Source organism: Lysinibacillus sphaericus (assembly GCF_015844675.1).
GTDB lineage: Bacteria > Bacillota > Bacilli > Bacillales_A > Planococcaceae > Lysinibacillus > Lysinibacillus sphaericus_E.
Window position 1 is genome coordinate 57672 of sequence record NZ_LDGC01000005.1, and the last position, 56013, is coordinate 113684.

At 35.3% G+C, this 56013-nt stretch carries 75 protein-coding genes and 1 pseudogene; 5 read left to right on the forward strand and 71 right to left on the reverse strand.

All coding sequences use genetic code 11. From position 1 onward, the window contains the following. Positions 1-139: 139 nt before the first annotated feature. From ABE34_RS01905 to ABE34_RS01925, 5 genes are all read right to left on the reverse strand, one after another. Positions 140-1036, reverse strand: coding sequence for a diguanylate cyclase domain-containing protein (locus ABE34_RS01905; protein WP_197140035.1), 897 nt, complete (start codon positions 1034-1036; stop codon positions 140-142). Continuing rightward, positions 1029-1658 carry a hypothetical protein gene (locus ABE34_RS01910; RefSeq protein ID WP_197140036.1) on the reverse strand — a complete coding sequence of 210 codons (630 nt, stop codon included), beginning with the start codon at positions 1656-1658 and terminating at the stop codon, positions 1029-1031. The genes ABE34_RS01905 and ABE34_RS01910 overlap by 8 nt, the downstream gene beginning before the upstream one ends. Before the next feature lie 8 nt (positions 1659-1666). Next, entirely contained in the window at positions 1667-2026 is a 360-nt protein-coding gene (locus ABE34_RS01915; protein ID WP_094075061.1) for a response regulator, read from the reverse strand. A 663-nt stretch (positions 2027-2689) separates the two neighbouring features. Next, positions 2690-4288: a DUF4179 domain-containing protein gene (locus tag ABE34_RS01920; RefSeq protein WP_206700633.1), complete on the reverse strand. Its 1599-nt coding sequence runs from the start codon at positions 4286-4288 to the stop codon at positions 2690-2692. Position 4289: 1 nt separating this feature from the next. Further along, complete coding sequence (locus tag ABE34_RS01925; protein WP_197140038.1) at positions 4290-4826, reverse strand: sigma-70 family RNA polymerase sigma factor; 537 nt, start codon at positions 4824-4826, stop codon at positions 4290-4292. Between the two features lie 833 nt (positions 4827-5659). On the opposite strand from ABE34_RS01925, the gene ABE34_RS01930 reads away from it, so the two are divergent. After that, positions 5660-5854, forward strand: coding sequence for a hypothetical protein (locus ABE34_RS01930; RefSeq protein ID WP_197140039.1), 195 nt, complete (start codon positions 5660-5662; stop codon positions 5852-5854). A gap of 269 nt (positions 5855-6123) precedes the next feature. On the opposite strand, the gene ABE34_RS01935 is transcribed toward ABE34_RS01930, so the two are convergent. The 8 genes from ABE34_RS01935 to ABE34_RS01965 all read right to left on the reverse strand — a co-directional run bounded on the left by ABE34_RS01935 (position 6124) and on the right by ABE34_RS01965 (position 13884). Beyond that, positions 6124-6543: a hypothetical protein gene (locus tag ABE34_RS01935; RefSeq protein WP_241747061.1), complete on the reverse strand. Its 420-nt coding sequence runs from the start codon at positions 6541-6543 to the stop codon at positions 6124-6126. An 8-nt stretch (positions 6544-6551) separates the two neighbouring features. Continuing rightward, a complete protein-coding gene (locus ABE34_RS24905; RefSeq protein WP_241747062.1) occupies positions 6552-6737 on the reverse strand; it encodes a hypothetical protein in 186 nt (61 codons plus the stop codon). A 416-nt stretch (positions 6738-7153) separates the two neighbouring features. Further along, positions 7154-7906, reverse strand: coding sequence for an iron ABC transporter ATP-binding protein (locus ABE34_RS01940; protein WP_197140040.1), 753 nt, complete (start codon positions 7904-7906; stop codon positions 7154-7156). Beyond that, a complete protein-coding gene (locus ABE34_RS01945; protein WP_197140041.1) occupies positions 7903-8967 on the reverse strand; it encodes an iron chelate uptake ABC transporter family permease subunit in 1065 nt (354 codons plus the stop codon). Before ABE34_RS01945 ends, ABE34_RS01940 begins: the two co-directional genes overlap by 4 nt. After that, the gene (locus tag ABE34_RS01950) at positions 8964-9980 is read right to left on the reverse strand and encodes an iron chelate uptake ABC transporter family permease subunit (protein WP_197140042.1); all 1017 of its coding nucleotides are present in this window, start codon (positions 9978-9980) and stop codon (positions 8964-8966) included. Before ABE34_RS01950 ends, ABE34_RS01945 begins: the two co-directional genes overlap by 4 nt. 18 nt (positions 9981-9998) lie before the next feature. Next, entirely contained in the window at positions 9999-11030 is a 1032-nt protein-coding gene (locus ABE34_RS01955; RefSeq protein WP_197140043.1) for a siderophore ABC transporter substrate-binding protein, read from the reverse strand. A 367-nt stretch (positions 11031-11397) separates the two neighbouring features. Beyond that, on the reverse strand, positions 11398-12075 hold the full coding sequence (locus ABE34_RS01960; RefSeq protein WP_197140044.1) for a winged helix-turn-helix domain-containing protein: 678 nt from the start codon (positions 12073-12075) through the stop codon (positions 11398-11400). 729 nt (positions 12076-12804) lie between these two features. Further along, a complete protein-coding gene (locus ABE34_RS01965; protein WP_197140046.1) occupies positions 12805-13884 on the reverse strand; it encodes an EAL domain-containing protein in 1080 nt (359 codons plus the stop codon). Between the two features lie 879 nt (positions 13885-14763). Between ABE34_RS01965 and ABE34_RS24910 the strand changes: the two are divergent. After that, positions 14764-15004, forward strand: a pseudogene (locus tag ABE34_RS24910) (hypothetical protein); the annotation flags it as partial. Positions 15005-15332: 328 nt separating this feature from the next. Here the strand turns inward: ABE34_RS24910 and ABE34_RS01970 are convergent. Then, on the reverse strand, positions 15333-15743 hold the full coding sequence (locus tag ABE34_RS01970) for a YugN family protein (protein WP_197140048.1): 411 nt from the start codon (positions 15741-15743) through the stop codon (positions 15333-15335). A gap of 284 nt (positions 15744-16027) precedes the next feature. Here ABE34_RS01970 and ABE34_RS01975 point away from each other — a divergent pair, with 284 nt between their 5' ends. Beyond that, positions 16028-17308, forward strand: coding sequence for a hypothetical protein (locus tag ABE34_RS01975; protein ID WP_197140050.1), 1281 nt, complete (start codon positions 16028-16030; stop codon positions 17306-17308). A gap of 44 nt (positions 17309-17352) precedes the next feature. On the opposite strand, the gene ABE34_RS01980 is transcribed toward ABE34_RS01975, so the two are convergent. From ABE34_RS01980 to ABE34_RS02005, 6 genes are all read right to left on the reverse strand, one after another. After that, on the reverse strand, positions 17353-17886 hold the full coding sequence (locus ABE34_RS01980) for a hypothetical protein (protein WP_197140173.1): 534 nt from the start codon (positions 17884-17886) through the stop codon (positions 17353-17355). A 13-nt stretch (positions 17887-17899) separates the two neighbouring features. Continuing rightward, positions 17900-18427, reverse strand: a complete 528-nt coding sequence (locus ABE34_RS01985; protein WP_241747063.1) for a replication-relaxation family protein — start codon at positions 18425-18427, stop codon at positions 17900-17902. Positions 18428-18431: 4 nt separating this feature from the next. After that, entirely contained in the window at positions 18432-19703 is a 1272-nt protein-coding gene (locus ABE34_RS01990; protein WP_346655505.1) for an FtsK/SpoIIIE domain-containing protein, read from the reverse strand. A gap of 201 nt (positions 19704-19904) precedes the next feature. Continuing rightward, positions 19905-20660 (reverse strand): AP2 domain-containing protein, encoded by a 756-nt coding sequence (locus ABE34_RS01995; RefSeq protein WP_197140054.1) that lies wholly within the window; start codon positions 20658-20660, stop codon positions 19905-19907. A 37-nt stretch (positions 20661-20697) separates the two neighbouring features. Next, the gene (locus ABE34_RS02000) at positions 20698-21591 is read right to left on the reverse strand and encodes a helix-turn-helix domain-containing protein (protein WP_197140056.1); all 894 of its coding nucleotides are present in this window, start codon (positions 21589-21591) and stop codon (positions 20698-20700) included. A 26-nt stretch (positions 21592-21617) separates the two neighbouring features. Beyond that, entirely contained in the window at positions 21618-21833 is a 216-nt protein-coding gene (locus ABE34_RS02005; RefSeq protein ID WP_197140058.1) for a hypothetical protein, read from the reverse strand. 170 nt (positions 21834-22003) lie between these two features. Here ABE34_RS02005 and ABE34_RS02010 point away from each other — a divergent pair, with 170 nt between their 5' ends. Then, on the forward strand, positions 22004-22201 hold the full coding sequence (locus ABE34_RS02010; RefSeq protein WP_197140060.1) for a helix-turn-helix domain-containing protein: 198 nt from the start codon (positions 22004-22006) through the stop codon (positions 22199-22201). Positions 22202-22290: 89 nt separating this feature from the next. Next, complete coding sequence (locus tag ABE34_RS02015) at positions 22291-22797, forward strand: hypothetical protein (RefSeq protein WP_197140062.1); 507 nt, start codon at positions 22291-22293, stop codon at positions 22795-22797. A gap of 64 nt (positions 22798-22861) precedes the next feature. Here ABE34_RS02015 and ABE34_RS02020 read toward each other — a convergent pair whose 3' ends face one another. From ABE34_RS02020 to ABE34_RS02280, 51 genes are all read right to left on the reverse strand, one after another. Next, positions 22862-23203, reverse strand: coding sequence for an aconitate hydratase (locus tag ABE34_RS02020; RefSeq protein WP_197140064.1), 342 nt, complete (start codon positions 23201-23203; stop codon positions 22862-22864). Positions 23204-23320: 117 nt separating this feature from the next. Continuing rightward, positions 23321-23983, reverse strand: a complete 663-nt coding sequence (locus ABE34_RS02025) for a M15 family metallopeptidase (protein WP_197140066.1) — start codon at positions 23981-23983, stop codon at positions 23321-23323. Beyond that, on the reverse strand, positions 23980-24396 hold the full coding sequence (locus ABE34_RS02030; protein ID WP_197140068.1) for a phage holin family protein: 417 nt from the start codon (positions 24394-24396) through the stop codon (positions 23980-23982). The genes ABE34_RS02025 and ABE34_RS02030 overlap by 4 nt, the downstream gene beginning before the upstream one ends. A gap of 61 nt (positions 24397-24457) precedes the next feature. Beyond that, positions 24458-24655 (reverse strand): hypothetical protein, encoded by a 198-nt coding sequence (locus ABE34_RS02035; RefSeq protein WP_197140070.1) that lies wholly within the window; start codon positions 24653-24655, stop codon positions 24458-24460. Between the two features lie 47 nt (positions 24656-24702). Next, complete coding sequence (locus ABE34_RS02040) at positions 24703-24861, reverse strand: hypothetical protein (RefSeq protein ID WP_197140071.1); 159 nt, start codon at positions 24859-24861, stop codon at positions 24703-24705. Then, on the reverse strand, positions 24861-25154 hold the full coding sequence (locus ABE34_RS02045; protein ID WP_197140073.1) for a hypothetical protein: 294 nt from the start codon (positions 25152-25154) through the stop codon (positions 24861-24863). The genes ABE34_RS02040 and ABE34_RS02045 overlap by 1 nt, the downstream gene beginning before the upstream one ends. Before the next feature lie 41 nt (positions 25155-25195). Then, positions 25196-26569: a hypothetical protein gene (locus tag ABE34_RS02050; RefSeq protein WP_197140075.1), complete on the reverse strand. Its 1374-nt coding sequence runs from the start codon at positions 26567-26569 to the stop codon at positions 25196-25198. Continuing rightward, positions 26569-27705, reverse strand: coding sequence for a siphovirus ReqiPepy6 Gp37-like family protein (locus ABE34_RS02055; protein ID WP_197140076.1), 1137 nt, complete (start codon positions 27703-27705; stop codon positions 26569-26571). Before ABE34_RS02055 ends, ABE34_RS02050 begins: the two co-directional genes overlap by 1 nt. A 4-nt stretch (positions 27706-27709) precedes the next feature. Next, positions 27710-28597: a phage tail family protein gene (locus ABE34_RS02060; protein WP_197140077.1), complete on the reverse strand. Its 888-nt coding sequence runs from the start codon at positions 28595-28597 to the stop codon at positions 27710-27712. A gap of 11 nt (positions 28598-28608) precedes the next feature. Further along, entirely contained in the window at positions 28609-33003 is a 4395-nt protein-coding gene (locus ABE34_RS02065) for a hypothetical protein (protein WP_197140078.1), read from the reverse strand. A gap of 268 nt (positions 33004-33271) precedes the next feature. Then, positions 33272-33622 (reverse strand): hypothetical protein, encoded by a 351-nt coding sequence (locus ABE34_RS02075; RefSeq protein WP_197140079.1) that lies wholly within the window; start codon positions 33620-33622, stop codon positions 33272-33274. Positions 33623-33646: 24 nt separating this feature from the next. After that, positions 33647-34222: a major tail protein gene (locus tag ABE34_RS02080; protein WP_197140080.1), complete on the reverse strand. Its 576-nt coding sequence runs from the start codon at positions 34220-34222 to the stop codon at positions 33647-33649. A gap of 12 nt (positions 34223-34234) precedes the next feature. Next, positions 34235-34552 carry a hypothetical protein gene (locus ABE34_RS02085; protein ID WP_197140081.1) on the reverse strand — a complete coding sequence of 106 codons (318 nt, stop codon included), beginning with the start codon at positions 34550-34552 and terminating at the stop codon, positions 34235-34237. After that, entirely contained in the window at positions 34549-34905 is a 357-nt protein-coding gene (locus ABE34_RS02090; RefSeq protein ID WP_197140083.1) for an HK97 gp10 family phage protein, read from the reverse strand. The genes ABE34_RS02085 and ABE34_RS02090 overlap by 4 nt, the downstream gene beginning before the upstream one ends. Next, positions 34906-35244 carry a phage head closure protein gene (locus ABE34_RS02095; RefSeq protein WP_197140085.1) on the reverse strand — a complete coding sequence of 113 codons (339 nt, stop codon included), beginning with the start codon at positions 35242-35244 and terminating at the stop codon, positions 34906-34908. Next, on the reverse strand, positions 35225-35548 hold the full coding sequence (locus tag ABE34_RS02100; RefSeq protein ID WP_197140087.1) for a head-tail connector protein: 324 nt from the start codon (positions 35546-35548) through the stop codon (positions 35225-35227). Before ABE34_RS02100 ends, ABE34_RS02095 begins: the two co-directional genes overlap by 20 nt. Then, the gene (locus ABE34_RS02105) at positions 35548-35778 is read right to left on the reverse strand and encodes a hypothetical protein (protein WP_197140089.1); all 231 of its coding nucleotides are present in this window, start codon (positions 35776-35778) and stop codon (positions 35548-35550) included. Before ABE34_RS02105 ends, ABE34_RS02100 begins: the two co-directional genes overlap by 1 nt. A gap of 43 nt (positions 35779-35821) precedes the next feature. Further along, positions 35822-36967 carry a phage major capsid protein gene (locus ABE34_RS02110; protein WP_197140090.1) on the reverse strand — a complete coding sequence of 382 codons (1146 nt, stop codon included), beginning with the start codon at positions 36965-36967 and terminating at the stop codon, positions 35822-35824. A gap of 14 nt (positions 36968-36981) precedes the next feature. Next, on the reverse strand, positions 36982-37719 hold the full coding sequence (locus tag ABE34_RS02115) for a head maturation protease, ClpP-related (protein WP_197140091.1): 738 nt from the start codon (positions 37717-37719) through the stop codon (positions 36982-36984). Continuing rightward, a complete protein-coding gene (locus ABE34_RS02120; RefSeq protein WP_197140092.1) occupies positions 37712-38938 on the reverse strand; it encodes a phage portal protein in 1227 nt (408 codons plus the stop codon). Before ABE34_RS02120 ends, ABE34_RS02115 begins: the two co-directional genes overlap by 8 nt. 18 nt (positions 38939-38956) lie before the next feature. Further along, positions 38957-40678, reverse strand: a complete 1722-nt coding sequence (locus ABE34_RS02125) for a terminase large subunit (protein WP_241747067.1) — start codon at positions 40676-40678, stop codon at positions 38957-38959. Then, positions 40659-40982 (reverse strand): P27 family phage terminase small subunit, encoded by a 324-nt coding sequence (locus ABE34_RS02130; RefSeq protein ID WP_197140094.1) that lies wholly within the window; start codon positions 40980-40982, stop codon positions 40659-40661. Before ABE34_RS02130 ends, ABE34_RS02125 begins: the two co-directional genes overlap by 20 nt. 100 nt (positions 40983-41082) lie before the next feature. Continuing rightward, entirely contained in the window at positions 41083-41424 is a 342-nt protein-coding gene (locus ABE34_RS02135; RefSeq protein WP_197140095.1) for an HNH endonuclease, read from the reverse strand. A 7-nt stretch (positions 41425-41431) separates the two neighbouring features. Continuing rightward, positions 41432-41581: a hypothetical protein gene (locus ABE34_RS02140; protein WP_197140096.1), complete on the reverse strand. Its 150-nt coding sequence runs from the start codon at positions 41579-41581 to the stop codon at positions 41432-41434. Between the two features lie 63 nt (positions 41582-41644). Then, positions 41645-41881, reverse strand: a complete 237-nt coding sequence (locus ABE34_RS02145; protein ID WP_197140098.1) for a hypothetical protein — start codon at positions 41879-41881, stop codon at positions 41645-41647. 256 nt (positions 41882-42137) lie between these two features. Further along, the gene (locus tag ABE34_RS02150; RefSeq protein ID WP_197140100.1) at positions 42138-42311 is read right to left on the reverse strand and encodes a hypothetical protein; all 174 of its coding nucleotides are present in this window, start codon (positions 42309-42311) and stop codon (positions 42138-42140) included. A 113-nt stretch (positions 42312-42424) separates the two neighbouring features. Further along, positions 42425-42688, reverse strand: coding sequence for a hypothetical protein (locus ABE34_RS02155; RefSeq protein WP_197140102.1), 264 nt, complete (start codon positions 42686-42688; stop codon positions 42425-42427). Positions 42689-42924: 236 nt separating this feature from the next. Further along, on the reverse strand, positions 42925-43185 hold the full coding sequence (locus ABE34_RS02160) for a hypothetical protein (protein ID WP_197140104.1): 261 nt from the start codon (positions 43183-43185) through the stop codon (positions 42925-42927). Further along, positions 43182-43598 (reverse strand): DUF722 domain-containing protein, encoded by a 417-nt coding sequence (locus ABE34_RS02165; RefSeq protein ID WP_197140106.1) that lies wholly within the window; start codon positions 43596-43598, stop codon positions 43182-43184. The genes ABE34_RS02160 and ABE34_RS02165 overlap by 4 nt, the downstream gene beginning before the upstream one ends. Before the next feature lie 103 nt (positions 43599-43701). Then, a complete protein-coding gene (locus ABE34_RS02170; protein WP_197140108.1) occupies positions 43702-44505 on the reverse strand; it encodes a DNA adenine methylase in 804 nt (267 codons plus the stop codon). Between the two features lie 22 nt (positions 44506-44527). After that, positions 44528-45061 (reverse strand): hypothetical protein, encoded by a 534-nt coding sequence (locus ABE34_RS02175; RefSeq protein WP_197140110.1) that lies wholly within the window; start codon positions 45059-45061, stop codon positions 44528-44530. Continuing rightward, positions 45048-45473, reverse strand: a complete 426-nt coding sequence (locus tag ABE34_RS02180) for a YopX family protein (protein ID WP_197140112.1) — start codon at positions 45471-45473, stop codon at positions 45048-45050. Before ABE34_RS02180 ends, ABE34_RS02175 begins: the two co-directional genes overlap by 14 nt. Continuing rightward, positions 45460-45687 carry a hypothetical protein gene (locus tag ABE34_RS02185; RefSeq protein ID WP_197140114.1) on the reverse strand — a complete coding sequence of 76 codons (228 nt, stop codon included), beginning with the start codon at positions 45685-45687 and terminating at the stop codon, positions 45460-45462. The genes ABE34_RS02180 and ABE34_RS02185 overlap by 14 nt, the downstream gene beginning before the upstream one ends. Beyond that, positions 45684-46058, reverse strand: a complete 375-nt coding sequence (locus ABE34_RS02190; RefSeq protein WP_197140116.1) for a helix-turn-helix transcriptional regulator — start codon at positions 46056-46058, stop codon at positions 45684-45686. The genes ABE34_RS02185 and ABE34_RS02190 overlap by 4 nt, the downstream gene beginning before the upstream one ends. Then, positions 46039-46275, reverse strand: a complete 237-nt coding sequence (locus ABE34_RS02195; RefSeq protein ID WP_197229827.1) for a hypothetical protein — start codon at positions 46273-46275, stop codon at positions 46039-46041. Before ABE34_RS02195 ends, ABE34_RS02190 begins: the two co-directional genes overlap by 20 nt. Before the next feature lie 5 nt (positions 46276-46280). Beyond that, positions 46281-46820: an ERCC4 domain-containing protein gene (locus ABE34_RS02200; protein ID WP_197140120.1), complete on the reverse strand. Its 540-nt coding sequence runs from the start codon at positions 46818-46820 to the stop codon at positions 46281-46283. After that, complete coding sequence (locus ABE34_RS02205) at positions 46817-47065, reverse strand: hypothetical protein (RefSeq protein ID WP_197140122.1); 249 nt, start codon at positions 47063-47065, stop codon at positions 46817-46819. Before ABE34_RS02205 ends, ABE34_RS02200 begins: the two co-directional genes overlap by 4 nt. Before the next feature lie 110 nt (positions 47066-47175). Next, a complete protein-coding gene (locus ABE34_RS02210) occupies positions 47176-47604 on the reverse strand; it encodes a hypothetical protein (RefSeq protein WP_197140124.1) in 429 nt (142 codons plus the stop codon). A 317-nt stretch (positions 47605-47921) separates the two neighbouring features. Further along, complete coding sequence (locus ABE34_RS02215; RefSeq protein WP_197140126.1) at positions 47922-50294, reverse strand: phage/plasmid primase, P4 family; 2373 nt, start codon at positions 50292-50294, stop codon at positions 47922-47924. Beyond that, complete coding sequence (locus ABE34_RS02220) at positions 50278-50529, reverse strand: hypothetical protein (RefSeq protein WP_197140128.1); 252 nt, start codon at positions 50527-50529, stop codon at positions 50278-50280. Before ABE34_RS02220 ends, ABE34_RS02215 begins: the two co-directional genes overlap by 17 nt. After that, positions 50514-50693 (reverse strand): hypothetical protein, encoded by a 180-nt coding sequence (locus ABE34_RS02225; RefSeq protein WP_197140129.1) that lies wholly within the window; start codon positions 50691-50693, stop codon positions 50514-50516. The genes ABE34_RS02220 and ABE34_RS02225 overlap by 16 nt, the downstream gene beginning before the upstream one ends. A 77-nt stretch (positions 50694-50770) precedes the next feature. Beyond that, a complete protein-coding gene (locus tag ABE34_RS02230) occupies positions 50771-51250 on the reverse strand; it encodes a DUF669 domain-containing protein (RefSeq protein ID WP_197140131.1) in 480 nt (159 codons plus the stop codon). Next, positions 51250-51969, reverse strand: coding sequence for an AAA family ATPase (locus ABE34_RS02235; RefSeq protein ID WP_197140133.1), 720 nt, complete (start codon positions 51967-51969; stop codon positions 51250-51252). Before ABE34_RS02235 ends, ABE34_RS02230 begins: the two co-directional genes overlap by 1 nt. Positions 51970-51990: 21 nt before the next feature. Next, the gene (locus tag ABE34_RS02240; RefSeq protein WP_241747064.1) at positions 51991-52383 is read right to left on the reverse strand and encodes an organic solvent tolerance protein OstA; all 393 of its coding nucleotides are present in this window, start codon (positions 52381-52383) and stop codon (positions 51991-51993) included. 12 nt (positions 52384-52395) lie between these two features. Next, positions 52396-52962 (reverse strand): host-nuclease inhibitor Gam family protein, encoded by a 567-nt coding sequence (locus ABE34_RS02245; protein ID WP_197140135.1) that lies wholly within the window; start codon positions 52960-52962, stop codon positions 52396-52398. Positions 52963-52964: 2 nt separating this feature from the next. Then, entirely contained in the window at positions 52965-53858 is an 894-nt protein-coding gene (locus tag ABE34_RS02250) for a hypothetical protein (RefSeq protein WP_197140137.1), read from the reverse strand. Then, positions 53855-54451, reverse strand: a complete 597-nt coding sequence (locus tag ABE34_RS02255) for a hypothetical protein (protein ID WP_197140139.1) — start codon at positions 54449-54451, stop codon at positions 53855-53857. Before ABE34_RS02255 ends, ABE34_RS02250 begins: the two co-directional genes overlap by 4 nt. After that, complete coding sequence (locus ABE34_RS02260) at positions 54451-54630, reverse strand: hypothetical protein (protein ID WP_197140141.1); 180 nt, start codon at positions 54628-54630, stop codon at positions 54451-54453. The genes ABE34_RS02255 and ABE34_RS02260 overlap by 1 nt, the downstream gene beginning before the upstream one ends. A gap of 8 nt (positions 54631-54638) precedes the next feature. Beyond that, entirely contained in the window at positions 54639-54908 is a 270-nt protein-coding gene (locus ABE34_RS02265; RefSeq protein ID WP_197140143.1) for an AbrB/MazE/SpoVT family DNA-binding domain-containing protein, read from the reverse strand. A gap of 21 nt (positions 54909-54929) precedes the next feature. Next, a complete protein-coding gene (locus tag ABE34_RS02270; RefSeq protein ID WP_206700833.1) occupies positions 54930-55346 on the reverse strand; it encodes a hypothetical protein in 417 nt (138 codons plus the stop codon). 114 nt (positions 55347-55460) lie between these two features. After that, positions 55461-55955, reverse strand: coding sequence for a hypothetical protein (locus ABE34_RS02280; RefSeq protein WP_197140149.1), 495 nt, complete (start codon positions 55953-55955; stop codon positions 55461-55463). Between the last annotated feature and the right edge of the window lie 58 nt (positions 55956-56013).

Here is a 56013-nt window from a genome sequence, read left to right on the forward strand (position 1 = left end):
TATCCGCTTGTTATTATTTCATTTTTTTATTTCATCGGTTAAATGCATAATATCGATCTTAATCACAACAAAAAGCACTCTTGGTATCAAAACCAAGAGTGCCGCATTATGCCTTGATGAAGCTCAACGCTCTATTTCTTTATGCTTTCTTTGCTTTTTGAAGATACATTTGACTATCTGCTACATTTAATAATTGCTTTGCTGTAGCCCCATCTTGTGGAAAACGTGCACAGCCAATACTTGCTGAAATCACAATTTGCTGTTCCTCGATGCTAAACGGCTCCTGTAAAAATTCATGTATTTTAGCTGTATACTGTTCAACTACATCTTGCATAGTCATATGTTCAACTAATAACACAAATTCATCTCCGCCAAGACGCGCCCAGACTTCCTGCTTTTGAGTAAATTGCTTGCACCGTTCCGCAAACATTTGTAGTAATAAATCTCCCTGTAGATGTCCATACTGGTCATTTACAGCTTTAAAGCCATTCAAATCTATGAAAAATAGGGAAAATACCTGATTCTCTTCAATTAAACGCTCCAACCGATCCAACACAGATTTACGATTCGGTAAATTCGTTAAACTATCATAATAAACAAAGTGCTCCAAATTTTTGGAGAGATCAATTGAACTTTTTAAATACTTATTTAAGTTTTGAATGCGTTTATAATGGTTAGATACATCATAAATTTCTATCATTAAATACGATGTATGCTCTATTTGTATATGTTGAATTAAAATATTTTGACGAGTTGGCTTCATCTTTGCACACTTATGTTCCACAAAATATTGATGCATCGCTGCTGAGCAAAAGCTTTTTTGTTTATCCAACAAAGCCTTTTCAAACATATAGGCATAAATCTTTTTATCAAAACGTGGAACAACTGTAGTGATCGGTAAACCTTTAACCTCATCTTCACTTTTACCTGTGTACTTGACTAACCATTTATTCCATAATTGAATGTTCAATTGCTCATCCAATAAAATAATGCCATTATCTAGCTGATTGACGATCGCTACATATAAATCATTCATCCAAATCCCTACTAATCTCGTCCACTTTTTGAATTAAAAATTCTATTGATTCTAATGAAAACTTAATTAAGATAATGCCTAGTACCTTTGAATTATCCACATCAAAACTTACATAAAGTAATAACACATTACTATCCCCAGAGCTAGTAAGTGTTTTATAAAACTCTCCTGCATTATGTAAAATTACTTGTGGCACATCATACTCTAGCTTCATTTTCAACAGGCTTCCCATACCGCCCATAATGGAATTTAGAATGATATTGCCTATTTCCTTTACAACATCAAAATCCTCATCATTAAATGAAAGTTCAGCATCCTCTTCTGTATATTCTTCCCCTAAGCAAAGCGCAGTCAAATATTTAATTTGCTCTGCCGGAAAAATAAAATCTGCTCTACCAGAAAAGACATTACCAAACTTTAAAGAGGTAGATAGTACTGTACCATTTATTACAGGAGTCAGCTCTTCTTGATTGCCAGACTTTAATTCTTGTAACCCTAGTAACGTTATCTCTGGTACTGACAAAAAAATTCTTTTTTGAAGAATTTCTGATAATAAGTTAGCTGCCTCGCCGACAAATACATTATACAGCTCTTTCAATATATCCTCTTGTGTTGTTGTCAACAACTAAATCACCCTTCTATCAATAATTCTATCTCCTTCAGTTTCGCAACATTTATCGGTTTATTAATAAATGCCAACGCTCCAGCAGATAAAACCTCGTCACGAACCGCCAATTGTACGTCAGCTGAAAGCACGATAATTTTAGCCGTTGGATATTTCTCTAATAATTGTCTAATTGCCTCTTGTCCACTCATCTTAGGCATTAATAAATCCATAAATACAAGGTCAGGTAGAAAAGTTGCAAATACTTCAATACCTTCAACACCATCATTTGCTGTTTCATAAACAGCATCAGGGTAAATAGATTTTAATGTTTGTATTGTTGTTTTTTGAGAAAACACGGAATCATCTACTACAAGTACTTTCATAAAAATTTTATCCTCCGCTATTAAAATCATGTTTCTTAAAATAGTATCACAATTATTCTTTATTTGAAAAATATTTAACTAGTTCTCTAAATGTTGGTGAAATATCTATAAAAAGTTTTTTACTAATTATTCTTCAAGGTATCAATATTTCACTAAAGGATACATTCGAGTTCATCGTTGGGTTAAAAAAGCGATGCCCTAGAGCGCAGATTCCGGGTAAATGGTGCAAAATAATCTAACCCTAATATGGTTCCATATCGAGAAAAAATATTATTTCAAAATAATTTATTACACACATTTAAATGAATAGCATCATTCATTCTTCCGATTTTATTGGTATTGAGAAATCGATAGCGAGTTAACAATATCTTCATATGAATGAAAGAAAGAACTGTTAGAATAAACCTCTAACACAGTACCAGCTTGAATAAAAACAGTCGTTTCAACATCGAAAATTATATTTACAAGTTCACGGTGAATTTAAGCCTATATAGAAAAGGAAAAAAAGCGCATTTTGAAATAATCAAAACACGCTTTTTCTATACTCTATTGATCGTTCTTTTATTATCAAGTGCCTTAAAGTAGCGTAGCTTTAGATGACGTACAATTCAATTAGTCGTGTACTGTCTTGCTGAAAGAAGTTAAATCTACACCGCAAACGATTTACTGTAAAATAATAGTTTTAGCTCGATCTTCATTGACTGTATAAAGGAAGAAGTTTAATGTAATATCTTTTTCTTTTATATTTTTAAATGTTTCTACTTGGTTATGTGTTCTTAACACTCCATCATTTGAACGAGTTTCAGCAAAGATTCTTTTGCCATTTTGATAAATAACATTTTGTGTGATACCACCAAATTGCTCGTTCTTACTTTCTGATTCAACAATTAAATCATTACCTTTCGTGTAGTAGGTAATATCAATTGGATACCCGTTTAACTCTGTTTTGATAGACTTTGGCACATCAGAAATATTTGTTAGCTCTACTTTGTCTTGCTTTTTAGCTTCATAAGAAACCTTCGCATCATTTAAAGTAAGTGAAATTTCTTTATTCGTAATATCCTTTATTAGCTCCTGTGTTTCAAAAGATATATAATCTTTATCAAAATATCCCGACAATTCCTGCTCACCAATACGTAATTTAATCTGACGATAATTGATATGACCTAGAGAATTAGAATCTATATTTTTTTCATCAAAATAAAGCTTCACCTTACTCGGTGTAATGACAAGCTCTTTAAAATGAAGTTGCTGAGAGCCTATCTCAATTTTTTCGTCTATATCCATAACAAAAGTAGACTTTTTAGCAAGATCTTGATTATATTGGAAATCTAGGTTCCACGTTTCTGTTTTATAACTTACTGTATCAGTATAACTTAAAAATACCCCTAATTTTTCTACCGCTTCTTTTTGTATCTCTAGTGAATCACTTCTTTTAATGACATTTGCTTGAGGGCGTTTATGAGTGACGCCAAAACTCGCAATGGTTTCATCTTGAATTTTATAAGATACATATGCGTCTTCTATGTTATTGGACTCTTCCAGGTCGATAAGATAATCCAATATATATTGTCCGTTTTGATAATCCTTTGAAATGAAATCTATTTTTGATATTCCATCTTGATTAATAGTAATCTTTTCAGGGAACGCGTTCGATTGAACTACATTTTTTAATCCTATACTTTTCTGCTGTATCTCCTTTACACCACCAAGTTGAAGTGTAACATTGCTGTAGTGTGGGATTTCCTCATCTGTTTTTAGAATCCCTACTAATTGATCTGTTTCCTGATTATATACTGCGTTAGCCTCCATCTTTATTTCTTTGCCGTCACTTATTTTTAGTAATGCTTGTTCGAAGTCTGCATAATCTATTGGATAATCGTGATCAATATCTAAGCTAAAGTTAATAGTAGTACCATTTTGATCTGAAATTACATTATGAATATTTAATACACCAGCTTCGTTTTCTACTGATTTATTGACTTCCTGTCCAAAGCCATTTTCTAAAGAAGTAATAACGCCTGTTCTATTCATATTTCGCATCCAGTCCAAGATTTCTGTTGTATATTTGGCAAATACAGGTGTGACTGATAAAACAATTGTAAACATAATGGCAGTTAATATAATTTGGGGTTTATAGCTATGTTTTTTAGTTTTATAATTATGATTTTGTTGTTTACGGATGATTTTACTCCACATTTCATTCTCATTAGGATAATCTACTTGATCGTACTTCACTTTTTCTTTTATTAAATCGTCCATACTACTCACGCTGATTCCTCCATTCGTATAATAAATTTTCATCTATTTGGATAACCTTTTTCATTAATTTTTTACCTTTAAAAAGCCTCGATTTAACCGTCCCCTCAGGGATTTTTAGAATTTCAGCGATTTCCCTATCTTTACAATCATGCACATATTTCAATACCATTACCTTTCGAATACGAACAGGCAGTTTGTTCATTAAATCGACTAACTCACTTTTATTTTCATTGAGCTGTATTGTTCGCTCAATATTTTGGGTATTGTCAACTCGTATAAAAGATAGGAAATCAAAATTCTCTTTTAATAGCAGCTTGTTCTTTTTCTTTAAATAATTTCGTGACATATTCATAGCAATACTAAGTAACCAAGATTTTTGATTTTGTATTGCTTGAAAATCTTCACTCAAAGCTTTTGCAAATACATCCTGACAAAGATCCTCTGCATCGTATTTATTTTGAAGCATGTAATAGCAAGCTCTGAAAACGTCTTTATAATATGTTTGAAACAATACTCTCTCATCGCTAATTTGTTTCACAATCCCACCTCCTTTTCCGATTTCTACACAAGTAACAATTTAGGATTATAAATAGTTCATTTTTTCAAAAAAACTTTTACTTACTTTCGTTAAATGATGATGTTCATAATTCGAATTTATGTATGAGCATACTTCTACAGAATATTGTAAATAGAAGATTGATTCCAACAGAAGAACAGAGAATTACCTACAATCGAAAGTAGCAAAAAGCCAACAAAGAATTACTAAGTACATAAATCAGTGCTGTTTTTCTCATCGAAAAACTCCAAAAAGGCTTAGGAATAACTCCTAAGCCTTTCTCTTCTTAAAATAGTTCGAAATAATTCTGACCCTCCAATTGCATTTCCATTATAAAAAATAAAACCTTTGTTATGCTAACAGACGTTAAGCATAAAAGTCGATTTTCCCAATCAGTTTGCTTCAAGTAATGCATTTACATACTATCTTTCTCACTTTAAAGTTCCTATCCAAACATCTCCTTCGTGGAGACTATATTGCAGGAAACTCCCAAATTTATTTTCAAATTTTATGGTTTCATATGCCTTTCCTTTAATTTTTGATACCGCTTCTTTTAATCATTCATTTAAGTCGTTTTCATTATAATAATCAAGCTCTATTTGCAAATCCCATTGGAATTGTTCTCTCAACATATCTTACATTAACCCCTCCTGCATGAACATATTTTACCATTAAAACAAAAAACCTTGTTGAACTATTCTGCCCTGTTAAAAAAAAGAGTCTTCACTTGTTGTAAGTTAAAGTGGAAAATTTCACAAATAATAAAAAATAGATTATACTGGACTAAATATCATATTTGATAAGGAGCATTTCCTATGACCGAGAATAATCAAACTGAAGTACCAAAAAAAAAAATTAGCCTACAAGAGGCAGTGAAGCAGCAACTTGAAAACAAAAAGAACCTTTCCACTGCTAATAAAGGAAAAAAACATGCCGACCTTTCAACAAAAAAAATGAAAAGCCAGCAAACGAAAAAAACAAGCAATACTCGTAGAAAAATGGGTGTCTAATCTACCGACAATACCGGAAAGACATATTACCTGGTAAAGCTGTTAATATTGTAAAGTGAAAAAGCATTCACCTGAATGCTTTTTTATTCTTTTCATTTTATAACTTGTTTAGCTAAATGTTTTGTTAGTTCAATATAAAAAAGCTACCTATGCAACTCAATGATCTTTAATTAAGGCTCTCCGTTAGCCATCCATGAAGCGCTAAAATAAGCAATTCACCACAGATAATGAAAGATGATAAATTTCTTTCATGGGAGTTGAAGAATAATTTATTCATTTGGTTGAAATTTGATTGATTTTGCTTGATACATTTTATCCTTAAAAACATAAGTAATTTGAATATCACCTATATTTCCACCTGCTTGAGAAATTTGACCGCCTATTTTTGCAATAAGTTGATTATCCTTTATTTCAAAGCTGATAAGATTGCCAAAATATATATCAGGAAATAAATGATTAGGCTCAATTTTTAAAGGTTTAGTATCAATTACATATTTCTTTTCACCAATACTAATAATCGCTTTATTAGAATATAACTTGGTCTTTACGTTTTTTAACACTATTCCAATTGGATCATCAACAAGCACTTCAACTAGTACTTCAACAATCTCCTTATTTATTCTTTGATTTTTGATTTGGAAAACGTGAACTTCTTGTTCTAATATTCCAATACCAGTTCCCTTGGTCAAAATTATGATTAACTCATACGGCCATGAAAATCAATTTTAAAATCTGTATATACACCATTCATCTTTTTAGCATAAAGGGTAACATCTGCTTTATCAGATTTTGTAATTTCCTTGTATTCAATTATCATTGCTTTAGTTTTCGATAAAATACCAAAAAGTGAAATGGCGATAATTAACAAAAGAACTTTTTTCATAACAAAACACCTCATATTAGTGTTCTCTATAACTTTCTGTTTATACCACTAAACCGTTCCGTTGGTATTACAAAACGGAATCTTTTTGAAAACATAAAAAATCAAAGCTATTTTCTCTTACATTAAAACCTCCAAAAAAGGCTTAGGAATGTCTCCTTATCCTTTCATTCTTTCTAATATTGAGTAATGTTGATTAGAAATCAGATTTTTTTATGGCGAATTTCACTAAATTTCTCATTTTGACATACTTCAATCATTCTCTTGGGCAATGGCATAAAAAAAAGCTGCCGCCTGTAAAATACAGACAGCAACTCAACTAGAGTAGCCGTTAAGATCTATGCGAGCTACATTATAATTCTCTATTAGTTTTTGGTATACTCATTTTTTAAGATGCTTATTTATTGAAAACTTTGTCACTAATAAACAGCAAGTGGCCCATAAGGACCTTCGATAATTTCTATTTTTGTTTCGAAAATATCTGTCAAAATTTCTGGGTCCATAACCTCTTCTACTGTTCCAAAAGCGGCAATTTGTCCATCTTTCATAGCACAAATTCTATCAGAATATTTGGCAGCAAAATTGATATCATGCATAACAGTCAAAATTGTTCTTCCAAATTCATTCGCCGCACGTCTCAAATGCTCCATCATTTGAACAGAACGAGCAACATCAAGATTGTTCAGAGGCTCGTCCAAGAGTACATATTCAGTTTCTTGGCATAAAACCATTGCTACATATGCCCTTTGTCTTTGACCACCTGAAAGCTCATCTAAATATCGATCTTCTAAATTAGTCAAATCTAAAAAATCGATATATTTGGAAATAATAGCCTCATCTTCTTTAGTCAATCTTCCCTTTGAATAAGGAAATCGTCCAAATCCAACTAGCTGTCTAATAGTAAGCCTAGTTACAAAATGATTTTCCTGTCGCAATATAGTTAAAATCTTTGCTAAGTCTTTTGATTTGGATTCAGCAATATCCATATTTGCCACCTGAATTTGGCCTTCCTCCATATCCAAAAGTCTTCCAATCATCAAAAGGGTCGTAGACTTTCCAGCGCCATTTGGTCCAATTAAAGAAGTAAAACCCGCTTTTGGTATTTCAATATTCAAAGGTCCTATTTTTACCTCATCAGTATAGAACTTTTTTACATTATCAATTTTTATCATAAAGCCCTCTTCCTTAAAACTACAGTTAAAAATATTATTCCACCAAATAATTCAATAATAACTGAAACTACACCTTGAGCATGGAATACATGATACATCAAAAAGTATGCACTCGTTAATATCAAAAATCCTATAGCAAGAGCCATTGGAAGAATATATCTATGATCATAAGTAGATGCCGCCTGATAGCTCAAAGTTGCAACTAAAAAGCCATAGAAAGTAAGTGGTCCTATCAAAGCTGTTGAAATTGACATCAAAATAGCAACTAATACAAGCGTATAAATTACACTAGATTGATACTTAACTCCAAAAGAAGTAGACACATCCTTTCCTAGTGACAATATATTTAGGTTCTTAGAATGAGCAAGAAGTAATAATGCTACAATTATTACCATAGGAATTACGATAGGAAAATATGCTGAATCCGCATTATTAACAGAACCAAACAATCTTGCCTGTAAAATATCAAATTCAGAAGGCGCAAGTAGTCTTCTCATGAAAGTTGACACAGAATTTAGCCCAGTACCAATAATAATTCCAACTAAAAGCATCAGTTGTAAATTCCCGTATTTACCAGAAAGGAGCCATCCATAAAGTATCAGACTCATCAAGACCATAACGACAACTTGAAATAAAAATGATCCAATCCCTGTAAAATTTATCAATGCACTAGCACCAAAGAAAAATATTGTACTAGTATGAATTGTTGAGTAAAGTGCTTCGAAACCTAAAAGTGAAGGAGTGATAATCCTATTATTCGTAATCGTTTGGAAAGCAACCGTCGACAAGCTCTGACAAACTGCTGCAATAATCATTGCAACAAGAGCTACTATCCTTCTCATAACAACTGGGATAAAAGAAGGTGAATCTACTGGAACTGGATTGTTATAAACTAATAGTCCATATGAAGAAAGGACCCCCAAAGCAATCAATGTTATTAGCAAAATCCAATAACGTCTTTCTTCCTTCTTAGAACGAAAAGCCCTAGCTGATCTATTTTCATTATGAAGGCTAGAATCGATTTCAACATTTTCTTTATTTCTATATTCCAATGTGTTCATCGGTGCCTCCTCGGCTTTCTTTGTCTCAATAAAATAGTAATAAACACGACTGACCCCACTGTTCCAAGTATTAAAGAAACAGGTACTTCAAAAGGCATTATAATTGTTCGAGAAATGATGTCACAGGCAGTTACAGTCCCCATTCCTATCAAACATACCCAAGGTAAATTACTCCTCAGATCATCGCCTCTATACATTGAAACAATGTTTGGGACAATTAAACCTAAGAAAGGTAAGTTTCCAATAACAGCTGCAACAATTCCAACTGCAAGAGAAATAAGAGCAGTCCCCACAAGAACAACCCTATTGTAATTAACGCCAAGGCTTGTTGCGACATCTTCTCCTAGTCCAGCTAAAGTCAATTTATTCGCATAAATAAAAATAAACAAAGTAACGATAACAATTAGCCATAAATATTCATATCTTCCCACCTGAACAGGTGCAAAAGAACCTACAAACCAAGTCTCAATACTTTGTGTCATTTGAAAAAGGAGTCCCATAAAAGTGGACACTGCAGAAATGACTGCCCCAAGCATCAATCCAATAATCGGGACAATTAAAGACGAACGAAGTTTAACTCTTCTTAAAAATAAAAAGAAAATCATAGTTCCTATAAAAGAAAAAATGATTGCACCAGTCATTCTTAAAACTAAAGTCGGGGCAGGAAATAATAAATAAACTAAAAGTAGCCCTAAACCTGACCATTCAATAGTCCCTGTTGTAGTAGGTTCAACAAAACGATTTTGTGTAATCAATTGCATTACGAGTCCTGCCATTGACATAGCAGCTCCAGTAAGCATTAATGCAACTGTTCTCGGAACACGAGTTATGAAAAACATCTCCATTCCATCCTCTTGTCCACGTATATCATAAACTCCAGTAAACAGTGATATAATGCCTAAAATAATAACAACTATAATCGCTAATATAAAAGGTTTTGTCCATATTTTATTGTAGTTATAAAACTGGGGTTGAGAATTTATCTCAACCCTAGAAGTTATATTTTTCAGCACTTTTTTTACTCCTTTACACTACTTAGCTAAAGTATTTGCAAGGTTTTCAAACAACTCTATATACGTTTGAATTGATTCATTTGTGTAAGTATCTGCAGGTGCATAAATAATATGTTTTTTAGAAACAGCAGTTGTTTTTTGAAGAGCAGGTGCGTTAGCAATAACATCCTGAGCAGGAACTGCATCTTTTTCACCAGATATTGCAGCATCACGATCTAATACGAAAAGCCAATCAGGATTACTTTGTGCAATAGCTTCAACAGAAACTTCATCACCTTTATGATCTGAAGTAGAATCGGCAACTTCTAATGCTGGTGCCCAACCGAAAATTTCATACATCGGTCCCCAAACACGTCCAGAATGAGGAGCTGCAAAACCAATATCCCCACCACCAACGATAACACTCATCACTTTATCTGTTCCATTATAAGCAGATTTAGCATTTTCGATAACTTTATCAAAATCAGCTACCACTTGTTTAGCTTCTTCATTTTTATCGAAAATTTGCCCTAAAGCAATTGTAGAATTTTTAAGTCCATTTACTAAGTTTTCCCCAGGTGTAGCAGCTTCCTCAGAAACATCTACATTAAGATCAATAACAACTGCATTTGGTACTAATTTTTTGATCTCTTCGTAATAGTCTGCAAATCTTTGACCGACGATTACAAGTTCAGGGTTTGCTGCCGCTATAATTTCAAGATTTGGTTCACGGTGATTCCCAATATTTTGAACTGATTCATCACTTACATATGGTGAATCCGCAGGCATTACGTCCTTTGGAACAGCTGCTAGTTCAATTTTCCAATCAGCTAAAGTTTCAAAAGTTCTATTATCCAAAGCAACTACATTCTTTGGGTTTACAGGAACAGTAACAGTTCCGTGGGCATCAGTGATTTCAACTGTAGCAGGTTTAGCAACTTCTTTACTTCCATTATCTTCATTAGACGTTGACTCTTGATTAGATTTATTGCTTGAATCTGAACAAGCTACTAACATCAATGTCAAAACTGCAATAATACCAACAAATTTTAAAAACATAGATTTCTTCATACTCATACTCCTTATTATGTAATTTATTTCGAAAATGATGAAGTCTATAAATTGAATTGGATAGTAATTGCTAGCCATTCCAATCGCTATTGATAATCATTTTCATTTAACCGTTCTGTGAAAAAGTATAGTCTTTATTTCTGTGAAAATCTTGTGAAAAATATAAGATGATAAATAAAGTTTTTTCAAATTAAGTATTGGATACAAGAAAGTAATGAGTGAAATATTTTTTTATAGTTTCCTTCTCTTCAATAGCTCCAAGAAACTGCTTGATTATCAGAACAAAAAAACGAGCAAAACTAATTGAAACTGTTTTTACTCGTTTTTTCGATTATGTTTACTATTATTTACTGTTACAAACTGTACACTATTCAATCATTGAATAGCCCCTGCCATGTATTGTTTGAATATATCTGTCTTTCTTCTCGCACTTTAGCTTTTTTCTTAAATACCCAATATATAAATCCACTACGTTTGGATTTACTGCTACGTCATATCCCCAAACCTGGTTCAAAAGCATTTCACGGCTTAATATTGTATTTTTATTCTTGATTAAAAATACAAGTAAGTCATACTCGCGCTTAGTAAGCGGAAGATTTTCGCCACCTTTTGTCATAATATTGCTGGATGCATCAACGAAGAGATCTTTAAATCGAAAGGAATCATTCTCGATTGGCTGAATACAGTCCCCTCTTCTTAAAACAACTTCTATCCTTGCTACTAATTCTTCTTTCACAAATGGTTTTCTTATATAATCATCTGCTCCTGCTTGTAATCCAGCAATGCAGTCCTTGCTGGACACATTGTCGGTTACAATGATTATCGGGGTCGTTTTAACAGCCCTTATTTGTCTGCAAATTTCCGGTCCAGATATACTTAACGAATCCCAATCCAATACGATAATATCCCAATCTTGCTCATATACTATATGTAAACCTTTGTTTTCATTGTGAAGTGTTAAATTGAAATAGCCTTCTTGCTTTAGACCACTTACGATTTTCTTTGCTAAAGAGCGTTCATTCTTAATTACCAACACCTGCTTCACCTATAGTTCACCTCTGCTTCATTCATAAAATTATTTATCACAAAAAAGAATATCGGATTTATAAATCTTAAATTTCTAAAAAACTATTATAACAACTCGTATGGATAAATTCGGGATAATTTACAATAAATATGTATAAAACGCATTAGATAGTTAAACGTTGCGACACCACACTCATTAGTGTATTAAGCACCCTCATGCTAGTATAAATTAATCAAATAACAGCTGGAATGTGAATAGATGGACATTTGGATTCTATTCTACTCCCACAATATCGATAATGATTATCATTGTCAATAAAACCAGAACCACCTGTATAATCGAATATTGAGGGGGAAACGTTTGGGGATTGAATTCACAGCTCTTCATAGGATTTACGTTGTTTTTATTGTCCTTATTATTGCAGTGTCACTACCTTTTCTTTTTTCTATGGTCAGACTCAACCTCTCAAAAAATATCAAAAAGCCATACCTTGTTTTGATATGGCTTTCGCTTACATTATGATTTTGATTAATGTATATCTATTTTTAACATGCATTTTCAAACATTTTAATAATCTTCCTAAGATAACTCTCACAATTCTTTTTGACAACAATTCATTAAATTACAGAAAAGAAGCTTGTTATATCTGAATATTTCGATAACTCATTTCGGAGGTTTTAATTTCTTTTTGTTTTATAAAATCAGATGTAATTCCTATTATTAAGCTCAATAATAGATAGTAATAGTTTATCTAATCTCATTCATAAATATTGACAAATCATTCATAGTTAGTGGTTTAGATATGTAAAAACTTTGTATAGAATCATATTCGGCTTCTGATAGGGAATTAAGCTGCTCAACACTTTCTACGCCTTCTATAATAACCTTTAGATTTAAAGCTTTGATAAACTTTGTTAGCATTTCAATTACCTTTTTATTTGATTGGCCACCAATAAACAACCTATCGAGCTTTACCCCATCAAGTGGGAACAAGGAAATGTATTGAAAATTCAGATTTCCTGAACCGAAGTCATCAATAAATATAATATGACCACGATCACGAATAATTTTTAAATTCTCTCTTACTTCTATCCCCATTAGGGTTTCCTCGGTTATTTCAAAAGCAATTCGACTATTGTTATTAAAATTAATTTCATTAAGATGTTCGATTAGCCAAGAAATATCTTTTATTAATGCAGATGTTAGGTTAATAGAGACATAAACTATATCATTATACCTTTTCAACAAATCCACAGCTTTATTAACAATATTTTTGGTTAATTCCACCAAATTCTCTATATCTAAAATCGGCATAAATATACCTGGTGATATTGAACCAGATTCTTCACACTTCCATCTACTTAGTGCTTCAAAGGATACTTGTCTATTATTGTGTAATATCGGTTGAAAAACGATTTCAAACTCATCCGTTAATAAACCTTTATGTGAAATGTACTCTTTTATCGCATTACTATTCATGTTTTGCAAATAGACTTGTTTAACGTAATTTAACGCTGGAAGTCTTCTATCTTTAACAGATAGATAATGTATCTTCAAATAGTCAATATTCGCTAAATCTTGAATAATCAAATGTGCTTGCGACTGAACATTACAGACTACTATATATTCCTTATCAAATACTCTATAACATTCAACTTCTGTTTGATATATAGCTAATTTCCTCTTAACCACATCTATACATTTAGAAGTATTCAAGTTATGCCAACTTGAAATAGTAATATATACTAAAGCGAAAGATTTTTTATCTTCAATACTTTTTAACACTGACTTTCGATTTGATTCAAATTTTGTTATCCCAGTCTCCATCCTAATTCCTCCAATAGGGCAGTTTACCTCCATTTTCTATCAAAAAATTAGTTTCTTTTTTAATATTTTATAAAGCTAATCTGTAGTTTGCATGAATTTAATGTGAAGTTTACCTGTAGTATCAATTAATGTTTAAGTACAAAATACATTCATGCTAGCTCTAAAATTCATCTCAATCATAGTAGCAGATTGTTCTTCTGTCGATTTTAAGACAAGTAGCGTATACAGAAATTGGTGATGTCATCGCAAACGAAATACCTATAGAAGTAATGGCCATCAATGCCTATTATTCGTTTTTTCAGTTTTTTCATAATATTCCCCCTTTTATCAAGTTATCATATGACACATCTTTACACAAATCTACAAAAAAAATTCACCTATAATAAGACATTTCGAGTAAATTTACTATATATAATCACTTCTTTTTCTCTTTAAGCACATCAAAATCACAATTAAGTATTATATTAATAACCAGCTTTAATTAAACTATTTAAATTAATTTTCATATTTTAACAGTTGTTAATCGCCTATTCTTTGTATAACTTCTTCTGGATATTGAGCTATATATAACTAAAAACTACTACAGATGCGCATGGTATTTTCACGAGTATCGAACTCATGCCAAACCGCTGCCAAATGAATTAACCGCGTCTAACTTTTAGGGATCACTTCAGTACCGAACGCTATCAAAGGAACCTTTTTGAATTTTTACTTGGTAAGTTGGCATAAAAGTTTACAATCCCTTATTTTATCTGTCCTACTTAGTGTAGCCTGCACAGCGCTACACTAGCCAAGAAAGCAGTAGAGTTTGATGGAAGCCACTTTAAGATAAAATAGTTCCCCATGTGTTGTATGTGTATGATGCCACTTAATTATCCTCTTATTATTACTATTATCGTCGCCATGAGTCGGGTGATGATGACTTCTGGTTTTAATGAGGCCATGATTGCTCCTTCTAGGAAAATCATTAAAACACCTGCGCTCGCTTATTGGACGTTGGTCTGTTAATGATGTTTATTTCGTGGTTCTTTTGGCTATCACCGGCTGTTGCACTTTTAGGGGCGTTTTGTTACCTGTTGCTCTACGTGCAGGCTTACCCGCACGTGGTGTATTGAACGCCAACAAAGGAATTTTATTAAATACATAAAACCAATGCTATTTTCATAACTATTCTTTCATTAGAAGACCTCAAAAAAAAGCTTAAAAAAAGTATTTTAGCCAATAAAAAAAAACCGTACTATATTACAAAACGCTCATTTTATGTTTCGTATTAGTTCGGCTTTTTTTGTTTATATTACTTTGTAAATTTAAAAATTATCTGGCTTTCATAATGGACAAATTAGTTATGTCCCAGCCTCTTCATTCATTTTTTTAAAGCTCATCTATCCTTTTATCCATTAAGATCACTCTTTTTTTACTTTTGTTATTGCTGTAATTTTAAATAGACCTCATTGCATACAGCTAATAAACTTATTTATAGCTTGTTCTCCCGCATGTACCCATTTATTTTTATTCCTAATGTAACCGTCTTTATCAAGAGGATCTTGAAATTGGTTAAATCCCGTGGCACTCAATAAAGAATTTTTATCATTGTCCAAACCAATATTTACAACGTGCTTTATAACGTATGGTTTTCGGAAAATAATGGATGCATCGTATTCGTCGAGCTCTCCTTCCAAAACGGAAAATGGCACTCTTAAGTAAATGGTTTCTCCTCCTTCTCTCCACAAAATGGAATCAAAACATCCCCGATCATAATCCCAATTTCCTCCCAATGTATATCCTAGTTCTTTAATTCGGTAATTAATATAACCAAAAGTAGTCCTTTTTCCCTCAAGCTCCGTTTGTAACTCTAACAATACATTTCCTCCCAGCTTAAAATACTTATTACGATTCTTACCAAAAAAATATGTACGTATTCAAACTAATCAAAACAATAAATAGGACAAAAAAAGCTTAAACAAAATATTTTTACAGATTTCAATTGTAAAAGTTGATTCAAAAAATCCGCTTTCCTTTATACAGGAAAGCGGTCAGATGTTTTTTCCACAATTCTATTTGTGTCAAATACCCCCGAAACCATCACCAACTTTTTTCCCCTTCATATTCTATAGAATCAGATCGAATATTGAGGGGGAAACGTATGGGGATTGAATTCACAACTCTCCATTGGATTTACGTTGTTTTTATTGTCCTTATCATTAGCTTTATGGTTAAGCGTCGCGATACGACCCTCATTTGTGTACTAGGCATCTTCATGCTAGCAATTTTTGCTACAGGCGATTTAACTGCATCCATTAGTGGGGTTTTTAACAGTTTTATTTATGCCATTAAAGAGCTGTTGTCGATCATTCTCATTATTTCTATTATCGTTGCCATGAGTCGGGTGATGATGACTTCTGGTATTAATGAGGTCATGATTGCTCCTTTTACAAAAATCATTAAAACACCTGCACTAGCTTATTGGACGATTGGTCTGTTAATGATGTTTATTTCGTGGTTCTTTTGGCCATCACCGGCCGTGGCACTGTTAGGGGCGGTTTTGTTACCTGTTGCTCTACGTGCAGGCTTACCAGCACTGGGAGTGGCAATGGCGATGAATTTATTTGGTCACGGAATTGCTCTCTCGAGTGATTTTGTTATACAAGGAGCTCCAAAGTTAACTGCTGATGCTGCTGGCATTCCAGTTAGTGATGTAATGACTGCTAGTATCCCCCTTGTTATTACAATGGGCGTTGTTACTACAGTAGTAGCCTATATTTTATTACGACGGGATATGAAGCGTGGAACAGCGAATTTATTTGCTACAAACGATACAAGTGAAGACGTAGAACAAGTAACTGCTGAAAACCTGCTGACACTCCGGCAAAAACGCTTTTTTGCAGTACTTATTCCAATCGCCTTTATACTCGATGTCATTGCAATGTCTATATTAAAATTACAAGGTGGAGATGCAACAGCTTTAATAGGAGGAACCTCTGTCTTTATCCTAATGTTGCTTTCCATTGTAGCCCACAAAAAACAAGGGCTAGAAAAGACAACAAGCTATTTAATTCAAGGATTTCAATTCGGTTTTAAAGTGTTTGGACCGGTTATTCCCATTGCAGCTTTTTTCTATCTAGGAGATTCCGGATTCACACAAATTATAGGTGATTACTTACCAGCCGCTTCACATGGTATCGTCAACGATCTCGGTGTGGGTCTTGCTACGGTAGTTCCATTAACAAAGGAAATTGCAGTCGTCACTTTAGCAGTCGTTGGTGCCATCACAGGGTTAGATGGCTCTGGTTTCTCAGGTATATCTTTAGCAGGTTCTGTCGGTAGTTTGTTCGGTAATGCTATTGATGGAGGTACTGCAACTTTAACAGCTTTAGGACAAATAACAGCGATTTGGGTTGGTGGAGGAACGCTTCCACCTATGTAAGACACATAAATTTAGACCACCCATCACGGAGTGGTCTTTTTCTATTAAACAGCCTTACCAATCGCTCTAAGTATCTCCAGAAATAATGGTGACATCTGAATCAATACATAACCTAATCCAGCGTTCATAATTGTATTCCAAGCACGTTCGCTATTTCCGAACATAAAGAAGAAACAAGCTCCAATCATAATCACACTAGCGACTGGGAATGATATTGCAACCATTACTTGAATCATCGGATCTAATATTGTAGCTAACATTTCAAGTGACTTATCAGCGATTATTCCAGTCTGTTGAGGGATAGCATTAATAGGAATTGTGGAAGGTATTTGTGCCATTACTGGAGCTAATGTATGTTGTTGAATCGGAACGTCTACAGGTAAGTTTAAGGAGGAAATTGCGCTTTGAAATTTGTTAAACATAAATAACCCTGTGCCAACAGCTGTGATTGCTGGAACTGATGCAGCTATGGCCACATGTCTTAATGTTGCATACTTTTCATCACCTTCAAATCGATCAGAGAAATCCGTATATTCATTCGCTGGTACTACCTCAGTTTTAATACGTTTTTTAAACATCTTTATTCCTCCTCTATTGAATATCGTTTATTGTGTACACCTTGCACTTTAGCCCTCCACAGGATGCCTCTAGTTGTTGCCTACGTAATTCGGTTGTGGTCAGCCATACGATTGTTGGATAATAGCCTAATTGCTTCATAAGGCTATCCATTAGTAATCTGTATCGTTTAATCTTTTCACGATTCTCTTTCATGGTTTGAAGATTATCTACCTCTAAAAAATGCTGAAATCCATTTCGTGAAAACATGCCATCCACAATGATTGAAGTGGTCCCATCCGATATTTTGACTTCATTCTTCCAATCCCTTGGAGTCTTATAGAATAGCCAGAACTCATTACGCATGATGGTGTGCTGCACATGGCCACCCTTTTTACGTACCTTGTCGCACCCAACATAAATCCGACCTAAGTTATTAAGATAATAAATCGTTTCATAGCCGTCTCGAATGGAAGATAAATAACTAGATAAATTGTGGAGGACCCTATTTGTATTACGCTTCTTTCCTAAATTGAAATATCGACCAAGTTGATCACGCGTCATAAAATCAAACTTCTTCAAAAGTAACAGTATCTGTTCGTCTCGGTTGGATAGCTGTTTCTTCAACGCGCTCCCCTTTCGGAATAATGTGAGGTTCGATTCGTTGTTGAATAACTTCATTTGTAATGAATGGAGATTGCACAATATATCGTTTTATATTGCTTTTATAAATCCCACGGCCTGGAATATCCGGTAACTTATCAGCTCCACTTTCATCCAGCACCACTCTTGAGGCTGTTTCTGTGTCGACCGCGTAACAAAGCCGGGCGATAATATTTCTTTTAGTTTGGGAAGGCACAACTTGAGCGGTTGGATATTGTGTACAGAAGATTAGATAATAACCTGCTGAACGTCCTCTACGGGCTATATCTGTGATAATGTCCATTGCTGTTTTGTATTCAGCTAAATCGGCTGCTTCATCAATAATGACGAAATGACGCTTCCTTATCCCTGCTTCTTTTACATCTTCAAAGCCGTTATCAACTACTTTTTCAAAAGATTTCTGCATGTCAATTTGAACTTTTTTTAATACGTCTTCAGCGCTTTCAGGGTCACGGGAATAGTACTTTACTTGTTTGCAATTACGATATCTGTGGAAGGCAGAACCACCCTTTAAATCGATTAGAGACAGCTCTGTATTGTTTGGTTGTTGATCAATTAACGTTGTTGTAATAAGTTTTAGAATAGCACTCTTGCCGTAACCAGTAGCACCGGCAATAATGAGGTGTTTTGACTTATCAAAGTCGTGAAAAATCATTTCTGCATTACGTGTAAAGCCTATTGGAACCGACCATGTGTCCGGTTTTAAAAGTGATTCATTCCATTCGATCTCTTTCTCCAATTGCTTATCATACACACGAACAATTAACAGACCGTCATATGACAGTTCGATTTCCTTTTGTTCAGTCAGCTTTGCCTTCCACAATCTTTGTAGCTGCTGAAGAAGATTCTTATCAAGATCTAATTGTTTTAAATCACTGAAAGTAATATTCTTCTTTCGATTGTTCAAGCCGTCTTCAAATACCTTAAGCTTAGCTTCATAATCACTGAATGAGCGACCAAGTGGAATCCTGTACTTATATTCCCATCCCCATTCAAATTGTTTTTTCTTAACAAGTTGAGTGGTCAATGTATCTTTGCCATCTCGTACATTTAATCCGGACAGCGACATGATCCGCTGAATCTTTCCGGAATCATTAGAAGACAATCCTTTGTGTTTTGAAAATGCTTTTAAAGCAATTCCACCCATTAGTCCAGTTGTTAAAATTTCAAATAGCACACATTCATCCCTTCATCATTTTCATTAGCGTCACGGTTCTCTTACGTAGTAAGAGTTGCTTGTATCGGGCATTTTTAAAAAGTGTTTAAACGTTGATACAACTACATTTCATATATGCCCACTTCAATTCCAGGGTGGCATTCAATCAGGCACAGCATCGGGTATCCAAGTGGGCATGCATTTTTGGACTATACACATGTATCATCCTTTAACTTCTTGCTTGTATTCTTCGATATTTTCAGGGAAATTCAGAATTGCTTTATCGCCGTGTATTTCATATGCTTTGCGATCGTATGCCTTAGCTGCTTCAATTTCGTTTAAGAAATACCCCAAATAGTTAGTCTTTTTATCCTTCATAATCCTAGCTCTCCATTTTTCATCAACACCGTGCCATGAAACCCCTCTATATATTGATTTATAATTTTTAGATATTCTTCTAGTTGCTGATTTCTCAATATCATAATCCTCTATTTTGTTTTCGTGGCCTATAACATTTAAGAAACAATCGGGGCCAAATAAATCAATAGCAGCTTCGTTGTATGCTTTAGCTGCCTCATCTTCTGATTTGAAATACCCTAAATATTTCGACTGTCCATTCTTTTTAATAAAGACAACCCATTTATTATTATTTTTACTCCAACAGACACCTTTGTACTTTGAAGAAGTGTTACGCCCTCCTTTAGCTAACTGCCTTTTATATGATGAATCTATTATTTTCAAATTTGATTTTTGATAATCTAATGGATTGCGATTGATTAAGTGGACCATCCTTTCTTTCTCTTTACCTAAATTCAATATATAACGCCCTAAAGTGGTATTAAGTGTCTTGTTAGAAATAATTAACGTAACACCATCAGAAGTTTTTGCTACAGTCCAAATATATTTATTTATCCTCTCAAAATCCTCATCATCCACAAGCGCGACCATACCGTTTTGCAATTGTATTTCTTTGACCATTTTGTTATCTCCTTTTCTTATCATCTATTCTATTATTCTACCATTCCAACCAATTTTCAAAATTACCTGATATACTATTATTTGATTGGGGAAGGCTATCCCTTTCATCTAACCAATTATAGAAAGGTACACGACGTTCTCTAGGTGGAGTTTTTTCTATAGATAACGATTTATTCGACTTGCTACTTAATCGCTCTACAGCCTTACTATAAGCTCCTACGAATACAGCTCTTAATGTACTAGTAACTGTAAGCACACCTTCTTTAATATCCATAGCGATTTTGAATAGAACGTTCTTAGCTTTAATGAAGTCTTCCACAGTATTTACTTTTGAAGCTAATACAACCTTGTGTAATTCATCTTTTAAGTTATCTGCTAATGGCAAGCTATTCATGAAATCAAATAGCATCACCTGGTACTCGTTCATAAATTCTTTTTTCTTCTCTTCTTGCCAAGCGATTTCATCCGCTAGGTTATAAATATTATTTGCTTGTTTAGAACTTAAAAGATTAAAAGAATTAAATGCTTGATTCTCAGATTGTGGAGGACAAACCACGTCATTACTAGCTTCATCGACTGTCATTCGTTGGGACACGCTCGATGAGACATAAGGTAAAATGCGATAAATACTAGCCCCTTTGATGCCGTTTAATTTAGTGCCAGGTACTTTTTCGATGATTCCTAACTCATCTAATTTTTTCACCGAACGATAAACTGTCTTTGTACTGATCTCCAATGATTCAGCAATCGTACTTGCTTTAAGATGGCATACTCCTGGATGTTCCAAAGCATGACTAGCGAGTTTGAAAACGATAGCTCGTTCTGATTCTGTTAGTTCGTAGTAATGAACCGCCATATGATCCTCCACACTCTTATCCATATCTGCTACTGAGTCGAATGTTGTGTATTGTGCTAGGTATTCGAATGCCACCGTTTTCACCTCACCTTCTGTTGTTCCTAGTCATAAAAATGAACTTCAACAATTTGAGCCTTTTGCTCACTACCTGTTTCTGTAGTCTTTTTGAAATTGGTTTCATCAACCATTTCAAATCCAATATTCTTTAAAACACTTTGAGCACGTTCTAGATTTTTATAACCTGTGTCCACTACTATTGCTGTACCTTTACTTTTGTTTCCGTTCTTTGTGTTTAAATGGATTACGTAAATATCCATGTTGGCACCTCCATTACGTATATACGCTTATTCGTAATTCTTGATAACAGTATATTATACGCATATTCGTATAGTCAATATAAATTTTTATATTTTTATTTGATATTGCGTATAAACGTATATTCTGATATATTTTGAATATGATAATAATTAGTGAAGGGCGGTTTACTATGCGGATTAAACTAAAAGAAGTAATGGAAGAACGAGGACTCACACAATCAAAATTGGCTGAAATGACAGGGATTCGACAAGCAGCTATCAGTGAAATAGTAAATAATCGCAGAGACACAATTAACAAAGCGCATTTAGAAACCATTTGTAAGATGTTAGAAATAAAAAGCTTTGACGATATATTGGAATGGGACTAAACAGATAACTAAATAAGGTTGTCTGTTTTTTATATGTACATTCACTACCAAGTTTCCTAAAATGGAAATATAGAGGGAGGATTTTATATATGAAAAAACTATTTTATATTGGAGCATTAACAGCTCTATTACTTGCGGGATGCGGTGGGGAAAAAGAAGCTGCACCTAAAGAAGAAACTCCAGCTAGCGAGCAATCAGGAGATAAAGAGAAAACTGTGAGCGCTGAAACTAAGGAGAATCCTGTGGAAGACGTAATTAAATCAGTAACGAAAGATGATTTTGAAATTACTCAAAATGAAGGTATAGTATCAATTATTATTAAAGATGAAAAAGCTCATGAAGGTTCTAAACGTGCAATGTTAAAGGATTCTGCTGAAATATTTGCAGGTCTATCAAGAACAGATGAGGTTACTTCAGCGACAATTAAATGGCAGGCACCTTTAACAGATCAATACGGAAACAAGAAAATGGATGAAGTATTAGCAATTATGATAGATGGAGAAACATTCAAAAAAGTTAATTGGGATAATTACAAGTCATTAGATTTAGAAGCAATAGCTCCAGGATTTAAACAACACGAATCGTTAAAAGATTAAGGTCACTCAAACGAGTGGCTTTTTTCTTTGCATAAAAAATAGGCACTCTATTAATCAGTGCCTGTCATTTATTTTGGTAACTTAATAATAAATTTTCAACCTGCGTTTTGATTGCCATATTAGCATATCGAAGAACAACATCATTTCCAGCTGTCGCTACATGTACATCGCTAAAGTATTCGTCTATCTTTTCCCATTTTACTACCCTAATTTTATCTTTCGCTAACAGCCTCTTAGAGTTGTAATAATCTTGTGTTATGTCCTTTAGAAGTTTTTCGAGGATTGGCAAGTAGACCTTACTCATTTTAAGATTTTCTATCACTTTGAAATCACGCTGTAATGATTGAATTGCCATATCTAAAATCACAAATTTATGAAATAATTGACGCTGTTCTATATTCAACATACAATTTCACTCCTTAGAAAAGAACATTCGTTTGTATTATTTTAGAACAAACGTTTGTTATTTAGCAAGAGAAAATAAAAAAAGCCCATTACCAATTAAGGCAACGGGCGTTTACTTTTAGTTACTACGCTGTGCAATGATAAGTTTCAGACCTTCATAATCGCCTGTAGTCATTGTTCCATTGTCGAATTTATCTAACCATGACTTATTAATTATATCTTTATCTACGGCTTGTTTAATAAAGTCACGTACTGCGGCTTTAGTTGTCTTGTTTGTAAATTCCATTTTGTCATCATCCTTTTCTGTTGGTTTATTGACTTCCACAATTAATTGAACCTTTACAGCACTACTAGTTGGAACGATTACTTGTCCTTCAAGCTTATAACCTTTAGGAATAACCCAATTTGATTTAACCTCGAAATGAGGTCGGTCGATGCTACCTATCCAATCACCGCCCCACGTAATGCCTAACTTACGAGAGATAGAACCGATTCGATTAAGCGTCGTTACATCATACAATAATTGTGGAGGACCAACAGCAACGTCCCATGCTAATCGTGATTTGTGATTGCTATCTAATGTCCAAGTAACAATTGACCCTGGTCTTGTACGTCCTTGTTCATAAAGATATTTCTGCCGTTCCTGCGAACGATATGTTTCAGTGATGAAGATATTAGTGATACCTACTTTGTAGCATTCTTGAAACAATAACTTACAAGCTAATTGAGAGGCTGGTAATAACTCATTAATATCTCGACATGTAGTATTTACACTAGTCATTGTTTATCACCCTTTTTATCATCGTTATCCATTTGTAATTGTGTAAAAGCATTTGCTAAAAACTTAGGTACTTTAATGCCTAACTTCCCTAGATTTTCAATCATGCTTATACCTTCCATCCCGATTAAGAACAGGATCATTGCATTACGCATAAAATTCCCACTCTCTGTTGCCGAGTCTAATTGAACAGCTGCAATGACCATTAATACCATAGCTGTCTTTTTGATTAAGCCCTTAAACATCTTTTTACTTTCAGTTTTCTTGAAGACTAAACTAACCATAAATCCAAGTGTATAGTCGATAGTCATGAATATTACTAACGCTTTTATCAAGTGGTCGATACCTCCAATTAGGTATCCTATCCATGCCATTGCACCGCCAATAAATGATGTATATAGTGTGTCTGTTTTCATCTGACACCTTCCTTTTTCCCAATATAAAAGCCCTCCACAGATAATTGTGGAAGGCATAAAATTAACCCTCTTTAATTAATTCATATAAAGCAACGTGCTCACTTTTTAAAACTTCTATAGCTTCTAATATCCGTTTGTAATGCTCATTTTCTTTAATGGCATCATAACGACCTTCTTGTTTTAATTTATTAAGAATCCAAAATGAATCTTCTAAGAAATCAACAACTTGTTCGATTTCAATTTGTTCATTTTCTGTCATGTAATCCTCCTTTTAGGCATAAAAAATAACGCTAGCTTATGCTGCGTTTATACGTCCTTACTATTCGTTAAAATGTAATCCTCTACAGCTACTCGATAATCGTCATTTGTAATATTGTCAATAACGTATGTTTGACCTGTTTTTGGATTAAGACCTTCATTAATAATTCGATCTGCTGCGATTCTTACTACTACTTGGTTAACCATTATAAAACACCTCCTACTTGACTATCTTCTTTTAATAATAAAATATCTTCTTCTAATTCTTTAATACGTAACTGTTCTTCTGTTAGTTCAGGTACTGGATAAAACTCAAAAATAGGCTCTTTTGTTTCGGGATTAATTGCAGATATGAAACATTTCATCGGGTCGTAGGATTTTACTTCTAAATCTACATAAGAGATTTCGCCTTTTACCTCTTGGTGTTCAATAGGGTCTGTAGAGTAAGTAATTTCACCTGTTTGCCATAAGATACCACCTGTTATTGTATCAAAAAACACTCTATTTCCTCGTGTATACATATTCATCAATCCCTCTCTAGTTATTCACCAATTGCAAACCACTGATATGAAAAGCTCAGTGAATGTGATGGTAAGACCATTACAATATTTGATGTTCCTGCATTATCAATACGCGCCCTTAACCTCCAAGTTTCAGTATCAAGTGCATTAGTGCCGTAAGCTGATAAATATGTTAAGTCTGGTGCAGTTCCAGTGTCGTTAGGTGCGTAATATTCTGTTACAAAAACATATCCATTGTTAATACTCCAAGCACGTATATAAAGTGGCTTAAATCCTGGTGTTATCGAAAGTGTGTACATAGATTTTGTTAATGCCGCATTAGCATATAAAAAACTATAAGGGACTGTGGAGCTAGTAACAACTCCGCTTGCAAACTTCTTACCTGTATTTACGTTTGCGATTTTACTCATAAGTGCATCTAAGGATTCTGTTCCATTAGACGATTGTCCTTTTGTAGTTAAATTTGTCGCACCTTTGTTCTTCGCATTTTGGATATGTGTTTTTAATTGGCTCAGTGTATTACTAGGTATAGCCGGTGAGCCGACAACATTCGCGATGCCTTTTTGAGCGCTATCGGCATTTGTAAAAAGTTCTTTTAATACACCTTCAACATCGATTGCTGTAAAAATATTATCAGCATCTACAACTTCAATATTTTTAGCTTTGTGTGCGCCTATTGCTGTTGGTGAAATATGATTAGTAAATTCTTGTTCTAAGTTAGCTATTCTAGCTGCTAAATTAGCTGCGACATCACCCTCTAGTATATCTTTGATGGACTCAAACCATGTTAAGAACTCTTGCTTTTGTACAGCTTGCCATGCATCTACTTCACCAGCAACACTGCCTGTAGTTTCAGCAAACCATGCTTGATATTGATTGAAAATAGTTGTCGTATCAACTTGATTTACTGTTCCGTGTACAATGCCACATACAGTACTATTTAATCGTTGGTCAGTAATGTTAGCTTGTGTAATTTGAGTAGCGCCGTTATTGATTAATACATCTGCTAAGGCTAGCTCATAAGCGTCAGCATCTCTTTGTAATGAAGGAGCTACAGGGCTACTTGCAAATGTCCCTTTCTTAATTAAAACTTCAATTTCACGTTTAACGTGATTAAGTTTCATAACTACGCGATCGATACGTTTTAATACGCCATCTGCATTGTCGTGCTTTAGCACATAATCTCCATCATTGACTATAAAGTAGCCGTTAATCCATCCTTTACCCGCCTTTACGGATGTGGTCATGTTTGAGTTTGCAGTTACCTGTAATCCTGTACTTGGATTAGGAAATACCCCATTGGCGATTAATGTACCGAAAAAAAGTGCAAAAAAATCAGCGCCGAATTTACGGTCGCCGTTGATACTATTATGAAATCCACTTTTAATAGCCACTATTTAACCTCCCTCTTTATTTTGTCTAATAGTGTTGGGATTGCTGTTCCATACTCTAAATTCAATGTATACCCCTCACGATTAAATTTTTCATTTACTGCAACTATTCGCTGATGCATTAAAATACCTAATTCATCATTTCTGTTCGTAACGATATCACCAAGAAAATAATCCCTATTAAGTTTGAATTGTGAGTAAAGATTCGCTTCGCTTTCAAATGTACGAATACGTTGATAATCTTGTTTACGGTTATTTCCTCTTTCTTGAAGTAATGCTATATATTCATTCTGAGGAATGGTTACAGTCGTATCGCCTTCTTTATATTCACTTTGCAAATCACGAGCATCAAAAAAGACTTCCCTGCGGTTAAATCCGCTGAAAGTCTCTCCAACTTCTATAATTGTTCGGTCGATATCTTCACCCTCGCCAGCCACATATGCAGTAGATTTATAATTACTTTTATCGTCTGTATAGGACTGAGATATGACGTTTTCAAATTCCTTAGTAAATGTGATATGAGGATTAGCTTCTTGCTCGGAACTACGATCAACACCCTTAAAAGTGCTAAATACATATTTCTTAGCGTCGTGATTCATTAAAACTTCAAATGAAACCTCATTCTTTTCACACATCTCCCAAAGGGCTATATCTAATTCCTTATGAGTGTATGATTCATCTGCTGAAATGTTTATTCCCTCATTCACGCCCAGTACCAAATTCGGAATGATACGAGAAGGACTAGATGTATTGATACAATTTGCATGAACAAAACCTTTTAGAACATCTTCAATTTTCCCTTGGAAACGCTGCTGACCTATAATCCATCGCCAACTTGTCATGATACTAAGTGAATATGCAATAACTCCAATTAACGTTTTTTCTTCATCTTCAAATTGAGCAGTTTCAATGACATATCCTCTGTTTGGATCATCTGAACGTACAATGATTCGTAATTCTTTTTCTAATTCATCTTCATTTACGAGTAGCAAGTCAGCGTTTTTCTTGTTGCCCTCCACAGTTAAAAAACAAATGGAGTGACCATAATATTTGGTTTTAAATTCAACTTCTTCGTAAACGTCGATTATAGCAAGCCGATTAAAATTAATATCATACATATATAATTCAATATCTTGCATAGCATTACACTCCCACAAAGCGATTTCTGTATATCATTCGAACTTCCAAATTGTCGATTCCAGATACGGCATCATAACGAAAAAGATTGTCTCCAGGTGCTAACTTTAAGAAATTAGAAAGTCGGTCAACCTTATTAAAAAAATCTGTTTGAACATTGTTACGGGTCATCACAACGGATAGTTGACCTTTATTTGTATTGACTCTTATAACATCTCCACCAATCATATCCGTGTTGAGTTTAAAGGTTTCATAGGTATTCACGTTTATTAAGGATGGTTTCGATAAGCTTGCTAAAGCTTTGAATTCTATAATCATTCCTGTTTCATTATCACCATCGTTATAAACATTTTTAATTAATGATGGATTACGATAGCCCATTTCAATACCGCCCTCCACAATCTCAAGGGGAAACTCAAATGAAGGTATCCATGACGCAACTTCTACAACTGTTGATATTGCTGAATAAATAAAAGGATCATCACAAGTAAATTGAATCAATCCTTTTTGCCATGCCCTATTGTCATTCTCAAATCCCTGTGGAAGGCTAGGAGTACCTTCTGCATTGGCATTTAGATAGTAGGACTCCCCACCTTTTGTTTCAAAATCTAAACGGATAGGATTTTGTTTTGGATTGAAAACCTTGAATAATTCCCTACGCCTTTCTTCCACCCACCATTTATCTTGATAATCGTTATAGATGAAAAACGCTAAATCAAAATCACGCACATCCAAACGGGTATTTTGATAAGTAGCTCCATCCATTGTGGAAGACGAATAATTTACGGCTGCTGTTAAATTACTTAGATCAAAGCCTTCAATTAAACGAAAATGACGACCGAAAGTAATCGAGTCGCCATTACGATTAGTCGCCTTTAATGATTTTACAATCAAGTCGCCACCTCCTAATAATTCAATTGGAACGCTAATCGTTTTAGCATTTTTTCTGATGCTCTACTATTGTCATTCGCTCCTCCGTGATTATGAATCACTGGAGCAAATGTTTTACGGTTGTCTATAGTAGTTGTTGAAGAAGAAATTGAATTTGCATTTGCCTGTGATTTGGCACGATTGCTAGCAAGTGATCCATGTACATTGCTCACGGCATCTGATAGCCTTTGTGAAGATTGAGCAACTTTATGAATCATTTCATCCATACCGACTATTAAACCTTGACCAATATTGACGCCAAAGCCTTTCATAACTCGGCTAGGACTATGAATATCTAAGGCTTGTTGGATGGTGCTAGAAATAGCATTTGCGATTTGTTGGGCTTTTGAAATCAATGGTCCTTCCATACTTGCCAAACCATTTAGTAAGCCCTGTCCAGCGTCTGCACCAATTTGTTGTAACGAGCTTAGTTCACTTGCTGTAGTACTTGTGAGCTCCTTTATTTTTAAACTCCACTCAGTTTTCAATTTATCGAGTTGACTTGCTGCAACTTTACGAAGTTCTTGAATTTGAATATCCGTGTTTTGACGCATGTCGACCAATTCTTTTTCGGTTTGTTCACGCGCTAATTGCGATTTCTCGCGATACAACTCACTGTATTGCGTTAATTGTTCATCAGTCATACTATTAAGTGCTACGAGTTCCGGTAAGGCTTTAACACCTAAATCCGATAGCTCTTTTAATAAACCATCATCGATACTGCGCCCAGAGAGCTTTGCAAATTCATCTTGCCACTTTTTAAAGCCATCCACTTGACCTTGCAAATTATCCAATAATTCTTGCCCTGTACGATTTAGCTCAACTTTAAATGCATCAAACGTACCAGCGTATGACATAAGTGTTTTTACGCGATTGTCAAATACAGTTTTGCACTCTTTGTTTAATCTTTCTTCTTCCTTCAAAAGATCATCATTAATTTTTTGCATTTGAGATTGGTAGTCTTTATTAATAGCTAAGATTTCTTTATTAACTGCCTCTACAGCCTTTTGATATTCTTTTTGAGCTAGGATACGTTCTTTTGAGCCTTCCACAAACATTTCAATGGATTGTTCCCAAACGGCTGCCTCGTCTAATAAAGACAATTCATCTAATGACTTTTTATCAGCAATATAACTTTTGATGACTTCTAGATATTCTTTTTCAGACTTCTCTACAAGGGCTTTATATTTTTTCTGAAAGTCAATTTCTGATTTCATCTTTTGATCTTGATACGACGCTCTTAATTGCGAAATTTCTTGTAATTCCTGTTTAGTCAACGCTCGTTTTTTCTTTGCGGCATTATTTTGGATTTTGTAGATTTTTTCTAACGTTTTATCGTTTTTATCTTCATTTTTCCTGTTATGCTCATCTATTAAATTCGTGTATTCTTCCTGATATTTTTTAGAAACATCAAGAATACCATTACCAATGTCCTCCATCGCTTTATTAACTCGAGGACTAGATTCATCCAAACCAATAACTAAACCTTCACCTGTCCACAACCCGATTTCTCGCATTACACGAGAAGGAGAATGGATACCTAAAATATCCTTAGCCCATTCTGGAATAAGACCAGCTAAAGCCTCTATTTTCTTCTGTACTCCTCCAAACATATCCCCTATACCTTTAATCAAACCATTAATTATATCCTTACCAATTTGAAGGAACTGCGATGGCAATGATTTAATTTTCTCGATCATACCGTCCTTAATTTCAGTCATTTTATTAATGACATTTGTTTTCATCGTTGAGATGGAATTAACGAAATTAGTAGCGAGATTTTTAACAAAATTCAATACCGTAGTAACCATACTAGAGATAATTGATTTTGCCGAATTTGCTAAGTTTGTAAAGAATGAAACGGAATTAGTCCAAAGACTCTTTACAGAATTAACCGCATTAGTAGCTAAATTTTTAAAGAAGTTCACGACAGATGATACGAAACTTGATGTTATAGATGATACTTTTGATCCCATCGATGTAAAGAAACTTGCAATGTTATCCCACATGCCTTTTAACAGATTTACACCTGTTTTTGCAAGATTAGTTATGATAGTTTTTAGTCCACCAAAGAATGACAAAGACATCCAACCAACAATTAAATCAATGGCTCCACTAAATATCTGCTTGACGCCTTCCCACATAGCGCTGAAATCGCCAGTAAATAAACCACTAAAGACCTTAATTGCACCCATAATGACATTTAAAGCACCATCAATGATATTTTTTATTGCATCCCACACAGCCTCAATTACAAACTGAATAGCTGGCATTACAAACTCAATAACAGCTTTAATAGCGTTAAAAACATTCTCTACAGCTTGGAATATTTGTGTTCCATTTTCATCCCAAAACTGCTTTATTTGAGCAAGTTTTTCACCAATAAAAGAAGCCACTGTCTCAAAGACTGTGACTGCAACAGATTTTATAGATTCAAAAACAGATGTGACGCCACTTCTGAATGTTTCGCTATTTTGCCATAAGGCTACAAATGCAGCACCTAATCCCGCAATTGCAAGAACAGCTATTCCGATAGGACCTGTAATAGCACCTATCGCACTTGCTAGTATTGGCCATGCGGTGACGAGTCCTCCGACTGCTGGCATTAATGCAGCAAACGCACCTACAAGGGTGCCTATTACGGTGACAATAGCAACAATAGCAGCAGTTAAAGCTACATTATCTGAAACCCATTGAGCAATTTGAGCAATTAAATTTGCAATAGTTGTTAGTAATGGAGCCAATGTTGTTTGTAAATCCGCAAAAGCCTGTCTCATTTGAACAGTCGGATCTTGATTCATTTTTTGAAAAGCATCATTAACTCCTTCTTGATTTTGAACAGTTTTATCCTGTGCATCAGCAAGCCCTTGGAAAACCGAAATCATATTTTGACCTTGGTCCTCCCATTTGGTCCCGAAAACTTTTATTGCAAGTTCGTTTCTTAGCGCTGAATCACCAATCCCATCTATAAACGTAGCAACCTCCGCCATAGCTTGAGAGCCTTCTGTACCACCGTTTGCAACTGCTTTTCCCCAGTCTTGAAACTGCTTTGCACTAACATCGGTTTTTGCTAATAATTCACTTGTTGATTTATCAACTTCTAAACCAAATTCCATCATTGTAATCTTGGCTTCTTTAACACCATCGTTCAGGTTATCGATGTTCCAAGTTTTCGTTTCAATACCTCTTTCAAAAATCGATTGAATCTCAGCTGCATTGAAACCTACCATTTTCATTTGTGTGGCGTACTCAGAAATGGTATCAAGTTGCTCAGGTGGAAAACCTGCTTTTAAAAGAGCGTTTGTTAATGCAAGTGCTTCTTCGTTTGTAATTTCAATAGCTGCACCAATCTCATTAACTTCTTGCACAAGTTCAATAAAATCAATTCCGGAATAGGCCTGTGCAACAACTCCAGCACCTTTGGCTATAGCTGAATTCGTTTCATCAGAAGCATCTTTATTCAAAGCCCATTGTCGTCTTACACCTTCAAGAGCTTCTTCGCCATCTACACCATATGCTTCAATACTTTTAACCGCATCTCTAACAGAAGCCTTTGATTCCTCTGGCACATCAAATGAAATATCAATTTTAGTATTCAAACTTGATACATCTAATGCTTGTTGTACCGTTCCTGCAATACCTCCACCAGCTGCTAATCCTGCAGCAACATTTGCAAGATTATCACCAAAGCCATTCACCGATTCACCAGCTTTATCTGCTGACTTAGCAACGTCTGCTAGTTCTTGTTGCACTTGTTTTAATCCACCGACATTTACATTTTGCAAAGAATTGTGCATCTTACTAAGGTCGGTCGATGCTCCTAATGCTTGTTTACCCATCATATTTAAAGCGCGATTAATCTGGTCAACACTTGCAGTACCTTTAGTAATATCAGCGCTTAAACGGGAACCTAACAAATCAGAGAAATGAGCTAATTCAGTTCCTGTCGCTTGAAAGAAAGTCTGTAGTTTTTGTTGCGCTACTTCTAATCGTTGTTGTTCGTTTACCGTTACAGTCATTTGTTGGCCATAGGATTTTAATTGTGCTTCGGTATTAGTTAACTCTCGTTGGAATGCTCTGTATTGTTCAGCTCCGATATCGCCATTACGGAATTGTTCCTCTACTTGTGATTGAGCAGTTTTTAGCACATCCAATTTTTTACTTGTATTTTGAATTTGATTTGCTAAAAGCTCCTGTTTTTGTGCAACCAACTCTGTGTTACTTGGATCAAATTTTAATCCACGTTCTACTTCTTTTAACTCACTAGTGACTTTACTAGTTTCTTTATTTACTTTCTTTAGCGCATCTGTTAATCCAGTTGGATCACCATCTAAGGCAACCGTAATTCCTTTGATTCGACCGTTTGACATTTATTTCACCTACCTTTTTGGACAAAAAAACACCTACCAAAAGGCAAGTGCTAAAATGAGTCGAAATCCGCTTGTGAAGCTTTACGGACTGTTTTCTTTTCTTTTTTATTTGGATTTTTCATTTCTTGATATTCGTCAATGTAATCGAGCACCATACCGATAGTCATTGTTTCTAAATCATCATGGAACAACTTACATTCATGACATAAAATAAGGTACGTCTCGGTTGAAATAGGTTCATCCGATTGCGTACCTCCTTTATCAGTATCTAGTTTTTTTTAGAAGAAATCGTTGCTGCCAAAATGTCCTGTAGTTCAGAAACAATATCCACGATCGGGAACGTCTCAAAGGAGTCTAGCCAAGTTAAAGGATCCTCAATTGTATTGTCTGCTGTCTTAGCTAAAGTCCAAGCGATATCGTAAAACAAATCGAAATCAATTTTTCGAATAGCTTCAAATTGTTCGTTTTCTGGTAAATTACTATAGTCTTTATCGACAATACCCATACCGATTAGGTCCTTGAAAAAGTCGCGACCAAATTGCATCTTGTAACGCTTTGGCACAGCACCGCTTGATTTAAATCTAACTTGTTTATTATCAATTGTAAGTGTTTTTTCCATTTATTTGCCCTCCACAAATCATTATTAAGGTGTTGGTACTTCTGTAGTTTCAAATACCTTCGTATACCATCCATCATAAATTTCTGCTGTTGTTGTTCCTGTTGTAGCACGCTTAACAACACCATCTACAGTTGGCCCAGCAATGAATGATAATTCTTGTGTAGTTGGTTCTGTTGACTCTGTTTTCGTCTCACCTGATGTACCTGGACGGCTTACAGTAACGTTATACAATACATGACGCGTTGCCTTAATATCTCCATCAAATTCAAACATTAAAGCGATTGTTTTCTGTTTTGAATTTGATGTCTCTGTAAGAACCCCTGATGTTTCATCTAATTCATCACCCAATACTTCTGTACGGAACTTCAAAGGTAATTCAGCAGCTTCATATGTGCCTTCATATCCGTTATTTACTGATGTCGCATAATAAACACGATCATCAGCAAAGAACTCTGATGTTTCACCTCGTGGATCTAAGCTTAATGAAACTGCTCCAGGGTATCTTTCCGGTGTTCCGTATGTTAATTTCCCATCTGCATCTTCTGTTGCTACTGCATAGTGAACATTCTTTAAGCCAAAGCGTACTTTATTTTCTGCCATCTAAATGACCTCCTAATTGATTAAAGTAATTGAATATGTGCATTTGAAAACTCCCTCGTCTTTAATGAATATTTCATCGTAAGACCAAGGGAGTTCGTTTTCTTTTAACATATCTTCGATTTTTTTCTCTGCAGCCAAATCTTTATTAACTACATATAACTCAATATCTACATAAGTAGATTTAGATAATACTGTATTATCAGCGCTGAATGTATCGCCATCCACAACAAGATAGCAGATGAATGGCGGAACTTGCGCTGATTTAAAATGAGAATAAGCGACTGGATAACCAAGTGCCTTTAGTTTTTGAGCTAACTCTGATAACGTCATCCTCTTATCGCCTCCTCTACACCTTTGACAAATTCATCAATCATTTCTTTTTCGATAGGTGCAATATGCACTTTAGCTGGAACACGACCGCCACCAACTTTTGCATGACCTTTTTCAAGTAGATGAGTTAATTGATAGCTAGTAGCATTGTGAACGACCCAACTTTTCCCCACTTTTTTCGCTCTCCATCCTTTTCGATATGAGCCTGATCTTATAGGGCTATTGGCTTTTAATCTAAGCGCACCTTCTTTTGCTACCTTTTCAGCTAACTTTTCTATATCTTCACCAACACCATGTGCATAATTCGCTAACGTTCTATTAATCTCCCGGGCTAGATCATTTATATTTATCATCTAAACACGCCCCTCAGCGATAATAGTAATAGTTAGATTCGCTTCATCATCGTTGATAGCACTCTTAACATCATAGATTGTCCCACTATAAACAATTTGAAATGAAGTTTTTTCTGATTCTATAAATGTATTTAAACCTTTAGAATAGCGTAAGACAAAACGGATTTGTTTTGCTGTTTGTTCTTGACCACTAGTTATAACTTCACTAGCTTTCATCGTTTTAACCATAGCCCAATATGTTCCGTAATCTGTGAAAGCCTCAATTTCTTGTAGCAAATCATCAGTTGTTAAAAAACGTTTTCTTAATAATACTCGCTTATCAAATTGAGCCGGATTCATTAGAATCACCGACTTTCAATTGTAAAATCATATGTTGAACAGAAAACGGAACAATGTTTTGTGCATTTTGTGAAGCAACTTGACGATTTTCATAATAATGAGATGCGAGAGTAAGGATAGCTAAACGGTGTAATGAAGATAATTCAATTCCATTTTCGTCAACTTCATATAAATCTTGTGGAAGACGAACCCCTGAATTTTCTAATGTTTTACTCGCACTTGTAAGAAACAAATTTAATGTTGAATCTTCATAATTGCCATCAATACGTAGATATTCCTTAAATTCTTCAAGTAATGAACCCATTATTCATCACCCTTTTCATCTGTGGAAGGCTCTTTTGATTGCTTTGTAGTAGCTTTTTTAGGCTCCTCAACAGCTTTTAGAAAAGCCACGTTATATTTGTCATGGACTTTGGTTAAAGCCTCAGCACGAGTCTTGACGAGCTTTTCTCCATCAACTGGATAGGTGTCCCCTACCTCGTAAATATGGTCGTTATGGTTTTTTTCTTTGAAACGATTAATTACTTTGTACACTCAGTTCACCTTCTTTCTAGAAATTAAAAGCCGCTATCTCCAATTAAGGAGTAGCGACTACATCAGCGATACGGAATGCTGATTTTAATTTAATGCGGTGGTCAAACCATGCAGTCAATACGAATGCATTAACACCAGTTTTTACATCCTTATCAGTATCGTATAAAACATTTAGATCGTAGTTTAAGTGAGCATATGAGAAGTCGCCAATAATCGGTTTAGTGGCTGCATCTACGAACACAACTGGCTTACCTAAAATTTGCTCAGGTTGTGCAGCGTAAAGTGTCGCATTACCATTTGCTAGTGTTTCAATAATCGTTGAATAATCAGCGAAAGTCATGACGATTTTTGCATTTTCACGGTAATCTTCATGTAGATCTGCAATTGCTGCTTTGATTGCTTTATACAGGTTCTCTCCACTTACTTTCTTAATAGCATTTGCACCCGTTTGATAGAAGCTCATGTGTTCTTCACCAGCTTTTGGCGTTGTTGCAAATTGTACTTTCTTTTCTTTAGCAGCAAGGCCTGAGCCTAATGAATTTTCTACATGCGATACTAAATTTGTGTGTGTACCTGCAAGGACTGTTTCGGAAACGCCTGCAAACACTTTCGATTTAAAGCGTCCGAACGTCACTGTAGAACCTTCTAATTCTAATTCTTTAGCCGTTTCTGTATCTGCAATGAAGTTATCATCATCGATCGTGTATGACAATTTTGGAATCTCAAGATTGACAATGTTTGTAACTGTAATTAAATCACGCATTGGATTTTTTACCATTGGCTCTGTGATAATTTCTTGTGTAACTGTTTTAGGCAAGAATTTTTCACCACCAGTTGCTGGATTCGTGTTATCCCCTAACGCGGCATAAATTTCTTGTTCAACAGGCTGATTACGCACAGTTGAGCGCACTAAAGAAGCAAATGCTTCTGTACGTTTTTGTTTCGGATCTTCAATCTGAGCTAATGGATTTTGAGCAAACTTCGCTTTTTGTTGAGCCTCCATTTGGTCATGTTGAGCTTTGATTACATCAAAACGAGCTTGCATATCAGCCTTTTGATCTTGTAAACCTTTAATTTCCTCACGTGTTGCTTGTGGATCAATAGCTTTCGCTGTTAAATCTGTATCGATTTTCGCTACTTGTTGACCAATAGTAGCCATGTTTTGTTTTAATTCAAATAATGTTGGCATTTAAATGCCCTCCTTTAGATTAAGTTTAGTGATTTTAAATAAGTAAGATTCGCCTTCGAATCTGCAAGAATAGTATTGCGTTCCTCTTCTGATAGAATGTTTTGCTGTTTGTCTTCCACAATCAATGCTTTTGGAACATTTTTGAATTGCTTCAATTGCTCTGATGTTAATGATGCTACAGCTTGATTAGCACCCTCTACAACATCACACAAACCTAATTCATACGCTTCTTTTGCTGAAATCCATGTTTCCTCATCCATCAATGCGCGAATCTGTTCCTCTGTCGCCTTATTACCGACTTTCGCCATGTATGTTTCGATTTGAACTTCGTTAATTCGATCTAAATCATCTGCAGCTTTACGTAACTCTTTGGCGTTACCAAATACACCGTTAAGAGCGTTATGAATCATCAACATAGAATTAGAAGGCATTCGTACCTCGTCACAGCTCGCGATGATATTACTTGCAATTGATGCCGCTAACGCTTCTACATGACCGATTACACGCGCCTTATGACGTTTCAGCATGTTTGCAATAGCAATTCCTTCAAAGACGCTACCACCTGGAGAATTGACATATAAATGAATTGTTGAAACATCACCAACCGCGTCTAATTTTTCCTTGAAGATTACAGATGACATTTCGCCATACTCTTCCCAAGCCCATGTTGTAATTTCGCCCAAAATAAAAACATCTGCTGATTTACCATCAACCGATGCTTTGACATCAAAAAATGTTTTCTCTTTATTCATCCTTTTCACCTCCTTCCACATTTGTTGCAGCAGTAGAAGTACCTTTCCGTTCTTCAATTGGCATATCAATTGGATAAAGATCACCACTAATCCATAATTGATTTGCTTGTTCGGCTTTATCTGGCGGTAAGTCTTCCCAACCCCTAACTTCATTTTGAGTAAACCAACCATTACGAATACCTTGCTGATAGAATGCTGAACGAGTTGTTGTATCACCTCGTAAAAGTGAATTCACACTAAATTTAAAGTAAAATCCAGATATTCTTTGATCTTGTGTAAGTAATTTTCGGTTAAATTCCTGTTCGTATTGACGAATAATTGGTGTTAGTGTCATTTGTACGAACTGAATCATCATCTGCTCATTGTTTGCAAATCCTCCACCTTGTTCATTTAAAAAAGAAAGAGGGATGTTAAATACATTTGCAACTCGAGTACGTGTTACTTTCTCGGATGAAATTGTTTCACCTGGTGTATATGTTTTTGGCATTTTATCAATCTCAACACCTGGTTCTTGGAATAAAACACCGCCATTTTCATTATAAAAACGCTTGAAATTCGCTATAACTTCCTTTTGTTTCGCTTCTGATACATTTGCTCCATATTTCAAAATGAATGATTCTTTCTTTTCCATTTCAGAAAGAGAAAATTCCTGAACTGCTTTATCATATTGAAGAGTATTTTTTAATACATCCAATGGTGAGATACCTTCTATACGATTAGAACCAGTAATGTGTTTTACATGGATCATATTCATGTTGTGGATATAACTTGTTTTATTATTTCCTCGCACTTCATACCACAATTCACCTGTTACATCATCAATTAGTGGTTTAACTTGTACATTATCAAGTACAACTAGTGATTCAGGCTGCATTAAGTAATTACGTAAAATAATTGAATATCCATTACCATGTTCATTACGAGCAACTTCTAGTTTATTAATCAATTCCCAACCACACATATTTGGATTTGGATTTACTAGCAAATCACTCAAATTGTTATTTTCTACGTCGTAATGTTTATATAATTTAATTGGTAAACTAGAAACAGTATTTGATAACCTAGTAATTACACTGAAAATAGTTTCATTTGTAACTAATTGCGAGTTATCGATACCCCAAAACGTTCTCCCTTGCCATAATGAAAAATCATACCCTTGCCCTTTCCACGTTGCATAAGCTGTGTAGAGAGAGGCTTTAACTTTGCTCCATATATTCATTTGTTCACCTCCCTCCAATCACAATTCATTTAATGAAATAAACTTGATATTGCCTTCACCTTGTACAGTTACGAATTTCTTCATTACCTCAACATGGGCATTTAAAAAAGCCGCAAATCCGTCAATTTTACGGTAGCGACTTTGTTTAGTAGGCATTTTATTTTTGTTTCTGTCTTCCACAAGAATGACATTATTAGTGTACCAACGGAATAAACGGTTGTTATTGAAGATTACATTTCCATCTATGAAACGTTCTTTTGCATCATCTAATGCCGGACCAAGTGTTATAAATCCTTGACGAACGACCTCTGTAATAAAACCATAAGCTTGTAGCATTTCGACTAAACCAAATGCTTTTGCTGGATCATACATTATTTTTTCAATAGAATATTTTTTAGATTGTTCTACAAACCAATCATAAACATATTCCTTTTTCACGTATTCTCCAGGAACAATTGTTAATAGTCCTTCTTCTTGCAAACTGTAATAATCAATTTTTTCATTATCAGCATCAACTTTAGCTTGTGGAACCCAAGTGTGTCCTAACAAAGCAACTTCACCAGTTTCTAGTATTGGCCATTCAAGATATGCACTTGTATGGTCCTCACTGTCCGATAAGTCGAAACCTCCGACAGCTACAGAAGTTAATGTAGAGTAATCAATCGTTTTATCATTACGTTTCAAAACTTCGTAGTCCAAAAACGAAGCTTCATTACTACTCACAAACTTATTAAAACGCTTCGTAATAAAGTCATTACGTTCTGATGGTGTACGTTTTGCTTTCTCCCAATCTTCGATCATGTCATTAAGTTTGATTGAAACACCCATATTCGGATTTGCTTTAATCCACATCTCGGGTTTATCAAATTCATCAACACTATCTAACTCAGCAATATAATAAAACGTTCGTTCGTCAACTATGTCACCATTTAATACATCTGCACCTTGTTCGTAATAGTTCACAAGTGGACCATCTAATTGATAGCCTGCAGTTGTAATGTAAATGAGTAACGGCTGTGTACGACTTTGACGACTGTTCTTAATAACGTTAATTAATTTGTAATCCTTGTATTCATGGATTTCATCAAATACCCCAATATGCGTGTTTAATCCGTCTAGCTTTTCGCTATCGCTCGCTTGTGGCTCAATCTTACTGAAAGTAGCATCAAAATGAATCGCATCCCTTAAAGGTCTAAAACGTCTTGCTAACGCTGGAGAAGATTTAACCATCGCTTTCGCTTCATCGAATAATAAACGAGCCTGTTTCATACTGTTTGCAAGTAGTACAACATCAGCACCGTTTTCTCCATCTTTAGAAGCTCCGTAAATCGTCACTCCAGCAATTTTAGTAGTTTTCCCTTGCTTTCTGGCAACGAAAATAAGCGCCTCTTTGAAGCGCCTTATCTGCGTATCTTTATGAACCCAACCGAAAATAGTTCCTAAACTAAAGTGCTGCCAAGCTTGCATTGATAGTTGTTTAAAAGCACCTTTGGAAGGTTTACAAAATTTCTCGATAAATTCTATAGGCCTATGTGCTAACTCTTCATCGAAAATCCAAGGGAAATCATCTGTGCCTTGACGTTCTAAATCACTTAAATGACGTTCACATGCTTGTATAACCTTCTTACAAGCTACAATTTTGCCCTCCGCAACTTGCTTTGCATACCAGGTAGTTAATAGAACTGGAGAAGGCTTTACAACAATAAATAAACCATCAATTTTAGAAATTGTCGAATCCATCATCAGTATGACCACCACCCAACTTAAACTCCTTACGTTGAGCAGGCGTCAAACCTAAAGATTTCAGCAAATTGTTCAAAGTTTGAACCGTCTTAGTTAATTCAATCGAAAGAGGATTCTTGATGTAATTTGTTGCATTTGCTTTATTGGTGTGCTCCATCATCAACGGCATCTTTTTCAACTCGGTTTGCATACGTTTGTAAAATTCAAATGTCTCAATATATAACGTGATCAATTGTTCATCGGATGGTTGATAACTATCACCTAAATAGCTCCGCAACAAATCCCTTGTAACTTCTTCCATCAGTTACCCCCCTTTCATAAATTCATCCGAGTTGCAAACGAAGGGCCATCACCGATTCCAAGCCATTGAACTAAAAAGTTAGATGGTAGGGGGCTATACCCTAAAACATTTCTTTATTTTGTTTACTTACTACAACATCAATCTTTGAAGAAATATTTGTTTGTTCTTTCTTCGATTGACCATGAATTTTATTGTGATGCATATGGCAAATGCTCGAAAGATTATCAAGCTCTAAAGCCTTTGTGAAGTCATCTTTCACTTCAATGATGTGATGCACAACATCTGCTTTGCGTATTTTCTTTTCTTTTAAGCATTCAACGCATAAGTAATTGTCACGTTTGAGTGCTAATTCTCTGGCATTTGCCCATGCTGTTGATTGATAAAATAATTGTCGTTCTCGATTACGTTTATGTTTGTTGTAATAACGATTGCTTTCGTTCATATATTGATTAGTCGCTGCCTTCTAATCTTGTTGGTAACTCTGATTCACTTAGCTTTGCAATAGCTGATTCAACATCTTGCATTACTGTTAGTGTTTGGTTACGTTCACTGGTACGTTCTGCTACTTCAACCCTTGCACGTTCAATACGTTCATCCAATCGCGCAACCCTCTTCTCAAGATATATCTTTTGTTCTTCCAGAATTTGAATAGCGTTCATTGTTCATCCCTCCACAATTAAATACTCACTATCTTCTAAGACACTATTAACTAATTTCTTTACGACACTTGGGCCAATCTCATTCATTTCGTTTGGTGTTGTATTACCTACCATATCAATTGACAGCGTATCAAGTTTGCTAACAGTTTCTTCTCCACATAGTTTGATAAGTACTTCAATACCTAAACAATCAGTAACCATTGATATTAATACAATCTTCTCTTCTTTTGTAAGTTCCACTATTCAGTCCTCCACAATCAATAATAGTTTGCTCATTAGCTTTTATAGTCTGTTTAGCTTTCGACTTTACATCTTCAAGACTGCATCAAACTCTGCCCTATCGGTTACTAGTACATGCCAGCGCTCCTCGGTATCTAATGTTCCTGAGATACTTGGTCACCCGTAAACTAGTCCAGTATTATTTGTATGGCTGTTTGATACAGTCTTCAAGGCATAATAAAAAGCACCTCGTTTGAGATGCTTGCTTCAAGTATTATTAAAGTACTCTACGGAATTTAAAAGTTCCTATTGGTAAATTGGCAGCTTCTGAAATCTTCTGGTTGATGATTTGAATTTCCTCTAAATTATCTCCATAGATATCTTCTTCAATATCAATTTCAACGGTATGTCTTTCTTCGCCATTTTCAAAAGTATAGTATTCAACTAACATGAATGCACCCCCTTATACACTAATCATAGTGGGAATGGAATGATATGTCACTATTTGAAATATGAATGATAATAAAAAGCCACACCTTGTTAGATGTGACCTCGGTTAATACCCTAATTTAAAATATGACTTTCTACAAAGTCAATTCCATCAACTGTAATTATTAATGCTGTCGTACTAGTACTGCTTTGCTTCTTAACGAATCCTTTGTTAATGAGGTACGTGTATGCAAGCTCTGTTTCAGAATCCGCAACGATATCTTCAGTTTTCATTCTTAGGTAACGAGATTTGTCCTTGTTTTTAAAATAGTGTTCATACAAATTAATTAATAAATGGATTCGTAAATCTTTTCTTTTTTCAACAGTTTCTTTGTTCATTAAAACACCTCCTATCAACCTAATCATAGATTAACAGGAAACATTTGTCACATAATGTCATTTAAAAGAGACTACCAATTAAGTAGCCTCTCATACTTGTTTGCGAAACACACGTACTAGCGAACGTGCTTATATTTGTAATGCAATTTTGTTTACGCATTTCCGTGCGCTTTTGTTATTACTTCACAATATCAATTTACTACACTTTTTAGCGAACTTCCCTGGTGTTAACAAGTTCACTTTTTCAACACATGCAATTTTTCTATATAACCTACATATATTTCACAGCCATTGTTTAACTCGAAATATATTTCAAAATCATCCGTAAGACAATCTAGTTCAGAGAATACTTCCATATCCTCATTTATAAGCCAGTCACTTGCATCTCTAAAGGTTTTGAATAATCCTTTACTTTCTTTATACACTACTCGTTCCGAACCTTTTTCGTATGTTTCGATATGAGCCATGTAATACACATTGTCATGTATATCTATCACACCCAACCAATCCTTTCAGCGGTTTTATCTATTAGAATGTTACGTTTACGCAATACTTTGTGACGTGAAATATACAACTTGTCAGCTATGTCTTCCCACTCGTAACAGCCGTCTTTATCCCAATAACGCATGTCTACGATTGTTCGCATATCCTCGTCAAGCTCACTGTATAGGTCTTCCACAGTCTTGATGATGCGTTTTAAATTTTGATAATAAGCATCATTTGCAAGTACCATTGCTTTCTTAGATGTTGTATCAGAAATCGTATTACTACGACCACCAACCATTTCACCGCCTTGATTATGTGGATTTAACAACTCCCATTCTCGGTACTTTAATTTCTTCTTATATTGTTCGTATTCAATCCAATATTTCTCGATGTTCTGTATTTCACTACGCGATAACGTAGGCATGTGCAGCACCTACCTTGTTTCTTAATTTTGAACAGTTTTATCGATCACCATCGGCTCACCTATGGTTACCTAGATTATTTTAAGTTTTCCTCTAATAATTTAATTAAAATAATGACTGTTGTTTGAAGCCATACTCTGCAGCAAATGGATTAATCCATAAAACCTCAACTCTTGATTTTCCTGCAACAGGCTTTCCTAATTTGGTCTCTTTTGTCCAATCTTTAAGTAAATCATTATAAAGTTCACTGTCATAACCTGATAGCAAAACTGGACCTGAGTGTTTTAATAAATGATCGATCAAATTTTCATGATCTATATCAGTCATTTCATTTTCATAAATAGCACCATTTCTTGTAGCTGCCACATAAGGCGGATCGATGTACATTAATACATTTGGCTTGTTATATCGTTTTATAAGTTTGGTAGCTTCTATGTTTTCGATTTGAACATTTTTTAATCGATCAGCTACTAACAATATATCTGCAGGTAGGTTGTTCCACTGTCTTAAATGATGATATTCATCCATAGTTCCCCTACACTTCCAACCAGAGATCGATCCTGTTTTTACCCTAATGGACTGCCAACATCTGATCAAAAACCTTCTTGCCTTTTCAATATCGTCTTCAGCTTCAATATGAGAATCGATGTATTCTTTTCGTGAATATGGTGTCCAACGGATCACTCGTGCTAACTCATTTGGTCTTTCACGAATAACACGGAACAAATTGACTACATCACCATCCAAATCATTGATCGTTTCAACCTTTACTGGTTCTTTATTAAAAAGGACAGCGCCAGATCCGAAGAATGGTTCTAGGTAGGTTGAATGTTCTGGCATATGGCTTATGATCCACTCAGCCAAACTCCATTTTGAACCAGGATAATGTAAAATTCGCGGCACGCCCATAATATAATAACCTCCTTCCTTTCTACTGCACCGTATCTACACGCTTTTTACTATCCTCAACATTGAAGCTTTCCGGATAACGCATTTTCAATTTATCAATGTTCATTTCACAGATTTCTTCAAGTGATGAGTCGTAAAACTCAGCCAATACTATCAAGTTTTTGATTAACATTTTTAATGCTATTTTAACTTTGCTTGAATTTAATTCATGACGATGAAACACGAATTTCTTAACTTGTTCTGAAACCTCACCTGATAAGATAAGGATTTTATCGATTAACTTTTCCTTTGTACCTTCCGCATAATAATTAGGTAGTGACTCACTGTCATATGTTTCACCTAAGAAGGTTAATAGCCCAAATGCATAATGTGCAACATCACCAATCTCTTTCAAAATCGCTTCACGATCATTAACAGCACTTAAGACCTCAGTACATTCACCAAGTAGGCCAAGAGCGTAATTTGTTAAGCCGTGTTCTATATGAATATGGTTTTTTGGCTCACCATCTAATGGCATTGTTCGCTTTGATAACTCTTGAAATTTATTTAGTTCCATTTTGCAGTTCCTCCAGTAGCTCGGGATTTTCGTACACATTACCTACATACGTAAACGTGTCGTCATATTCAATGACATCCGAAAGTAAATCTGCTCCATGATAAAATGCACCATTTTCGAAAGTAACTGCTTTTATATGTTCTGTTTCAAACGTTGTATGACCAGATTCAGGGTCGTGCATATCATGATGAAGTGTGTACTTGTATAAATCACCTTTATAAATTTCACGACCATTGTTATCCTTTAAGCCTGTGAATTGTATTACCTCAAAACGTTGTTTTTCATAAAAGAAAACATCTTCAATTGACACTGCTCTATCACCCTCAAATAATCCAAAACAAGGTGATTCATTTAGTTGAAAATACATTTTCTTATTTTCTTTATCCCACGCTCGAAACTTAGTCTCTTTCATTCTGCATTTCCTCCATTTTCTGTTTTAAAACTGTCAAATAAACAAGTTCATCCATTAATTCTTGTCTTGCATGCTCAATCCATTCGATTGCCGTATAGTCCATTGGATTGACCGTTGTACCGTATTTCGCTAGACCTTTAGCTGTTTGATTTTCAAGTAAATCACGTACTTCACGTAATACTGGATTTGCTAAGATTTGTTCTTCAATTGTCATGCTTTTAACCTCTTTCTACTTGTACGTTCGATTTCAATGTTGTTCGCTTTCTTCCAATTTTGAATAGTACCCGGTGACACATTGCATATTGCAGCAATTTCTTTATCAGTTTTATTTGCACGTTTTAATTTCAAATATTGTTGTTCTGTTAATTGAACTTTTGGATTTTTAACGGGTATTAAATCATTTAAATCAATGATGCCAGACTTTCGTTCATTCACTAGATTGAGTAATAGTTGACCGTAAACAGTAATCTCAGCACAATTCGGACAGCTATTAAATTCAATGGCTGTTTGACAATTACACTTGTCCGAAAGTACATTGATTTTCTTCAATATCTCCCTACGTTTCTCAAGCATTTTTGCGTTCATCTATATCCCACACTCCTCTCTCAATCCAGCCTTCGTTTAAATACTGTTGAACATATTCAAAATCGTAAGGTATGGAAATACTCACTTCGCATCCATCTACCGTCATAAACATCTCGATATACTTTGTAAATGGATTGGGTATGGCCCTCCACAATCTACCTTGTGGTTTCTTACTTTTCACCGACTGAACAATAGGAATCCCATTGCGCATGTTCACGATGGTTAGAACGCCCCTCTCTTTAGGTAGTTCTTCATTTGGTAATAGAAATGATAGTAAATAAAATTCCCACTAAACTTATTATCTAAGTAAACAATTTCAAAGCCGTAACGAGCCTTGAAAGTATTTAACGAGCCGAGTAATGCAAGTGGGTCGTATTTACTTCTGTAAGTTCCATTTAGTATTTTTTTGTAGCCTTCTGGATCTTCTAGTAACAATGTGAAAGGAATATCCTGCGAACGAATTAATTCGTTTTCAAAGCGTGTACGTTCGTCTTTCCCAAGATTTCCGACAATCTCATCTACACTAGCTTTACGTTCAACTCTGCTGTTTAAATAAATGTCTCGTGCAATGCCCAACTCTTCATTTTTAGGAATCATCGCTCCATAATCACCAGTGTCGAGCTTTTTTAATTTGATTGGCACATCCTTGCTGCGTAAATAATCCATGATATGGCCATTTACTTGTTCGCGAGTATCAACCACGATTGTTAATGTTTTTAGGATTTTGTTTAGTTCGGTATCTGTGTAATGGTAGTGAATCATTCTCTCACCGTCATTTCCTGAATATAACCGTAATAAAATTCAGTACCGTTATCTAATTCAAAATACAATGTGCAATCGCCAAATAAAAATGAAGATTCAACATACAATGGTTCCAATTCTTTTTCGTTCATCAAAAATTCTGTTGCCTCTCGGAATGTTTTAAATAAACCTTCTGTATCTTCAAATAAAACTACATCACGATTTTCATAATGTGTTTCGCCATGAATAGCTAGGTAATATTTCAATTCGTTTAACCTCCTTGTTTTTGCTTACCACAATAGCCGTACAGACGTTCTATTTACGAGTTTGATATATTTATCATCCGTCCTCTAAAACGTCTTAAAACGTCTGTAAATCACTTATTTCGATTAGCGTATAAAACAGCACTTTCATGCAATTTTTTCTTCATGGCATTTGAAGCTTCGTTTTCGTATTGTCGATAATCTTCGTAGATATCGTTCCAACCGTTTTTAGCGAGTTCCTCTTGCCACTCCATGAACAGCATCAATGCATCAACGTCCGCGCATATCCATTCATTGAGCTTAGGTTTGTGTTGCCATCCACAAGCTTGATGCACCATCATTCGCATGTGTTTATCGATTCCGCTAGCTTCTTCCCATGATTTGAACCATTTTTCTATTTCACCGAATATCGGATCAGCAGCCTTTAATACTTCCTCCGGCACCAACTTCGCATTTTTAAGTGACAATCTACCATCCGATTCATCACGATATATTTCAGCTCCACTTTTCCAAATCATCGATAGAACATGAAGGGTTTTCAAAAATACCACTTCCTTACAATTCAAGAGTTACTTATTTCTTCAAAAACACTGTTTTAACCCCTGTTAATTAACTTAGTTACTTTTAAGTAACTCGCTTGAAGCTTACAGCCCCAACAGTTCGAACGTTTTTAGTTAAAATTGTTACTTGGAAAGTGCATTACGCTCTTATATATATATATTTATATTTTTTATTTTTTTATTAATATAAAAACAAAATAACAAAAGTAACTATATAACTATAAAAACAACTCTAAACCGTTGATATGACTAGATTTCAGAGAGGTACAAAAGAGAGTTACTTTTTTAACTCAAAGTTACTAAACTAGCTTAAATGACGTATTTTCGCCCTCTAAAGTAACTGTTTTTTCTTCAAAAGTAACTCCTTGTGGCGCTCGCTCCTGTAAAGTAATACCAGTGAAAAAGTTTTTATTTCCTGCACCACGTTCTTTTTTAAACCCTTTTGTTTCCAACATTCGGTAAAAACTACGATTACTCACTGTACGTTCACCCGATTTATAACCGAAACTGTCATAGACGCTATATAATTCCTTAGCTTCGATCTTGATGTTTTCGTTGTCTTTGTCTACATAACAACACTCAGCTAAAAACGGCCCAAGAATGTCCATATCTTCTTTATAGTTACCTGTCGCTTTTGCAACTACCTTTGGCTCGATTAATCCATCCTTCTGCCACTTTAAGCAGCCTTCAATGGCCCAGTTGAGTATTCCACTCATTTCAAGTGAAAGCTTTTCAGGTAGCTTTTTATCACGCTTATGCGCTGGTAAGTTTAAATCAAATGGAATTAATTTAACCCGGCGCCATATACCTTCGTCCAGACCGCCGATGATCGGTTTATGATTCGTTGTGAAAAACACTTTAAATTCCGGAATGTACTCAAAGTATTCTTGTCGTAAAAAGCGAGCTAGTACGGGCTCACCGCCTGTTATTTGCTTTACAAATGATTCCGATAGCTTTTCGCCTTCCTCACTTTCAATTGCCGATACAAAGCGAGATCCTACTAACCTAGCAATATCGTTGTTGGCACCAGTTTCTTTCTTTTTGATAAATGTATCCGATTTAGCTTGCTTGCCATATTCGCCTACAAGGTCTTTAATCGTATTGATAAAAGTTGATTTACCATTACTACCACCGCCAACCAAGAACATCATAATTTGCTCTGAAATATCTCCAGTAAGGCTATAGCCAATTAATCGCTGCATGTACTCCGTTAGCTCTTTATCGCCTAAAAATATTTGGTCTAAAAATGCTAACCAGTTTGGACATTTTGCATTTTCTTCATAAGAGATATTTGTGATTTTTGTGAGTTTCAAATCTCTGTTATGCGGTTGTAACTTTCCATCTTTCAAATTCACAACACCATTTTCAACATTCAACAAATATTTGTGTTGGTCAAAGTCACTACGATCTCCCGGAACTAATACTTTTAAATCCTTAATGGCACTTTCGCGTACATTATGCTTTTCACAATGTCTAGCCCATTTTTGTTCAATTTCATCTTCTGATTCACCAAGCTTACGAACGACTTTCGCTACAATGCGGTGCAGTTTTCCTTTTTCGTCATACTCCCAATACTTGCCGTTCCAGATGTACCAACCAACCGATGGAATATAACGAATGATGTGACCGTATTCGTATGCAATGCGCTCAGCGTTTCCTAAATCGGTCAATTTGAATTTACGTGCAGGCTTCTCTACTTCTTCTGCCACCACATCATCACTGTGGAAGCTGAATGAAAATTCGTTGTCATTTTGATGGTCCAATACAGTAGTTGTAGTGGATGAAATGGCTTCAGCAATCGTTCTTTCTCCGTATGTTTCACCAGTATCGCTATAATGAATTCTGTCCCATTTATCTCGCATCAGGGCTGTTTCCCTAAACATCGAATCCATTCTTGATGAGCTTTTACCTGTCCAGAATGCAAGATGGTTACATAAAGCTAGATCACTTGATGAATGGTCATCATTTATCAATTTACCGTCATGCAATGCTCGGATTTCGTCGCCCGATTTACTTCGGAACATTCGCTCCCACAATGCGTCATTTGAAAGTTTTATTTCGTCCTTTTCGAACTCCGCTAGGTTCACACGTCCCTGTACATCACTGTCGTCAAAATACTTTTCTAAGATCTCGGCTACTTCTTCAGTTCGTTCATAAATTTCGTTTGAGTTTTCACGGTTCCCTGAAACTGTAAAATAGCGTCCATATTGATAGATTTCTAAACCATGCTTTGCACTTTTACGTCCAGTACCAACAATAGACTGTGGAAGGCTACCTTTGATGATGATATGAATGCCTGTTCCTGATACGCTAAATTCAGTGTAACTATCTAATGTATCAATGATTTCTTGAGCAAAAGTGTTAATTATAGGACTTACTTTTTCAGTATCATCCGCTGCATACGAAACGCATTTATCAATATCAATTCCGATGTAGCTATCTTGACGCGAGAATACGAAGCCTATCCCATCTGCATTAGATTCAGTATAGAATTTAGCTGCAGTCGCAAATGTTGACCATGTTCGACGGTCGTTTGAGCGAGCCTCATTACCGTCAACTTGAAATGGTATTTTTGTATAACGCCCGCCTTTTTCTTCTGCCTTCCACAATATCCATTGAGGTAGCATGCGTAATTCAGATGGTATTTCGTTAAAATTAATTGGTATTTTCATATTTTTCACCTTTGTATCTCAAACCTTTGCGAAACATCGGTGCATGATTTTCACGAATAGCTTTAACTATCCAATGCGGTTTGCGATAATACGTTTTTGTCCCGACTTTGTTACATACTGCGGTATGAACTTTATACCGATTCTTTTCTTGAATACCGAACATGAAAGTTTTAGTTTTCGTATTCCAAATTCCGTAATAACCAGTGCTAGGGCTAACCTTCACTTTTTCAGCCATTCACCTTTCACCTCTTTTACTTCTGCTTTACCTTTATACACAAGCGTTTCTTTGGTTCCGCATACAGCACAATGCATTCGTTTGGTTTGATAAAATTTATCGACCACTGTTACATGACCGCAACCTGTTTTACACTCATACTGGTGAAAAACTTTATCAGTCATTTAACCACCTCGTTTACTGTTTTTGGGTATAAAAATAGAGAAGTCCGCCTAAAACAGACCTCTCTATTAAGTTTTATTTAAAACGGAAGATCATCTTCTCCAACTGTGATTGGCGCATTTGGTGATTGAGGTGGATTTACATCTGACGCGTCGTAATACTTCGCTTTAGCAGCTGTACGTTTTTGTTTTACACCATCAACAACTTTGTCATATTCTTCATGTTTCACAGTGATTTTCAGATTTTTGTTGATAAACTGTTTTGCCATGTCATCCGGTGAATTGAAAGGATGTCCGTCCGCAAATCCGCAAGCTTTAATTAAACTATTTACAATCTTGATTGATACCTCATGTTCGAAAGTAAACGTGTTGTATAAGATTTTTGCGCCCTGGTGATTCTGCGGAACATCACTACGAATCTCGAAGTCTACCGAAAGTTTCGGTTTTCCTGCTTGTGTGGTACCAGGTTCGGCATTCACGATAACGGCTTCGTATTTCCCTTCTGCTACTAATTCAAATGCTACGCTTGCATTAGATTCATCAAATTTAAAGAATGACATTATTTATTTCCTCCTGTTGTTTCGTTATTTGTGGATGGCACATCAAAAATTTCATTTTGTTTGCAGCCTTTTCTATTATCAAGTTGATTTTTTGCATAAATACTGTTCGTGCCTTCTAAAACAAACCCTCGTTCACCTTCTGCGTTAATCATTAAACGACCAACTACATCACATAACCCTAATACGTTATTGATGATTTTTTGGTTGATTTGTGGATACGAACGGTTGTAATGTGTGCCATCTGAAGCTGTGTACATATCTGTTGTTTCCCAAGCTGTAAAGACGATACGATCCGCTAGGTTTTTCATCCATCTGAATGAATTAACAACCCGGAATTGCATTTTTTGATAATCACCTTGAGCTGGCACACCTTGGTTTTTTCCGATGTACCCAAGATTTGATAACAAGCAACGTTCTAATTCAGATACATTGTCAATGGCGATGTTGTCGTACTGACCTTTAATAGTTTCTAAATGAAGCAATAATGCTTGCCAAAAATCCCAAGTGTTTTGATTATCAACATAAATAATGTCGATATTCGGATTACCTTTTAGTACATGACTTGTACGGTCTACATCAAGCACCAATGTTTTCCCAGGTAGGAAGTTTAGCGTGTGCGATTTTCCTAATCCCGGTGGGCAATATGTTAAATACGTCTTACCAGGCTTGTCTGAAATTTTGCTAGCATTGTGAGTGCTAAAGTCGAATTGTTGTGTCATGTCCTCCACACTCCTGCTCTATTAAAATGGTAATTCCCCATCAGGAACATCTTTTTTCTCTTCATCCTCATTCTTCTCTACGAATGGATCTTCGAATTCCAGCAATTCTTCATCAGCATTTTCCACTTTTACACTGCCATCTGAATCGACTGTATATGGTACACCTTCATGCATTTCCTCCATGTTCATTTGGCCGTCTGGAGCATCATTCTTCGGTTTACCTTCCATTACTTCTTTAGGTGTGCCATATTGATAAGTTAGATCAACCAAGAAATATTGACCGTATTTGTTGTATTTTTCGCTGATTTTATTCATAATCAGTGCTTCGTTTTCTTTAGCAGCTAATACAATTTCCTCTGCTTCTTCGCGAGTATCTGCATAGTGTTGTTCTTTTTGATTGAGTAATTTTTTCAAGTTTGAATCCTCCTATATTTCCACTTTAAAAGTAGTAGTTTGTGGTTTAACTGCGACACCTGGAACAACTTGACCGTTTCCATCAACGATTATTTGTTCACCGTCTTTTTCAACGACTTTGAGTGTTTTCTTCAAATCTGCCCATTTAAGTTTTGGTACCTTTTCAACAAATGGAAGATTATTTTCTTCCACAAATTTTATAATCTGTTCTTCATTTTGCTGGTCAGGTTGTGCTTTAGATGTTGTCGATTTCGATTTACCGTATGGCGTAGATAACGTTTTTTTCTTTGGATCCTCAACCAAAACTTTCGTATGGTATTCAGCTATAAGATTGTGGAAGAACTGAATACTTTCATTAATTCCTTTGCTTTCACGTTGTTCCCAAGAATCAATTCTTTGACGTTCAGAATTAGCAACCGTTTGAATTTCTTTTAGTTGAGCATCGTATGCATGTACTTTGCGTAGTGCCCAATTCAAACTATCTAAATCAGTTATTTCAAATGTTTGTCCAGTTTCTTCTGCATCACTTAATACATAGCCGTCAAGTTCATCGAGTTCTTCTGTTAATAATGGATTCATTATTAATCCTCCCCATAAATAGCGTTAGTGTCGTTAATGATTACACTCAGCTCTCTTGCAGAACGCGAATTGATAGATGTTAACATACTTTCTTCAGAGTAAACTCCTGATTCCGCAATTGTTCTATATGTTTTATCTTCTGTCTCATAAACTATCTGCCCAATTGCTAATGTCGGCTGCACCGCCTGTTCAAACTCACTTACATTTAGACCTAGCGCTCGTCCTAGTGCAATAGCTTTTCCAATGTGTTCATTGAATACGTCAGTTGGTGAACATATTGCTCGATTGATTAAATCTGGTTTGTTATCAAGTCGTTTACCATTAGGATTAGTTAAGAATACTAATGCAGTGACTTTATTGTTTTTTACATGTATATCAACGTTATAGAAGTTTTTTCTATAATACGTGTGTCCTTTATCAACTTTTGGAGAATGTCTGTTTTTGCCACGTTCGATAAGTTGTTCAACAAACTCCTTCGCCTTCTCAATAACCTCAGCACGTTGTTGATTTGGTGTTAGTGGTTTGGATTCGATTAGTTCGTAAACATCTGTTGTTTCAGGTCTGCGGTTATGATCATGTGTGTAAACACTGTAATCACTTCCTGAATCCCCTATAAATCGAGGATGCCCGTTATATTCAGTAGTAACTTTATATGGTTTATTAGTAGTTGAATGGTGTAAATCTGTATCATTTATACGGAATATCACCACATCTCCAACTTGCGCTTCACGATCAACCTTGCGATATTGCTTACCTTCAAATTCAATGATGTCCTCCACAGTATTAGTTGTGGAAGGCCCAATCGATTTCTTCCCACGTAATTCATGTATAATCAGCTTCAATTCAGCTACTTCGTTTTCTAAAACTTCTACACGTTGCTCGATAAACTTTGTCATTGACCTTCAACCTCGCAATCAATCGTATTTTGAAGATTTTGCAGTAACTGCGGTATATTTAAACGTTTCACCATATCAGCATTCAATTGTTGTTGTAAATTTTGTTCTAAGTTGCTTATTAATGATTTTTCGGCTTTATCTTTAGCTTCACGAATCATATCTGATACTTTGCCGTTAAGTTCTTTTGCGATAAAGTCGCGTGTTAAATACTCTGTAATCGAATATTTAGCATCGTTTCTATAATCCGCCTTACTACCCCGTTCCGTAAGTGTCTTTTCTGTCATGGCGTTTTCGAAACGTTTTCCAATAAATTCAGTTAAAGGAATGTAAGTCACTTCAGAACTCCAACTAGAACCTTTCGTCGGAATCTGAATTGCACCGATTTGTTCTGCTAATAATTTTTCAACAAAAACGTCTGCGATTTCTGTTGCTTGTCGTTCTACTTTTTCAGCGATTGAGTTACCTAATTTTTGTTCTAAGTTAGCAACTAAACGATTTTGCAAGCCTGAGATAACTTGTTTTTGAATTTCTTCATCCAAACCTGTTTCTTCATCTAACCAATCTAATTCGATTTCGATATTAAACTTTGCCATTACAATTCCTCCTGTGGTACAATACCAGTGTCATTTATAAAGTTTTCACGCTCGCCATTGGTTGCACCCTTTGACGAGTTTTTTTGTTCCTCGATTTGTGCATTCTGCACGTCTTCGATGTCTCTCCAGTAATCCGATTCTCTATCGTATACATCAGCGTGTGTGTAGCCTATACGCATGGAATCACCTACTGTAAATCAATTTCATTAATTAGTTTTTTAGCACCTTCAACACTTAGAACCAATTTGCCACCTAGTAGAACAAAATTATCGTCCGATACTTCACCAGTAACAGCACATGCCATATTAGGCTTGTACTTCTTCAAAATAATTTTGTCACCATCGATAAAGATTTCTAGTGGATCACCATTTTCAATCCCTAATGTGCGACGTAATTCTTTTGGAACTACCACACGTCCTAAATCATCTACCTTACGAACAATTCCAGTTGATTTCATTACTCATTCACTCCTTAATTTTTATAAAATCTTCTTTGCATCAAGTAACCCTTGTCTGTAAGCTTCTTTCGCTTCAATATGATTAACCAATTGACCATTTACTGTATTCGCATACGGAGAAATTCGTCCTTTGTAGTAGCCTACCTTTAATTCTTCTGCGGTTACAGGTGCATCATACCGAATAACGCGTTTGCTGTAGTCTGTTTTCGGTGCGTACTTCTTTTTCGCGAAGTCCCAGTATCTACGTTTCGATTGTGTATAAATAGTTTTTCCATCTCTATCCTTGTAACACCAATCGTCGTACTCAGGGCCGATTTCACTAGCTCCACAACTCTCACAATGGTATGGCCCACACTGCACATGACCAACACCGACATCGACCGAATCTGCGTATGTTGTACCTTTACAATAAGGACATGTTCCAATAAAATCTGACATCACTCATTCACCTCCATTCAATCTTGTGCTGCACGTTTACGCGCCAATGTTTTTAGTAAAGTTGTATACAATGCATCTTCTAACGGTTGTCCTTCAATCCTGTGGATGCCAAGTTTATTCAGTTGCTGAATGACTGCTTTGCGTTTCAGTTGCTTCACCATCGACATTTGCGTAATAGCCCTCCGTGTATGCTTTGACTTCTTCCACCGTATCGATGATGCCAAATACTCGCTGTTGTAGAAGTTTGTATTCACGTTGTTTACTTGATAGATGGCTATCAAATGGTAAGTTTGGTTCACTTTCCATCGCATCTATAGCAATATCTAATAGTTTGTTATTCTCCTCTTTTTGCATATCCTCCAAGTGCTTAATTAGCCTGTTGTTGCCTTCCACAATTCTTGCTTCAAGCTCTGGATATTCCAATGCTCCGTCTAAGTCTTCTATAGCAAGATGTGGTGATGTATCGTATTGGCTTTGTGACTTATCGACAAAGCGAGTTTCACGACCATTTTCGTCCTTTGCATAAACTGATAGAGCCTTACCTGTTTCACGATAATGAATTGATAGAACCGATAACTTTGTACCTTTAACATTTAATACTGCTTTCATTCTCTCAACCTCCAAATAGTTTGATAGATTTACTTTTGACGTACTGCTGCACCATTTT

Excerpts from the sequence above, each read along its gene's own strand:
- ABE34_RS02090 (WP_197140083.1), bottom strand. The coding sequence starts at position 34,905 with ATGATAAATATAAATGATCTAGCCCGGGAGATTAATAGAACGTTAGCG.
- ABE34_RS02185 (WP_197140114.1), bottom strand. The coding sequence starts at position 45,687 with ATGACAATTGAAGAACAAATCTTAGCAAATCCAGTATTACGTGAAGTA.
- ABE34_RS01955 (WP_197140043.1), bottom strand. The coding sequence starts at position 11,030 with ATGAAGAAATCTATGTTTTTAAAATTTGTTGGTATTATTGCAGTTTTG.
- ABE34_RS02005 (WP_197140058.1), bottom strand. The coding sequence starts at position 21,833 with ATGGATATTTACGTAATCCATTTAAACACAAAGAACGGAAACAAAAGT.
- ABE34_RS01915 (WP_094075061.1), bottom strand. The coding sequence starts at position 2,026 with ATGAAAGTACTTGTAGTAGATGATTCCGTGTTTTCTCAAAAAACAACA.
- ABE34_RS24905 (WP_241747062.1), bottom strand. The coding sequence starts at position 6,737 with ATGAAAAAAGTTCTTTTGTTAATTATCGCCATTTCACTTTTTGGTATT.
- ABE34_RS02020 (WP_197140064.1), bottom strand. The coding sequence starts at position 23,203 with ATGTTGAATATAGAACAGCGTCAATTATTTCATAAATTTGTGATTTTA.
- ABE34_RS01985 (WP_241747063.1), bottom strand. The coding sequence starts at position 18,427 with ATGACGCGTGATCAACTTGGTCGATATTTCAATTTAGGAAAGAAGCGT.
- ABE34_RS02260 (WP_197140141.1), bottom strand. The coding sequence starts at position 54,630 with ATGCGTATAGGCTACACACACGCTGATGTATACGATAGAGAATCGGAT.
- ABE34_RS02155 (WP_197140102.1), bottom strand. The coding sequence starts at position 42,688 with ATGAACAAAGAAACTGTTGAAAAAAGAAAAGATTTACGAATCCATTTA.
- ABE34_RS02255 (WP_197140139.1), bottom strand. The coding sequence starts at position 54,451 with ATGGCAAAGTTTAATATCGAAATCGAATTAGATTGGTTAGATGAAGAA.
- ABE34_RS02085 (WP_197140081.1), bottom strand. The coding sequence starts at position 34,552 with ATGACGTTATCAGAGTTAGCTCAAAAACTAAAGGCACTTGGTTATCCA.
- ABE34_RS02080 (WP_197140080.1), bottom strand. The coding sequence starts at position 34,222 with ATGGCAGAAAATAAAGTACGCTTTGGCTTAAAGAATGTTCACTATGCA.
- ABE34_RS01920 (WP_206700633.1), bottom strand. The coding sequence starts at position 4,288 with ATGGACGATTTAATAAAAGAAAAAGTGAAGTACGATCAAGTAGATTAT.
- ABE34_RS02180 (WP_197140112.1), bottom strand. The coding sequence starts at position 45,473 with ATGAAAGAGACTAAGTTTCGAGCGTGGGATAAAGAAAATAAGAAAATG.
- ABE34_RS02025 (WP_197140066.1), bottom strand. The coding sequence starts at position 23,983 with ATGACTAGTGTAAATACTACATGTCGAGATATTAATGAGTTATTACCA.
- ABE34_RS01995 (WP_197140054.1), bottom strand. The coding sequence starts at position 20,660 with ATGGTCAAAGAAATACAATTGCAAAACGGTATGGTCGCGCTTGTGGAT.
- ABE34_RS02170 (WP_197140108.1), bottom strand. The coding sequence starts at position 44,505 with ATGGGCGTGCCGCGAATTTTACATTATCCTGGTTCAAAATGGAGTTTG.
- ABE34_RS02040 (WP_197140071.1), bottom strand. The coding sequence starts at position 24,861 with ATGGTTAACCAAGTAGTAGTAAGAATCGCAGCAGATCGAATTATTAAT.
- ABE34_RS01965 (WP_197140046.1), bottom strand. The coding sequence starts at position 13,884 with ATGGAGACTGGGATAACAAAATTTGAATCAAATCGAAAGTCAGTGTTA.
- ABE34_RS02075 (WP_197140079.1), bottom strand. The coding sequence starts at position 33,622 with ATGGAAAAAACACTTACAATTGATAATAAACAAGTTAGATTTAAATCA.
- ABE34_RS02135 (WP_197140095.1), bottom strand. The coding sequence starts at position 41,424 with ATGAACGAAAGCAATCGTTATTACAACAAACATAAACGTAATCGAGAA.
- ABE34_RS02280 (WP_197140149.1), bottom strand. The coding sequence starts at position 55,955 with ATGAAAGCAGTATTAAATGTTAAAGGTACAAAGTTATCGGTTCTATCA.
- ABE34_RS02120 (WP_197140092.1), bottom strand. The coding sequence starts at position 38,938 with ATGAATATATGGAGCAAAGTTAAAGCCTCTCTCTACACAGCTTATGCA.
- ABE34_RS02265 (WP_197140143.1), bottom strand. The coding sequence starts at position 54,908 with ATGAAATCAACTGGAATTGTTCGTAAGGTAGATGATTTAGGACGTGTG.
- ABE34_RS02235 (WP_197140133.1), bottom strand. The coding sequence starts at position 51,969 with ATGACACAACAATTCGACTTTAGCACTCACAATGCTAGCAAAATTTCA.
- ABE34_RS02110 (WP_197140090.1), bottom strand. The coding sequence starts at position 36,967 with ATGCCAACATTATTTGAATTAAAACAAAACATGGCTACTATTGGTCAA.
- ABE34_RS01940 (WP_197140040.1), bottom strand. The coding sequence starts at position 7,906 with ATGATAAAAATTGATAATGTAAAAAAGTTCTATACTGATGAGGTAAAA.
- ABE34_RS02150 (WP_197140100.1), bottom strand. The coding sequence starts at position 42,311 with ATGTTAGTTGAATACTATACTTTTGAAAATGGCGAAGAAAGACATACC.
- ABE34_RS02010 (WP_197140060.1), top strand. The coding sequence starts at position 22,004 with ATGCGGATTAAACTAAAAGAAGTAATGGAAGAACGAGGACTCACACAA.
- ABE34_RS02250 (WP_197140137.1), bottom strand. The coding sequence starts at position 53,858 with ATGACAAAGTTTATCGAGCAACGTGTAGAAGTTTTAGAAAACGAAGTA.
- ABE34_RS01905 (WP_197140035.1), bottom strand. The coding sequence starts at position 1,036 with ATGAATGATTTATATGTAGCGATCGTCAATCAGCTAGATAATGGCATT.
- ABE34_RS02115 (WP_197140091.1), bottom strand. The coding sequence starts at position 37,719 with ATGAATAAAGAGAAAACATTTTTTGATGTCAAAGCATCGGTTGATGGT.
- ABE34_RS02245 (WP_197140135.1), bottom strand. The coding sequence starts at position 52,962 with ATGAATCCATTATTAACAGAAGAACTCGATGAACTTGACGGCTATGTA.
- ABE34_RS02095 (WP_197140085.1), bottom strand. The coding sequence starts at position 35,244 with ATGAATCCGGCTCAATTTGATAAGCGAGTATTATTAAGAAAACGTTTT.
- ABE34_RS02270 (WP_206700833.1), bottom strand. The coding sequence starts at position 55,346 with ATGTCAGATTTTATTGGAACATGTCCTTATTGTAAAGGTACAACATAC.
- ABE34_RS02200 (WP_197140120.1), bottom strand. The coding sequence starts at position 46,820 with ATGATTCACTACCATTACACAGATACCGAACTAAACAAAATCCTAAAA.
- ABE34_RS01980 (WP_197140173.1), bottom strand. The coding sequence starts at position 17,886 with ATGTTTAAAAAACGTATTAAAACTGAGGTAGTACCAGCGAATGAATAT.
- ABE34_RS01975 (WP_197140050.1), top strand. The coding sequence starts at position 16,028 with ATGGGGATTGAATTCACAACTCTCCATTGGATTTACGTTGTTTTTATT.
- ABE34_RS02190 (WP_197140116.1), bottom strand. The coding sequence starts at position 46,058 with ATGAACGCAAAAATGCTTGAGAAACGTAGGGAGATATTGAAGAAAATC.
- ABE34_RS01945 (WP_197140041.1), bottom strand. The coding sequence starts at position 8,967 with ATGAACACATTGGAATATAGAAATAAAGAAAATGTTGAAATCGATTCT.
- ABE34_RS02230 (WP_197140131.1), bottom strand. The coding sequence starts at position 51,250 with ATGTCATTCTTTAAATTTGATGAATCTAATGCAAGCGTAGCATTTGAA.
- ABE34_RS01930 (WP_197140039.1), top strand. The coding sequence starts at position 5,660 with ATGACCGAGAATAATCAAACTGAAGTACCAAAAAAAAAAATTAGCCTA.
- ABE34_RS02065 (WP_197140078.1), bottom strand. The coding sequence starts at position 33,003 with ATGTCAAACGGTCGAATCAAAGGAATTACGGTTGCCTTAGATGGTGAT.
- ABE34_RS02030 (WP_197140068.1), bottom strand. The coding sequence starts at position 24,396 with ATGAAAACAGACACACTATATACATCATTTATTGGCGGTGCAATGGCA.
- ABE34_RS02225 (WP_197140129.1), bottom strand. The coding sequence starts at position 50,693 with ATGACTGATAAAGTTTTTCACCAGTATGAGTGTAAAACAGGTTGCGGT.
- ABE34_RS02100 (WP_197140087.1), bottom strand. The coding sequence starts at position 35,548 with ATGGGTTCATTACTTGAAGAATTTAAGGAATATCTACGTATTGATGGC.
- ABE34_RS02220 (WP_197140128.1), bottom strand. The coding sequence starts at position 50,529 with ATGGCTGAAAAAGTGAAGGTTAGCCCTAGCACTGGTTATTACGGAATT.
- ABE34_RS02055 (WP_197140076.1), bottom strand. The coding sequence starts at position 27,705 with ATGCAAGATATTGAATTATATATGTATGATATTAATTTTAATCGGCTT.
- ABE34_RS02215 (WP_197140126.1), bottom strand. The coding sequence starts at position 50,294 with ATGAAAATACCAATTAATTTTAACGAAATACCATCTGAATTACGCATG.
- ABE34_RS02175 (WP_197140110.1), bottom strand. The coding sequence starts at position 45,061 with ATGGAACTAAATAAATTTCAAGAGTTATCAAAGCGAACAATGCCATTA.
- ABE34_RS02035 (WP_197140070.1), bottom strand. The coding sequence starts at position 24,655 with ATGACAGAAAATGAACAAATTGAAATCGAACAAGTTGTTGATTTCTTA.
- ABE34_RS02015 (WP_197140062.1), top strand. The coding sequence starts at position 22,291 with ATGAAAAAACTATTTTATATTGGAGCATTAACAGCTCTATTACTTGCG.
- ABE34_RS02165 (WP_197140106.1), bottom strand. The coding sequence starts at position 43,598 with ATGCCTACGTTATCGCGTAGTGAAATACAGAACATCGAGAAATATTGG.
- ABE34_RS02130 (WP_197140094.1), bottom strand. The coding sequence starts at position 40,982 with ATGGAAGAAGTTACAAGGGATTTGTTGCGGAGCTATTTAGGTGATAGT.
- ABE34_RS02125 (WP_241747067.1), bottom strand. The coding sequence starts at position 40,678 with ATGGATTCGACAATTTCTAAAATTGATGGTTTATTTATTGTTGTAAAG.